47 protein-coding genes and 1 riboswitch (2 of these 48 running past the window's edge) are annotated in these 56,796 nt (G+C 69.5%); of the genes, 15 read left to right on the top strand and 32 right to left on the bottom strand.

Translation table 11 applies throughout. From position 1 onward, the window contains the following. The 10 genes from ACZ5KV_RS01995 to ACZ5KV_RS01950 all read right to left on the bottom strand — a co-directional run. Positions 1-575: the 5' portion of an IclR family transcriptional regulator gene (locus ACZ5KV_RS01995; RefSeq protein WP_464240673.1), read on the bottom strand. Its footprint begins 211 nt before the window's first position; 575 of the gene's 786 nt are visible here — the first part of the coding sequence; its start codon is at positions 573-575; the stop codon falls past the left edge of the window. A 208-nt stretch (positions 576-783) separates the two neighbouring features. Beyond that, a complete protein-coding gene (locus ACZ5KV_RS01990) occupies positions 784-2,184 on the bottom strand; it encodes a DASS family sodium-coupled anion symporter (RefSeq protein ID WP_464240672.1) in 1,401 nt (466 codons plus the stop codon). Positions 2,185-2,195: 11 nt separating this feature from the next. Then, on the bottom strand, positions 2,196-3,080 hold the full coding sequence (gene sucD, locus ACZ5KV_RS01985) for a succinate--CoA ligase subunit alpha (protein ID WP_464240671.1): 885 nt from the start codon (positions 3,078-3,080) through the stop codon (positions 2,196-2,198). A gap of 3 nt (positions 3,081-3,083) precedes the next feature. Next, on the bottom strand, positions 3,084-4,223 hold the full coding sequence (gene sucC / locus ACZ5KV_RS01980; RefSeq protein ID WP_464240670.1) for an ADP-forming succinate--CoA ligase subunit beta: 1,140 nt from the start codon (positions 4,221-4,223) through the stop codon (positions 3,084-3,086). Continuing rightward, positions 4,220-4,771 (bottom strand): 2-oxoacid:acceptor oxidoreductase family protein, encoded by a 552-nt coding sequence (locus tag ACZ5KV_RS01975; RefSeq protein WP_464240669.1) that lies wholly within the window; start codon positions 4,769-4,771, stop codon positions 4,220-4,222. Before ACZ5KV_RS01975 ends, sucC begins: the two co-directional genes overlap by 4 nt. 1 nt (position 4,772) lies before the next feature. After that, on the bottom strand, positions 4,773-4,973 hold the full coding sequence (locus ACZ5KV_RS01970) for a 4Fe-4S dicluster domain-containing protein (protein ID WP_464240668.1): 201 nt from the start codon (positions 4,971-4,973) through the stop codon (positions 4,773-4,775). 36 nt (positions 4,974-5,009) lie between these two features. Further along, the gene (locus ACZ5KV_RS01965) at positions 5,010-5,795 is read right to left on the bottom strand and encodes a thiamine pyrophosphate-dependent enzyme (protein ID WP_464240667.1); all 786 of its coding nucleotides are present in this window, start codon (positions 5,793-5,795) and stop codon (positions 5,010-5,012) included. Between the two features lie 2 nt (positions 5,796-5,797). Then, on the bottom strand, positions 5,798-6,934 hold the full coding sequence (locus tag ACZ5KV_RS01960; RefSeq protein ID WP_464240666.1) for a 2-oxoacid:acceptor oxidoreductase subunit alpha: 1,137 nt from the start codon (positions 6,932-6,934) through the stop codon (positions 5,798-5,800). A gap of 680 nt (positions 6,935-7,614) precedes the next feature. Continuing rightward, positions 7,615-8,151 (bottom strand): HPP family protein, encoded by a 537-nt coding sequence (locus ACZ5KV_RS01955; protein WP_464240665.1) that lies wholly within the window; start codon positions 8,149-8,151, stop codon positions 7,615-7,617. Positions 8,152-8,260: 109 nt separating this feature from the next. Continuing rightward, positions 8,261-10,699, bottom strand: a complete 2,439-nt coding sequence (locus ACZ5KV_RS01950; RefSeq protein WP_464240664.1) for a methyl-accepting chemotaxis protein — start codon at positions 10,697-10,699, stop codon at positions 8,261-8,263. Between the two features lie 576 nt (positions 10,700-11,275). Then, a riboswitch (FMN riboswitch) is annotated at positions 11,276-11,426 on the top strand. Between the two features lie 116 nt (positions 11,427-11,542). On the opposite strand from ACZ5KV_RS01950, the gene ribB reads away from it, so the two are divergent. The 3 genes from ribB to ACZ5KV_RS01935 all read left to right on the top strand — a co-directional run bounded on the left by ribB (position 11,543) and on the right by ACZ5KV_RS01935 (position 15,960). Beyond that, the gene (ribB, locus tag ACZ5KV_RS01945; protein WP_464240663.1) at positions 11,543-12,235 is read left to right on the top strand and encodes a 3,4-dihydroxy-2-butanone-4-phosphate synthase; all 693 of its coding nucleotides are present in this window, start codon (positions 11,543-11,545) and stop codon (positions 12,233-12,235) included. Between the two features lie 402 nt (positions 12,236-12,637). After that, positions 12,638-13,984 carry an HD domain-containing phosphohydrolase gene (locus ACZ5KV_RS01940; protein WP_464240662.1) on the top strand — a complete coding sequence of 449 codons (1,347 nt, stop codon included), beginning with the start codon at positions 12,638-12,640 and terminating at the stop codon, positions 13,982-13,984. Further along, a complete protein-coding gene (locus ACZ5KV_RS01935; RefSeq protein WP_464240661.1) occupies positions 13,975-15,960 on the top strand; it encodes a methyl-accepting chemotaxis protein in 1,986 nt (661 codons plus the stop codon). The genes ACZ5KV_RS01940 and ACZ5KV_RS01935 overlap by 10 nt, the downstream gene beginning before the upstream one ends. Before the next feature lie 99 nt (positions 15,961-16,059). On the opposite strand, the gene ACZ5KV_RS01930 is transcribed toward ACZ5KV_RS01935, so the two are convergent. From ACZ5KV_RS01930 to ACZ5KV_RS01920, 3 genes are all read right to left on the bottom strand, one after another. Further along, positions 16,060-16,467 (bottom strand): hypothetical protein, encoded by a 408-nt coding sequence (locus ACZ5KV_RS01930; protein ID WP_464240660.1) that lies wholly within the window; start codon positions 16,465-16,467, stop codon positions 16,060-16,062. Beyond that, positions 16,464-18,662, bottom strand: coding sequence for a TRAP transporter permease (locus tag ACZ5KV_RS01925; protein WP_464240659.1), 2,199 nt, complete (start codon positions 18,660-18,662; stop codon positions 16,464-16,466). The genes ACZ5KV_RS01930 and ACZ5KV_RS01925 overlap by 4 nt, the downstream gene beginning before the upstream one ends. Before the next feature lie 138 nt (positions 18,663-18,800). After that, the gene (locus tag ACZ5KV_RS01920) at positions 18,801-19,784 is read right to left on the bottom strand and encodes a TAXI family TRAP transporter solute-binding subunit (RefSeq protein WP_464240658.1); all 984 of its coding nucleotides are present in this window, start codon (positions 19,782-19,784) and stop codon (positions 18,801-18,803) included. A gap of 322 nt (positions 19,785-20,106) precedes the next feature. On the opposite strand from ACZ5KV_RS01920, the gene ACZ5KV_RS01915 reads away from it, so the two are divergent. The 8 genes from ACZ5KV_RS01915 to ACZ5KV_RS01880 all read left to right on the top strand — a co-directional run bounded on the left by ACZ5KV_RS01915 (position 20,107) and on the right by ACZ5KV_RS01880 (position 29,716). Continuing rightward, complete coding sequence (locus ACZ5KV_RS01915; protein ID WP_464240657.1) at positions 20,107-21,483, top strand: ATP-grasp domain-containing protein; 1,377 nt, start codon at positions 20,107-20,109, stop codon at positions 21,481-21,483. A 20-nt stretch (positions 21,484-21,503) separates the two neighbouring features. Next, positions 21,504-23,072 carry a KamA family radical SAM protein gene (locus ACZ5KV_RS01910; protein WP_464240656.1) on the top strand — a complete coding sequence of 523 codons (1,569 nt, stop codon included), beginning with the start codon at positions 21,504-21,506 and terminating at the stop codon, positions 23,070-23,072. Between the two features lie 2 nt (positions 23,073-23,074). Continuing rightward, positions 23,075-24,307, top strand: a complete 1,233-nt coding sequence (locus tag ACZ5KV_RS01905; protein ID WP_464240655.1) for a M20 family metallopeptidase — start codon at positions 23,075-23,077, stop codon at positions 24,305-24,307. 97 nt (positions 24,308-24,404) lie between these two features. Then, positions 24,405-25,544 (top strand): GNAT family N-acetyltransferase, encoded by a 1,140-nt coding sequence (locus tag ACZ5KV_RS01900; RefSeq protein WP_464240654.1) that lies wholly within the window; start codon positions 24,405-24,407, stop codon positions 25,542-25,544. Between the two features lie 149 nt (positions 25,545-25,693). Then, positions 25,694-28,099 carry a PAS domain S-box protein gene (locus tag ACZ5KV_RS01895; RefSeq protein WP_464240653.1) on the top strand — a complete coding sequence of 802 codons (2,406 nt, stop codon included), beginning with the start codon at positions 25,694-25,696 and terminating at the stop codon, positions 28,097-28,099. Then, positions 28,089-28,784 (top strand): response regulator, encoded by a 696-nt coding sequence (locus tag ACZ5KV_RS01890; RefSeq protein ID WP_464240652.1) that lies wholly within the window; start codon positions 28,089-28,091, stop codon positions 28,782-28,784. The genes ACZ5KV_RS01895 and ACZ5KV_RS01890 overlap by 11 nt, the downstream gene beginning before the upstream one ends. A 284-nt stretch (positions 28,785-29,068) precedes the next feature. Next, complete coding sequence (locus tag ACZ5KV_RS01885; RefSeq protein ID WP_464240651.1) at positions 29,069-29,344, top strand: HU family DNA-binding protein; 276 nt, start codon at positions 29,069-29,071, stop codon at positions 29,342-29,344. A gap of 15 nt (positions 29,345-29,359) precedes the next feature. Next, entirely contained in the window at positions 29,360-29,716 is a 357-nt protein-coding gene (locus ACZ5KV_RS01880; RefSeq protein WP_464240650.1) for a PilZ domain-containing protein, read from the top strand. Positions 29,717-29,805: 89 nt separating this feature from the next. On the opposite strand, the gene ACZ5KV_RS01875 is transcribed toward ACZ5KV_RS01880, so the two are convergent. After that, positions 29,806-32,199, bottom strand: a complete 2,394-nt coding sequence (locus ACZ5KV_RS01875) for a PAS domain-containing hybrid sensor histidine kinase/response regulator (protein WP_464240649.1) — start codon at positions 32,197-32,199, stop codon at positions 29,806-29,808. 102 nt (positions 32,200-32,301) lie between these two features. Here ACZ5KV_RS01875 and ACZ5KV_RS01870 point away from each other — a divergent pair, with 102 nt between their 5' ends. Continuing rightward, positions 32,302-32,820, top strand: a complete 519-nt coding sequence (locus ACZ5KV_RS01870; protein WP_464240648.1) for a hypothetical protein — start codon at positions 32,302-32,304, stop codon at positions 32,818-32,820. Positions 32,821-32,839: 19 nt separating this feature from the next. Here ACZ5KV_RS01870 and ACZ5KV_RS01865 read toward each other — a convergent pair whose 3' ends face one another. The 14 genes from ACZ5KV_RS01865 to ACZ5KV_RS01800 form a co-directional block, all read right to left on the bottom strand. Further along, complete coding sequence (locus ACZ5KV_RS01865) at positions 32,840-33,319, bottom strand: TadE/TadG family type IV pilus assembly protein (RefSeq protein ID WP_464240647.1); 480 nt, start codon at positions 33,317-33,319, stop codon at positions 32,840-32,842. A 9-nt stretch (positions 33,320-33,328) separates the two neighbouring features. Further along, the gene (locus ACZ5KV_RS01860; protein WP_464240646.1) at positions 33,329-34,546 is read right to left on the bottom strand and encodes a pilus assembly protein TadG-related protein; all 1,218 of its coding nucleotides are present in this window, start codon (positions 34,544-34,546) and stop codon (positions 33,329-33,331) included. 28 nt (positions 34,547-34,574) lie between these two features. Next, complete coding sequence (locus ACZ5KV_RS01855; RefSeq protein ID WP_464240645.1) at positions 34,575-35,009, bottom strand: TadE/TadG family type IV pilus assembly protein; 435 nt, start codon at positions 35,007-35,009, stop codon at positions 34,575-34,577. A 22-nt stretch (positions 35,010-35,031) separates the two neighbouring features. Then, positions 35,032-36,594, bottom strand: a complete 1,563-nt coding sequence (locus ACZ5KV_RS01850; RefSeq protein ID WP_464240644.1) for a tetratricopeptide repeat protein — start codon at positions 36,592-36,594, stop codon at positions 35,032-35,034. Between the two features lie 14 nt (positions 36,595-36,608). Further along, a complete protein-coding gene (locus tag ACZ5KV_RS01845; protein WP_464240643.1) occupies positions 36,609-37,559 on the bottom strand; it encodes a type II secretion system F family protein in 951 nt (316 codons plus the stop codon). A 19-nt stretch (positions 37,560-37,578) separates the two neighbouring features. Continuing rightward, positions 37,579-38,556 (bottom strand): type II secretion system F family protein, encoded by a 978-nt coding sequence (locus ACZ5KV_RS01840; protein ID WP_464240642.1) that lies wholly within the window; start codon positions 38,554-38,556, stop codon positions 37,579-37,581. Further along, on the bottom strand, positions 38,553-40,028 hold the full coding sequence (locus tag ACZ5KV_RS01835) for a CpaF family protein (protein WP_464240641.1): 1,476 nt from the start codon (positions 40,026-40,028) through the stop codon (positions 38,553-38,555). The genes ACZ5KV_RS01840 and ACZ5KV_RS01835 overlap by 4 nt, the downstream gene beginning before the upstream one ends. Position 40,029: 1 nt before the next feature. Further along, positions 40,030-41,256, bottom strand: a complete 1,227-nt coding sequence (locus tag ACZ5KV_RS01830) for an AAA family ATPase (RefSeq protein ID WP_464240640.1) — start codon at positions 41,254-41,256, stop codon at positions 40,030-40,032. Positions 41,257-41,270: 14 nt separating this feature from the next. After that, complete coding sequence (locus tag ACZ5KV_RS01825) at positions 41,271-41,558, bottom strand: hypothetical protein (protein ID WP_464240639.1); 288 nt, start codon at positions 41,556-41,558, stop codon at positions 41,271-41,273. A gap of 23 nt (positions 41,559-41,581) precedes the next feature. Next, positions 41,582-43,084 carry a type II and III secretion system protein family protein gene (locus tag ACZ5KV_RS01820; RefSeq protein ID WP_464240638.1) on the bottom strand — a complete coding sequence of 501 codons (1,503 nt, stop codon included), beginning with the start codon at positions 43,082-43,084 and terminating at the stop codon, positions 41,582-41,584. Beyond that, a complete protein-coding gene (gene cpaB / locus ACZ5KV_RS01815) occupies positions 43,068-43,904 on the bottom strand; it encodes a Flp pilus assembly protein CpaB (protein ID WP_464240637.1) in 837 nt (278 codons plus the stop codon). The genes ACZ5KV_RS01820 and cpaB overlap by 17 nt, the downstream gene beginning before the upstream one ends. A gap of 3 nt (positions 43,905-43,907) precedes the next feature. Further along, positions 43,908-44,456 (bottom strand): A24 family peptidase, encoded by a 549-nt coding sequence (locus ACZ5KV_RS01810; RefSeq protein WP_464240636.1) that lies wholly within the window; start codon positions 44,454-44,456, stop codon positions 43,908-43,910. 142 nt (positions 44,457-44,598) lie between these two features. Beyond that, positions 44,599-44,766, bottom strand: a complete 168-nt coding sequence (locus tag ACZ5KV_RS01805) for a Flp family type IVb pilin (RefSeq protein ID WP_464240635.1) — start codon at positions 44,764-44,766, stop codon at positions 44,599-44,601. Positions 44,767-45,578: 812 nt separating this feature from the next. Then, complete coding sequence (locus tag ACZ5KV_RS01800; protein WP_464240634.1) at positions 45,579-46,973, bottom strand: sigma-54-dependent transcriptional regulator; 1,395 nt, start codon at positions 46,971-46,973, stop codon at positions 45,579-45,581. A 257-nt stretch (positions 46,974-47,230) separates the two neighbouring features. Between ACZ5KV_RS01800 and ACZ5KV_RS01795 the strand changes: the two genes are divergently transcribed. Continuing rightward, the gene (locus ACZ5KV_RS01795) at positions 47,231-48,100 is read left to right on the top strand and encodes a hypothetical protein (protein ID WP_464240633.1); all 870 of its coding nucleotides are present in this window, start codon (positions 47,231-47,233) and stop codon (positions 48,098-48,100) included. Between the two features lie 86 nt (positions 48,101-48,186). Here the strand turns inward: ACZ5KV_RS01795 and ACZ5KV_RS01790 are convergent, their stop codons facing one another. After that, the gene (locus ACZ5KV_RS01790) at positions 48,187-48,576 is read right to left on the bottom strand and encodes a response regulator (RefSeq protein WP_464240632.1); all 390 of its coding nucleotides are present in this window, start codon (positions 48,574-48,576) and stop codon (positions 48,187-48,189) included. Positions 48,577-48,750: 174 nt separating this feature from the next. Continuing rightward, a complete protein-coding gene (gene recQ, locus ACZ5KV_RS01785) occupies positions 48,751-50,970 on the bottom strand; it encodes a DNA helicase RecQ (protein WP_464240631.1) in 2,220 nt (739 codons plus the stop codon). A gap of 304 nt (positions 50,971-51,274) precedes the next feature. Between recQ and ACZ5KV_RS01780 the strand changes: the two genes are divergently transcribed. Together ACZ5KV_RS01780 and icd are read left to right on the top strand one after the other, a co-directional pair. After that, complete coding sequence (locus ACZ5KV_RS01780; protein WP_464240630.1) at positions 51,275-53,686, top strand: EAL domain-containing protein; 2,412 nt, start codon at positions 51,275-51,277, stop codon at positions 53,684-53,686. Positions 53,687-53,915: 229 nt separating this feature from the next. Beyond that, complete coding sequence (icd, locus tag ACZ5KV_RS01775) at positions 53,916-55,067, top strand: NADP-dependent isocitrate dehydrogenase (RefSeq protein WP_464240629.1); 1,152 nt, start codon at positions 53,916-53,918, stop codon at positions 55,065-55,067. A 113-nt stretch (positions 55,068-55,180) separates the two neighbouring features. Here the strand turns inward: icd and ACZ5KV_RS01770 are convergent, their stop codons facing one another. Continuing rightward, on the bottom strand, positions 55,181-56,524 hold the full coding sequence (locus ACZ5KV_RS01770; RefSeq protein ID WP_464240628.1) for a S1C family serine protease: 1,344 nt from the start codon (positions 56,522-56,524) through the stop codon (positions 55,181-55,183). Between the two features lie 136 nt (positions 56,525-56,660). Then, positions 56,661-56,796: the end of a DUF554 domain-containing protein gene (locus ACZ5KV_RS01765; RefSeq protein ID WP_464240627.1), read on the bottom strand. It continues 545 nt past the right edge of the window; 136 of the gene's 681 nt are visible here — the last part of the coding sequence; its start codon lies off the right edge, out of view; it ends in the stop codon at positions 56,661-56,663.

The raw sequence follows: 56,796 nt of genomic DNA, 5'->3' as shown, positions 1-56,796 counted from the left end.
ATTTCCTCCAGGGTCTTGCGCAGCAGGACCTGGTCCGTGATGGTCATGGCCGTGTGCGGTTCCAGGGGCGTTCGGGCCAGAAAGTCCTCCAGCTCGTTCATGGGCATGTTGGCCAGGAAGACCTTGCCCGTGCCCGTGGAGTGGAGGTCGCTGCGTCGTCCGATGTGGAAGGAAATCTTGTTGCTGGTGTGGGCTTCCATCTTGTCGATGATGACGGCCTGGGCGTGGTCGTTGATGGACAGGTGCACCGATTCGCCGGAGGCCTCGCACAGTTCCTTGATGATGTCGGCGGCGACCTTGCGGATTTCCATCTTGTTCAGAACGTGGTTGCCCAGGGCCATGATCTTCATGGTCGGCCTGTAGCGGTCGGTGTCGGCGTCCTGCTCCATGTAGCCGGTGTCCACGAAGGTTCGCAGCAGGCGGAAGACCGTGGCCTTGTTGATGCCCAGATGCTTGGCGATGTCCACCACGCGCACGTCTTTTTCCGCGCGGCAGACGTATTCGAAGACGCGCAGGGCCTTGGTGACGGACTGGACCGAGGAGGAGGACGTTTCTTTTTCCGGTGTGGTGTTCATGGCTCTCGGGTCGGGGGGATGAAACGGTCCGGATGCGGCCCCCATGGCCCTCCGGAAACTCATTCAGTTAATGCATTTTTGAGTGTTTCGTCAAGTGAAACGGATTTTTACGCCTTGTCGCCAAAAAAGAACCGGGAGCGGGCCCGAAGGCCGCGCTCCCGGGAGGCAGGGGGGAGGGGGATGGCAATTCCTGCCGTTTACTGGGGCGTTACACGATGCCGACCAGAGGCCACCAGAGCTTCAGGGCGGCGATGAGCACCAGGCAGGCCATGATGGCCAGCGGAATGGCGCCCTTGAGTTGCTGTTGGACCGTATAGCGCCCGGTACCGTAGAAGATCAGGTTGGGGGCGCTGTTGAAGGGCATGAAGAAGGCGCCCACGGACAGGGCCATGGACGAGATCAGGCCCACGACGTAGGGGTCGAAACCGAACTGCTTGGCCAGGGCGATGGTGATGGGCAGCACGATCAGCATCATGGCGTTCATGCCCGCGAACATGAAGTGGATGAAGACGATGATCGGGATGAGGATCAGCAGGAAGCTGGTCAGGCCCATGCCTTCGAAGATCGGGTTGCCGGCCAGGGTGACTTCCACAAGCCACTTGAAGCCGCCGAACTTGTTGATCAGGTTGGCCATGCCCATGGCGAAGCCGAGCCAGATCAGCGCGGGCCAGGACACGCGGTTGTTGATGTCCTTCCAGGTCACGGCGCCGATGCCGGGGAAGAGCAGGGCCACCAGCAGGAAGGAGGACTTGGTGGCGTTGATGCCGTGCAGGAACTCCGTGGCCCACATGAGCAGGGTCAGGCCCATGATGATGGCGGTGCTTTTTTCCTGACGCGTCATGGGGCCCATGGCCTTCAACTGGTCGCGGGCGAAGGTCGAGCAGCTCACGCCGAGGTCGCTGGTCATGGGGAACATCTTGTAGACGACCCAGGGCAGCAGCAGAATGAGCGGGAGGCCCGGGAAGAAACCGGCGACAAACCAGTCCGTCCAGGTCACGGTGCGTCCGGTCATCTCGCTGATGATCTTGACGCACAGCATGTTGCCGCCCATGGCGGTCATGAACATGAACGTGTTGGTCGTGTTGATGAACATGTTGGCCAGCATGATGGTGTGGTCGCCCTTGTGCTCGCCGGGCTTGTAGCCCAGGCTGTCGCACAGGCTGTCCGTCACGCCGCACATGATGGCGCCGCGCGCGGTGTTGGACGGCGTGAAGGGCGCCAGGATGTTGTTGGCCATGGTGGTGACGTAAAGCAGCTTCAGGTTGCCGTCGCCGCATTTGGTCAGCATCAGGTAGGCCAGGCGCTTGCCCAGGCCGGTGTGCCCGATGGTCGCGCCGAGGATCATGGCGAAGAGCACCATCCACCACACCGGGCTGTTGAACCCGCTAAGCACCAGGTCGGCCGGGGCTTTGCCCACGATGATGAGCGCCGCCGCCGCCACGATGGCCGAGAGGTATTCCGGGATGGGCCGGACGATCCAGAAGACAATGGCTGCCAGGAAGATGATCAGTGCATGCTTGGACATGGGGTCCAGGCCCTCGAAGGGCAAGGTCATGTCCAAGATCAAGAGCAGGATCGTCGCTCCCAGGCTAATGCCCCATTTCAGCATAACACGCCTCCTCACTTCGCTTCTTTTGCAACCGAGCAGACCAGTGCGAGCAGCTGCTCCAGCGTTTTGGCGGTCTTCACGCCCGCAGCTTCAAGCGCCGCATACTTGGACTCGGCCGTTCCCGAGTTTCCGGCGACGATGGCCCCGGCGTGGCCCATTTTCTTCTGGGCCGGGGCGGTGCTGCCCGCAATGAACGCGAAAACCGGTTTGGGGTATTTTTCAGAGGACAGGTAGGCGGCGGCGGTTTCCTCCCCGGCTCCGCCGATTTCGCCGATGAGCACCACGCAGGTGGTCTGCGGGTCATCGCGCAGCAGCTTGAGCACGTCGGTGAACGAGCTGCCCGGCACGGGGTCGCCGCCGATGCCCACGCAGGTGGACTGGCCGATACCCTGGATGCTCAGGCAGGAGGCCACCTCGTGGGTCAGGGTGCCACTGCGCGAAACGATGCCTACGTTGCCCTCCTTGTAGAGGAAGCCGGGCATGATGCCGATCTTGCTCCGCCCGGGGCTGATGACGCCGATGGTGTTGGGCCCCACGATGACGGCGCCCAACTCGGCGGCGCGCTCACGCATGGCCAGCGTGTCGCGCACGGGAACGTACTCTGTGACGGGAACAATGGTTTTCACGCCGTTTTCCATGGCCTCGATGGCGCAGTCCTTCACGCCGAAGGGCGGCACCAGAACCATGGATGCGTCGATGGGCCCGCAGGCGAGGATGGCTTCGGCCACCGTGTCGAACACGGGCAGGCCTTCGACGGTCTGTCCTCCCTTGCCGGGGGTGACGCCGCCCACGAGCTTGCAGCCGTATTCCAGGCTGTGTTTGGCGTGAATCCGGCCCTGTTTGCCGGTGATGCCCTGGATGATGAACCGGGTTTCCTTATCGACAATGATGGCCATGGCTTACTTCTCCCCGTCCATGATGGACACGAGCAGGCGCACGGCCTCCTCGGTCGTGCCGAACCTGATGTGCGGGACGTTGTGTTGTTCCAGCAGCGCCCAGCCCTCGTCCTGGGAGTGCCCGCGCATCTTGACCACCACAGGCAGGCCGGGCTTGTCGGCCTCCAGATAGGCCACCACGCCCCTGGCGATGGTCTCGCAGTTGTTGATGCCGCCGAAGATGTTGATCAGCGCGCCCTTGATGCCCGGGGTGGTCATGGAGATGCGCAGGGCCTCGGCGGTGTGCTCGGCCGAGATGCCCCCGCCGGTGTCCAGGAAGCTGCCCGTGGTGTGGGTGGTGTAGTTGACCATGTCCATGGTGGCCATGGCCAGGCCAGCTCCGCCCGCCAGCACGGCAACGTCGCCCTCCAGGGGCACGTAGTTCACGCCGATTTCCCGGGCGCGCTTTTCCAGCTCTGTGGCCGGGGCCTCGGCCTCGCAGCGGTAGGGCTGGCGGCGCAGGGCGTTGTCGTCGATGACGGCCTTGGCGTCCAGGGCCATCACTTCGCCCTGCCCGGTGACGACCAGGGGGTTGATCTCCAGGGTGGTGCAGTCGCCGTCCAGGAAAGCCCTGGACAGCGCCACGATGACCTGGGCGATCTTCAGCTTGAGGGTCGCGTCGAGTTCCAGGCCCGCGAGCAGGTCCAGAACCTTGTACTGCGGCAGCGGGCTGCGCACGGAGAAGTGCATGCGCAGCACGTCCTGAGGGGCGCTGGCCGCCACCTCCTCGATGTCCATGCCGCCGCGAAGGGAGAACATGAGCAGCGGGGCCCCGGCGATGGAGTCCAGGGTGACGCCCGCGTACAGCTCGGTCTTGATGTCGGTCATCGGGTCGATGAGCAACTCGCGGCAGACCTCGCCCTTGATGGTCATGCCCAGGATGTCGGTGGCGTAACGCAGCACCTCGTCGCTGGTTTTGGCGATCCTGACGCCGCCCGCCTTGCCGCGCCCACCGGCCAGCACCTGAGCCTTGACCACCACGGGCAGGCCGATTTCCCCGGCGGCGGCCACGGCGTCCTGGGCCGTGGTCACAACCTTGCCCGAGGCCACGGGGATGCCTGCCTTTTTGAGGATTTCCTTGCCTTGGTATTCAAAGAGCCTCATTTCGCAGCCCCGCGCGACGCGAAGTCGAAGTTGTAGCCCAGGTCGAAGGCGGCGTAGTTTTTCTTGATGACCTTGGCGGGGAAGGAATCCTCCAGGGCCTGCTTGCACTGCTCGGGGGTCGCCAGGCCGGTGACCTTGGCGATGGCGCCGAACATGACGACGTTGGCGACCACGCGCAGGCCGATTTCGCTCTCGGCCAGCCCGGTGGCCGGGATGCGGTAGACGCTGGCATAGCCTTCGGGCACAGTCTCGACCAGGGTGTCGTCCACCAGCAGCACGCCTTCGGCGGGCAGGTCCTTGACGTAGGTGTCCAGGGCGGGCTGGGACATGGCCACCAGCATGTCCAGGTTCAGCACCTTGATGTAGTCGATGGTGGTGTCGGAGATGACGATTTCGGTCTTGCAGGCGCCTCCGCGGGCTTCGGGCCCGTAGCTCTGGGTCTGCACCACGTCGCTGTCGCCATACTGGCCCACGGCCTTGGCCAGCAGCAGGCCGATGGTGATGACACCCTGGCCGCCGAAGCCCGCGATTCTCAGTTCCTTTCTCATTCTAGCGCTCCTTCACGACCGTGATTGCCAGATCGGGGCAGATGAGTTCGCACATCATGCAGCCCGTACATTTCTCCGCGTCGTGCGCGGGGACGATGTAGCCCTTGGCGTTGCGTTCGGTGCCGCTGGTAAGCGCCTCGAACTTGCAGGAGGCGACGCAGAGTTCGCAGCCTTTGCATTGCTTTCTATCTATTTCGACCATCTCGGTTCCCTTTTGTGCTTTGGTTGTGCCTTGGGGCTAGACTGCGGCCGGAGCCGCCACCGGGGCATAGACGGGGCTGTCCTCGTCGAGGTGAATGATGCCCGTGCGGAACTGCCCGGGCTGCAACTCGGCGTCGGCCTTGGACACGGCGCTTTCCTTGAGGATGTTCATGATGGCGCCGGGCGCGGCCTTGCCATAGATGTTGCGCCCGGCCTGGGTGGGACACTGGCTCATGATTTCCACGAAGGAGAATCCCTTGTGGTTCACGGCCTTTTCCAGGGTCCTGGCGATGCGCACCGGGGCGGCGGTGGTTTCGCGGGCCACGAAGGTGGCTCCGGCGCCGATGGCCAGCTTCACGGCGTCGAAAGGCGCCTCGTTGCTGCCGTAGGGCGAGGTTTTGGTCTTGCTCTTGAGGGGCGTGCCCGGGGAGACCTGGCCGCCGGTCATGCCGTAGATGTAGTTGTTCAGGGTGACCACGGTCAGGTCGATGTTGCGGCGGGCGGCGTGGATCAGGTGGTTGCCGCCGATGGCCAGACAGTCGCCGTCGCCGTTGAAGACCATGACCTTCTTATCCGGCTGGGCGAGCTTGAGGCCCGTGGCCACGGCCACGGCCCGGCCGTGCAGGGTGTGCAGCACGTCGGCCTTGATGAACACGGGCAGCCACGAGGAGCAGCCGATGCCGGAAACGAAGAGGAAGTTCTCCAGGCCGACCTTCTCCAGCATCCGCAGGGTCGCGTTCAGGACGGTGCCGTGGCCGCAACCGGGGCAGAAGATGGTGGGCAGGGCCTCTTTGCGCAGATACTTTTCGCCGAGCGGATTCATGGTCAGCTCCTTTTGATGGCGTCGAGGATTTCGGAGGGAATGTGCATGGCGCCACCAAGCTTGGGCATGGACTCTACATCCTGGCGCACGACACGTTGCACCTCGTTGCAGATCTTGCCCGCGTTGCACTCGGGAACGATGATCCGCGAAGCCTTGGAGGCCACCGCGCGGATCATGGCGTCGGGGAAGGGGAATAGGGTCTTGAGCTTGATGAGCCCGGCCTTGATGCCCGCCTTGCGGGCGTCGAGCACCGAGCGCAGGGCCACGCGCGAGGTGCTGCCGTAGGCGCAGACGATGATTTCGGCGTCGTCGGTGTGGTACAGTTCGTAGTCGGCGATGTCGTCGGCGTTGTCGGTGATCTTGGCCATGACGCGGCGGACCAGGGCGGCGCTGGGCTCGATCAGGTGGCCCACGCGCATGCCGCGCTCGTCGTGGAGTTGGCCGTCGACGCAGATGTTGTAGCCCTGGCCGAAGTCGGCGCGGTAGGGCACGCCGCCCAGGGCCTCGATGCCCTTGAAGGGCAGGTAGGGCTCGCCCGCAGGCGGGGCCACGCGGTTGTAGACCTCCGGAGCGTCGGGGATGACCACGCGCTCGCGGGTGTGGCCGACGACCTCGTCGGTGAGCACGGACACGGGCACCAGGTATTTTTCGGAAAGATTGAAGGCCCGGATGGTCATGTCCAGCGCTTCCTGGGCCGAGGAGGGCACGAGCACGATGGGCTCGTAGTCGCCGTGGCTGCCGTACTTGGCCTGATAGACATCCTGTTGCGAGGTCATGGTCGGCTGACCGGTGGACGGGCCGCCGCGCATGACATCAATGATGACGCAGGGGGTTTCGGTGATGGCGGCGTAGCCGATGCCTTCCTGCATCAGGCTGTAGCCGGGGCCGGAGGTGGCCGTCATGGCCTTGTTGCCGCCCCAGGCCGCGCCGACGACGGCGTTGATGGACGCCAGTTCGTCTTCCATCTGCACGAAGACGCCGCCGACCTTGGGCATCCGTTCGGCCATGACCTCGGCGACCTCGGTGGCCGGGGTGATGGGGTAGCCCGCGAAGAAGGAGCAGCCCGCCAGCAACGCGCCCTCGACACAGGCCTGGTTGCCTTGGATGACCACCGCTTTGGATCCAGTTTTCGCACTCACATCAAACTCCTTGGAAACAGGCAAAGGGGGATGGATACAGCGTTCGTTTCGTTCTTTAAAACGCTATTTCTTATCTGTCAACATGAGTTCTCAAAAATTATGCCGTCCTTCGGCATTCCATTTTTAATGGTCCTGAATCCATGGTGATTGCTGGGGATTTCCGTGTGGGGAGTCGCTGTGGGCCACGTGCCGCAGGCATGGGAGCCGGGCTTGCGGGCGGAGTTCTGGAGGGGCACGGTGGCTTTAGGGTGGTGTTTTTGGGAGAGTGGAGCGCCTATTTTAGAAAGACTGTTTTGATGTATGAAACGACGTTGTTCATAAAAGAAGGACAATGGGCTGGATGGATGCGGCGCGGTGGCTCAGGCTGCGGAGCAGACGGCAGGAGAGAACCGGAGTCGGAGCCGGAGGCGGGCGAGCGCTGGAGAAGGAACCCGGCCGGGCACGGGAGCGGGAAAGTGCGGGCGGCCCAGAAGCAGGCCCGACCCGGGAGAGGGCACGGAGATGGGCCCGGGGGGAGATGCGAAGTAGCCGGAAACAGAGCGAGGCCGAAGCCGGGGGCGGGAAAAAGGTGACGGAACGAACCGGACGGACAGAGCGGGATTTGGGCCGTTGTCCGGAGCGGAAGCCCGGCGCGGCCTGCGGGGGCACTTCCTCGTGGGTCGTGCCTCCGGCGGGTGGCGCTAGAACCAGTATTCCGGATACTGGCGGGTGTGGGGGATGTTGTTCACCAGCAGGGCCACGACCAGGAGCACCAGCGCTCCTGCCAGGGCGGGTACCAGGGCGTAGAGATAGCCGAGGGCATGGATGGAGTCGCCACCGATGACGGCGATGAGGGCCGTGGCTCCCCCGGGCGGGTGCAGGGTGCCGGTGAGATGCATGAGGGCGATGGAGGCGGACACGGCCAGCCCGGCTGCGAGCCAGGGCACCGGCGCCAGATGGGTTGCGCAGGCCACGCCCACCAGGGCGGAAAGCACATGGCCGCCCAGCAGGTTGCGCGGCTGGGACAAGGGAGCGCTGGGCGCGCCGTAGAGCAGCACCGCCGAGGCGCCGAAGGAGCCGATGAGCAGCATGGTGCCGGTCCGGTCCAGCAGCAGGGCGCTCAGGGCGCTGACGGCGGAGATGCCGGCCAAGGACCCCAGGAAGGACCAGAACGTTTCGCGGAAGTTGACGCAGAAGCCGTTGGTGCCGCAGCCGCGCATCTTGTGGAAATAGTGCAAGGGCGCTTCTCCTGTTGGATTTGCGCCACCCTAGGCCTCTCCGGCGCCCCGGGCTTTGACCGGGGTCAAGGACAGATCGTCGGAGCCCTGGCGGGATCCGACGGGGAGGCTAATCTCGCATGCGCGCAATGAGTTTCTGAAGCTCGCGGGCCTGGGTGGAGAGGCGGTCCAGGGCCTGCCGCGACTGGGCCATGCCCTGGGCGATGCGCGCGGAGACGGTGCTGATTTCGTCCACGCTCCTGCCGATCTGTTCGCTGGCTGCGGACTGTTCCTCGCTGGCCGCGGCGATGCCGCGCACCATGTCCGAGCTGGAGTCGGCCAGGGAGAGGATCTCGCCCAGGGCCGCGCCGGAGTCTTCGGCCAGGGTGGTGACGCGGGCCACGGCGTCCACGGCGCTGTCCATGCCCTGCATGTTGCGCTGGGTGCTGGCCTGGATTCCGGCAATGGCGTTGCCGACTTCGCGGGTGGCGGTCATGGTCTTTTCGGCCAGCTTGCGCACCTCGTCGGCGACCACGGCGAAGCCCCGGCCCGCGTCGCCCGCCCGGGCGGCCTCGATGGCGGCATTGAGCGCCAGCAGGTTGGTCTGGTCGGCAATGTCGCTGATGACGGTCATGATGGCGCCGATGGACTCGGCCTGCTGGCCGAGGTCGCCCATATCCTGCTTGAGGCTGCGGGCCAGCGTGGCGACCTCGGCGATGGCGGCGGCGGCCTGGGCCACGATTTCGGCGCCCCGGCCGGCCTTGTCGCGGGATTCCTCCGCGCGGCTGGCGGCCTGTTGGGCGTTGCGCGCCACGTCGAGGATGCTGGCGTTGACCTGGTCCATGGCCGCGGCGGCCTGGCTCGTACGCGAACGTTGCAGCTCGGAGCCATGGTCGGCCTCGCGAACGTGCCCGGAGAGGTCGTCCAGTGAATCCAGGACGTTGCCGGCAATGACCTCGGCCTGGGTCGCGGTGTCCAGCAGGGTCTTGTGGCTTGCGGCCACGGCCTGCTCCTGGGCCTTGAGGCGCGAAACGTCCTGCATGAGGGTGAAGGCGCCCAGGAGGTTGCCGTCGAGGTCGTACAGCGGGGCGACGCTGGACAGTACATGGGCCTGCGTGCCGTCGCGCAAGGCGATTTCGCCTTCCTCGCTGCTGAACTTACGCCGGGCGTTCACGACTTGGCGGATCATGTCGCGGTGGCGCTGGTCGCGGGGGAAGAGAGCGTCCACGGTACTGCCCTGGCCGCCGTCGGGTAGGGCGGAGCAGCCCAGCAACCCGGTCATCCGGGTATTGATGAAGGTGGCCCGGCCGTCCGTATCGCTGACCAGACAGGGAGAATCCAGTGCGCCGAGGATGCCCTGGGCAAAGCCCAGACGCGCCTTGAGCTGGGCGACCATGGCCTGGACATGGGCCGCCAGGGCGCCGAGTTCGCCGCCGAAGCGGCCTTGCACGCGCACGTTCAGGTCGCCGTCGGCCACGGCCTGGGCATAGGCCTGGACCTGGCCCAGAGGCCGGGTGACGCTGCGGCCGATGAGCAGCACCAGCAGCCCGGCCGCGAGCAGGGCCGCGCCGGTGCAGACCAGGGAGACGAGGCGGGTGGTCTTGTAGTCGTCGATACGCACCTGGAGCAGGGTGTCCAGTTCGTCCACCGCGGTGGACCACAGGGCGAAGCTGGCGGCCAGGGCGGCCTCACCCTTGGCGAGAAACGCCGCCGGGGCAAAGCCGGGCGCGTCCTGGTCGGCCAGGGCATCGAGCAGGGCCAGGAAGTCGGAGGTGGCCTGTTCGTAAGCCGCCAGGCGCGGCGGCAGCGCGGCCTGGAGCGAGGGGCTCACGCCGTAGAAGTTCTGGTCCTCGCTCAGCGAAACCTTGGCGCTGGCCAGGACGCGCTGCATGTCCGCCTCGCGCAGCATGGCGGCCATGACCATGAACTGGCGGCGCTGGGCTTCGTTCAGGGGCTCCCCGCGCAGGGTGCCCAGGCCGAAATCGAGGATGCCCGCCAGCCGGGCCTGGGTCTGGGGCAGGGCCAGGAGGGTCATATCCATAATATAATAGCTGTCCAGATCGGGATCGAGGATCAGGTTGGAGGTGTCGCCCACGTGGGCGATGAGGTCGCGCACGTCCTGAAGCAGGGCGGCGTGGGCCTGGGGATCGGGCCGGGACAGGCCGCGCAGGGCGCCCCACTGCGCCTTGAGCCGCGAGACCTTGAGGTGGCTGCGCTGGCGCAGGGCCAGGCCTTCGTCGGTGACCTGGAGGTCGCCGCCGTGGGCCTTGTCCACGGCTTCGAGGTCCTTGAAGGCCTGGTCGGTCCGGCGGATGGCGGCGGACAGTTCGCCGCCCAGCCCGGGTTGTCCGGCGGCCTGGAGCGCCAGCAGCCGCCCGTGGGCGGGCACGGCCTCCAGCAGGTTGGCCAGGGGCCGCTGGTATGCGTCGCCGTAGTGTTCCATGGCCGAGAAACGGATGCTCGCGTTGACTCCGGCAATCATGAAATACAAGAGAACTGCTATAGGTAAAGTAAACGCAAGGCTGCTGATGGTGAGCTTGGTCGTGATGCGCATTTTCGAGATGGACATACCTTCCAGCCTCCTGTTGGCGGCTTCGTTCCCGATTATTTCCACAGTCGCTGTCTGAAAGAACAGGCTGTCATGTTGCGCGCGGCATCGCATCCGACCTCATGTTCATTTTCCATTGGAGTGGACAATATTGTTCTGTCGCCACCTACAATATTGTAGCTTTTTGTCGGCTTTGATTCAATGTAACGCAACAGACAATGAAACGCCATATGTACGCCACTGTCTGGAATTCAACGCAGCACCGAAGCCTTTTTCTGTTGCTGTGACTGAAAAATGTTGTGCCACAGCATATTGTGAACAAGGGCGACGGGGGCGGCGCTGGCAACCCTCCCGGGAATCCTGGCACGTCGGTGTGAAATATTCTTCTTTTGCAGCCTCTTTGCCGTGTGCCGGTCTGAAACTGTTCGCCTTTTGCGCCTGACGGGGCGGCTTGGGGAAAGTGACCTCCGGCAGGCACCCGGGGCTGTCGCTTCCGCGCGGCAGGATGGCCCGTGAAATCGCCGCGCGGCGCGCAGGCTTGTCCCGGCCGCCGGACAGGCGGTTGACCCCTGATCCGGACGGGCGTAGCGTGCGGCCATCAATCCTCAGGGCGGGGTGGAAGTCCCCACCGGCGGTATCCCGGCCATGGCCGGGGAGCCCGCGAGCGCCCGCCCCCTGCGGGGCGGGGTCAGCAGATCCGGTGAAAAGCCGGAGCCGACGGTTACAGTCCGGATGGAAGAGGAGAGGACCTGCCGTCCCGCCACGGGCCTTGCCCCGTGCGCGCCGTGCCGTGCCCGGCCTGCCGGGGCGGCGGCGTCTCTCCTGTGTGGCCCTGGTTTCGCCAACCCCATAAGGAGCGACGCCATGCATCAATCCCTTCTCACCCCCTTCGGCTCCCCCCGGCAACGGGTGGAGAGCGCCCTGGCCGCCCTGCGCGCAGGCCGGGGCGTGCTGGCTGTGGACGACGAGGACCGCGAGAACGAGGGCGACCTGTTCTTCGCGGCCCAAAGCGTCACCCCCGCGCAAATGGCCCTGCTGATCCGCGAGTGCAGCGGCATCGTCTGCCTGTGCCTGACCCCGGAGAAGGTCCGCGCGCTGGACCTGCCGATGATGGTTGCCGAGAACACCAGCGCCTACGGCACGGGGTTCACGGTGTCCATCGAGGCCGCCCGGGGCGTGAGCACGGGGGTTTCCGCCGCGGACCGCGTGGCCACCGTGCGCGCCGCCGTCGCCGAGGACGCCCGCCCGGCGGACCTGCGTCGCCCGGGTCACGTCTTCCCCCTGTGCGCGCGGCCCGGCGGCGTGCTGGAACGGCGCGGGCACACCGAGGCCAACGTGGACCTCATGCGTCTGGCGGGGCTGGCGCCCTGCGGCGTGCTTTGCGAACTGACCAATGCCGACGGCACCATGACCCGCCTGCCGGGTATCGTGGACTTCGCCTTGCGCCATGCCCTGCCCGTGGTCACGGTGCAGGACGTGGTGGACTACCGCCTCGGGCCCGGAGCTCCGGCCTTCGCGCCACCCCGAACGGTCGCCTGCGCCGCCTCCCGGGCCTGATCCGGGAGAGAATGGCGGCCCGGCCTTGCGCCGGGCCGCTTTTTTTCTTCGTTTCCTTCTCCGTGCGCGCCGCAAATTGCGCCACGCCCTCGCTTGGCCCGGCAACGCCCTTTGCGCAACGAACCCGCGCGGCCGCCTTTTTTCGCCAAAGCGCGCAACGAATCGCGCGGAGGCGTTCCGGGACGACCGGGGCGGGGTTTGCCTGTTGCGCGACATGCGGAGAGGCGTTCGTTTTTGGCGACGGCCCCGAGGCGAAGGGGAGGGCGACGGGTCGTTTCCACCCCTGCGGGCGGGCTTGCCCGACGCGCTGTCGCGCAACGGCCCGCTGGCACATCCCTTGCGTTGGTTTTGTCACAAGCCGCGCGCCGCGCCGGGAGCGGCACCGCGGGAGAGGGGGGCATCGTGATTCCGTATCGCAGGGTTTTTCGCCATTTACCGCAACCGGCCCTGGTGCTTGCCCCGGGCGAAAAGCTGGCCGACGCCAACGAGGCCGCCCTGGGCCTGTTCGGCGGGTGCGCAGCAAACCGGCGCGAGCGGCTGGACCGCGTGTCCGCCGCCCTGGGGCCCTGGCTGCACGCCGACGTGGAAGGCTTCTGCCTCTCCAATGAGGAAACCCGGACCTACGAAAAGGAACACCAGGGGTTCAACCAGAGCCCACGCTACTATCGCGTGCGCCTGGCCCGTCTGGAGAGCGATTGCGCCGGGCGGGGCGTCATCGTCATCCTCACGGACATCACCGAGCGCCGCCGCGCCCTGGAGGAGATCGCCCGCCTCGCGGTCATCGTGGATTCGTCCGACGACGCGATCATCAGCATCGGCCTGGACGGGCGCATCCTGTCGGCCAATCGTTCCGCCGGGCGCAACTACGGCTACGAGCCCGACGCCCTGCGCGGCATGTCCGTCTTCGCCCTGGTGCCCGAGGGGCTGGACGGCGAGATGCGCTACATCATCGAGGAAATCGGCGCCGGACGTTCGGTGGCGCGTTATGAAACCCTGCGCCGCCACAGCTCCGGGGCGGTGTTTCCCGTTTCGGTGACCTACTCGCCCATCCTGCGCGACGAACGGGTCTGGGCCATATCGGCCATCTCGCGCGACATCTCCGCGCGCAAGCGTGTGGAAAGCAAGCTGCAACGCACCAACGAGACCCTGAATCATCTGCTGGACGAGACGGTCAAGGCCCTGTCGGCGACCCTGGAAAAACGCGATCTGTACACCTCCGGCCACCAGCAGATGGTGTCGCGGCTGTCCTGCCTGCTGGCCGGGCGCCTGGGCATGGACGGCGCCCAGGTCGAAACGGTGCGCATCGCCGGGTTGTTGCACGACATGGGCAAGGTCTGCGTGCCCATGGCCATCCTGTCCAAGCCCGCCCGCCTGTCGCCCGGCGAGCTGGCCCTCATGCGCCAGCACCCGGAAACGGGGTTCGAGATTTTGCGCAACATCCCCTTTCCCTGGCCCGTGGGCCTGGCCGTGCTGCAACACCATGAGCGCATGGACGGCAGCGGCTATCCCCGCGGGCTGGTCGGGGATGCCATCCTGCCCGAGGCCCGGGTGCTGGCCGTGGCCGACGTGCTGGAGGCCATGTCGTCGCACCGGCCCTACAGGCCCGCCCTGGGGTTGGCCTGCGCCATGGAGGAGATAGGGCACCAGGCGGGCGCCTGTCTGGACGGCGAGGTCTGCCGCGCGGCCCGGGCCCTTGTCGAGGAACGTGTTGTCTCGGAAGTCCGAGGGGAGTTGACGTTATGTCAGTGAAGGGACGGCTTATCCTGGTTCTCATCGTGTCGCTGGTGGGCTTCGGCGTGGTCTTCGCGGTGAACAAGATCGGCGAGGACATGGTTTCCGGAAGCGCGGCCCTGCGCACCCTGGCGGAGGGCGCTTTCGTGGACCTGCTCCAGGCCCGGCGGCACGAGAAGAACTTCCTGATCCGCAGCGACGAGACCTACGCGGCCCGGGTGGGCGAGCACGCGGCCAGTATCCACAAGGCCCTGGAGCGCATCGGCGAACTGGACGCGGACAAGGCCCGGGACTGCGCCACGGCCCGCCGTCTGGCGGACGCCTTCGACGCGACCTTCGCCCGCGCGGCGGACACGGCCCGGGCCATCGGCCTGGACGAGGAGCACGGCGTGCGCCGCGAGTTCATCGCCGCCGGGCGCGCCCTGGAGGCCGAGATCGACACCCTGGGCGACCGCGAGGCCCTGGTGGCCCTGCTGCAACTGCGCCGCCAGGAGAAGAATTTCCAGTTGCGCGGCACGGACAAGTACCTGGAGCGCGCGGCCAAGGCCCGCAAGCAACTGGAAGAACGCCTGAACGCCCTGGGCCTGGAGTCCTCCGCCCTGGCGCGGATCATGGGCGTGCTGCACGGCTACGACGCGGCCTTCGGCGACTACGTGCGCCTGTACAAGGAGGTGCGCGCCATGGATCAGGCCCTGGCCACGGACGGCCGGGCCCTGGAACCCGCCATCACGGCCCTGCGCGATCACTACACCGTCGAGATGGAGCGCGTGGCCAGCATGGCCAACCACGCCATCCTGGCCGCCGAGGGGCTGACCGTGCTCGTGCTCGGGGCGTTCATCCTGCTGACCGCCCGGGGCATCACCCGGCCCCTGGCGGGGTTGACGACCTATTCCCGCGCCGTGGCCTCGGGCGATCTGGACGCCCATCCCGACGGCAACATGCCTCCCGAGTTCGCGGCCCTGTCGGCGGACATCACCACCATGGTCGCCGAACTGCGCACGCGCCTGGACGAGGTCCGCCGCCAGCAGGACGAGACCGCGGCCCAGGCCGAGGCCGCCCACACGGCCATGCGCGAGGCCCAGCGCCAGGAGGAGCGGGTCAAGGCCCTGTGCGGGCGCATGCACGAGTCGGCCCTGCGGGTGGACGCCTTTTCCGGGCGCGTGGGCGACGCCGTGGCCGAATTGTCGGCCATGATCGCCCAGGTGCGCCAGGGGGCCGAGGTCCAGAGCACGCGCATGGCCGAAACGGCCACGGCCATGGAGCAGATGAACGCCGCCGTCGTCGAGGTGGCGCGCAACGCGGGCGACGCCTCGCAGAACGCCCGCGACGCCAAGGACAAGGCCGTGGCCGGGGCGGCCATGGTCGAGCGCGCCGTGGCGGCCATCACCGAGGTGGACGGCCACGCCACGGGCCTGAGCCGGGGCATGGAGAACCTGGGCCGCCAGGTGGAGGAGATCGGCCGGGTCATGGACGTGATCAGCGAGATCGCCGACCAGACGAACCTGCTTGCGCTGAACGCCGCCATCGAGGCCGCCCGGGCGGGCGACGCGGGCCGGGGCTTCGCCGTTGTCGCCGACGAGGTGCGCAAGCTGGCCGAGAAGACCATGAGCGCCACCAAGGAGGTGGACAGCAGCATCCTGGCCATCCGCGAGGCCACGGGGCGCAATATCGAAACCATGCGCGCGGCCCTGGGCGCCGTGGAGCAGAGCGCGCGCCTGGCCACCGAATCCGGCCGCGCTCAGGAGGAGATCGTGCGCCTGGTGGAACTGAACACCCTGCAGGCCGAGGGCATCGCCTCGGCCAGCGAGGAGCAGTCCGCCTCGTCGGAGCAGATCAACCGCGCCGTGGACGAGGTCAACCGCATCGCCGGGGAGTCCATGGCCGGGATGCAGCGCTCCTACGACGCCGTGGCCGCCCTGCACGAGCTGGCCGGGGACCTGAAGCGCATGGTCGGGGCCATGCTGGAGAGCGGCGGCGGGCCCGAGGCCGGATAAATCCACTTCGACCGCGGGAGTCCGCAGGCTCCGGGCCCGCGCAAAGGCGCCGCCGCCCCTTCCGGGGCGGCGGCGCCGTCGCGTTGTTTCCGGGCCGGGCTACTTGCCCTGGTTCTGCTGCTCTTCCACGAACGCCCGCAGGCGGAGCTGGATGCGCACGATGCGGTACATCATCTCGCTCATGCCGAACAGGGCCACGGAGACGACCACGCTGACGGCCAGGGCGCCGAAGGCCGCCGCCAGCAGCAGCAGGTTGCGGTCCACGTCGGGCGAATCGGTCTGCCAGAGCAGGATCAGGCAGGCCGCCGTGCCGAACATCCACATCAGGTGGGCCATGGCCCGCAGGATGGATTCGATGGGCAGCCGGGCGATGGGGTTGACCACCGTGTAGCCCGAGAAACGGGTGCTCTTGCACTTGGGGCAGCGGTTGAAGTCCTTGGGGAAGATTTCCCCGCACTTTTCGCACTGCAACATGTGCCGGATGATCACGTTGCCTTGCACTTTCATGGCTTGCCCTCCCCGGCCAGGGGATTGATGGTCACCTGCCTGGTGCCGATGCGGGCCTCGTCCGCCGCGCGCCTGGGCTTTTGCAGCAGCCACACGCCCGCCAGCAACCCCGTGCCCAGCAGGTAGAACCAGTAGGGGTGGAAGGGCGTCGCCCAGTGGTAGCGCACCGGCGCGTCGCTGAACAGGCTTACCAGGTGGCCGGTGAGGTTGCCCAGGGCGGGCAGCACGTTCATGGGCTGCATGAGGATGAAGGTCACCGCCAGGAGCAGGGGAATCTCCCAGGCCTTGTTGCGGGCGACGAACCAGCCCTGGGTGGCCGAGGCGAAGGCGAAGTTGCCCAGGCAGGCCATGGCGAAGATGAGCAGCCCCTGCGGCCAGCTATGGATTTCGTGCAGGATCAGCTCGGTGTTGAATATGAACATGAACGGCAGGATGGCCGTGCGGATGTCGTACATGAAGGCCTGGAGCCCCGTGGGGATGGGCGGGCCTTCGGCGATGGCCGCCGCCGCGTAGGCCGCCAGGCCCACGGGCGGGGTGTCGTCGGCCAGGATGCCGAAGTAGAAGCAGAACAGGTGCGCGGCCATGATCGGCACGAAGAATTCCTGGAGGCTGGCCACGGCCACGATGGCCGGGGCCGTCAGCGAGGCCATGACGATGTAGGTCGCCGTGGTGGGCAGGCCCATGCCGATGAGCAGGCTGGCCATGGCCGTGATGGCCAGCAGCAGGAAGACGCTGTCTCCGGCGAGCACGGCGATGACCTCGGTGATCAGTCCGCCCAGGCCCATGGCCACGATGCCCACGATGATGCCCGCCGCGGCGGTGGCCATGGCCACGCCGGCCATGTTGCGCGCGCCGTCGGCCAGGCCCCGGAAGACCTCGCGCATGCCCAGCAGGAAGGCCGGGCGCAGGGGCTCGCCCGCGCGCCATGCGCGAATGGGGTGCTGGGCGAGCATGATGACCACCAGCACGCAGATGGCGCGGAAGGCCGCCAGCTCCGGGCTGTGGCGGACCACGATCAGCTCGAAGAGCAGCATGCCCAGGGGCAGCATGTAGTGCAACCCGGAGAGCAGGGTGGCCACGAAGGGCGGCAGCTCGCGCCGGGGGATGCCCTGGAGCCCGAGCTTGCAGGCCTCGACGTGGGAGATCCACAGCAGCGCCGCGTAGGACGCGAAGGCCGGGATGGCGGCGGCCTTGCAGACCTCGATGTAGGGCACGCTGACGTACTCGGCGATGATGAACGCCGCGGCGCCCATGATCGGCGGGGCGATCTGGCCGTCGGTGGAGGCGGCGACCTCGATGGCGGCGGCCTTGGTCGGCGGGTAGCCGACCTTTTTCATCAGCGGGATGGTGAAGGTGCCGGTGGTGACCACGTTGGCGATGGACGAGCCGGAGACCATGCCCGTCAGGCCCGAGCCGAGGATGGCCGCCTTGGCCGGGCCGCCCTTGAAGCTGCCCAGAAGGCACAGGGCCACGCGGATGAAGAACTGCCCGGCGCCCGCTTTTTCAAGCATGGTGCCGAACAGCACGAAAAGGAAGACGATGGTCGCCGACACGTCCAGGGGGATGCCGTAGATGCCCTCGGTGTCCATGGTGATCTGGCCGATGAAGCGGTTCACGGACACGGCTTTCTGCAACAGCACGTCGGGGATGAACGCCATTTCGGAGCAGAAGGAATAGGCCATGAAGACCATGGCGATGACCGGCAGGGCCGGGCCGATGACCCGCCGCGTGGCTTCGAGCAAGAGGACCACGAGCATGACGCCGAAGATGAGGTCGCGCGTGGTGGGGTTGCCGATGCGCGTGGCGATGCCCTCGTAGTCGAGGATGATGTACAGCGAGGCGACCACGGCCAGCACGCCCAGGATGTAGTCCAGGATGGTCACCCGGTGCATGGCCAGGAAGAACCGCAGGTCCGGCCGCCAGTTGTGCGAGAATTTGAAGGTCGGGATGTTGGTGTAGATGAGGAAAATGGCGAAGGCCAGGTGCGCGGCGCGGATGAAGACCGTATCCACGATGAGCCAACTGGCAACCGAAAGCTGGAACAGCGACCAGGTGATGGCCACGATCAGGGTCAGGTTCCTGGTCACACCCGCGAGGTCGCCCTGCAGGCCGTGTTCGGCCTCGGCGAGCTTTTGCGCGTACTCGACGCCCTTGACGTTGTTCTCTTCTTCTTCCCAGGTTTTGTCGGATGCCATGTGTGCAGTCCCGGATAAGCTTGAGATTCGCGGTCCACAGGGGAGCCGCCGGAAACGCCGGCCGCTGCGGGGGAGGCGGACGGCTGGAGGGCCGGAATGGAACATGGCCGGGCGCCGGGGCGCCCGGCCATGCGGGGGCTACTTCAGCAGCCCGGCTTCCTTGAAGTACTTCACGGCGCCGGGGTGCAGGGGCGCGGAGAGGCCCTCAAGCATGTTTTCCTTGGTCAGCACGGCGAAGGCGGGGTGCAGGGCCTTGAACTCTTCGAGGTTGTCGAAGACTTCCTTGGTCACGGCGTAGACGACCTCGTCGGGCACGTCGGCGCTGGTCACGAAGGTGGCCTTCACGCCGAAGACGGGCACGTCCTCGGTGTTCACGGCGGACTCGTAGTTGCTCATGGGCACAAAGGCCTTGGCGTAGTAAGGCTTTTCCTTGACGAGCTTGTCCACGCCGGGGCCGGTGATGGAGGCGAAGCGGACCTTGCGGGCGCCGGCGGTGGCTTCCTTCATGGCGCCGTTGGGGTGGCCGACGGTGTAGAAGAAGGCGTCGATGCGGCCGTCCTGGAGCAGGCCGGGAGCCTCGGCGGCCTTGACCTGCTCGGCCTTGATGTCGGTCTCGTAGTTGAGGCCGGCGGCGGTCAGGGCGTCGATGGAGTTCTGAAGCTGGCCGGAGCCGGGGTTGCCGATGTTGACGGTCTTGCCCTTGAGGTCGGCGATGTCCTTGACGCCGGAATCCTCGGCGGCGACCAGGGTCACGGTCTCGGGGTGCAGGGAGAACACGGCGCGCAGCTTCTCCTGGGGCTTGCCCTCCCACTCGGCCAGGCCGTTCACGGCCTGGTACTGGCGGTCGGACTGGACCACGCCGAATTCCAGGTCGCCGGACATGACGGCGTTGACGTTGAACACGGAGCCGCCCGTGGCTTCGACGGTGGCGCGGATGCCGTAGGTGTCGCGCTTTTCGTTGACCATGCGGGCGATGGCGCCGCCGGTGGGGTAGTAGACGCCGGTGATGCCGCCGGTGCCGATGGTGGCGAAGACGGTTTTGGCCTGGGCCGGGGTGCTGGCGACGGCGCCCAGCAGCAGTCCGAGACACAGGGCCGCGATGAGGGACGTGACTTTCCGCATTCTTGCCTCCTGTCCTGAGTTTTGGAAATGACGATCACTTGGCCCGGGCCTTGGGGCCTGGGCCGCGCCTCTCCTCCTCCGCCCGGCGGGGACGGGCGGTGTCCGCCCAAGGTGGGGCCGGTCTGTCCGGCGCAACCAGAGGAAAACGAACCGATTTGAAGTGAAAGAGGTAGCAAAATCGAAAATAAATTGCAATCCTTCCGGCACGCGGACGCGGCTCCGGCCCCGCTGTGCAGGCCGGGGCTCAGCCTGCGAGGGTGGGCTTGCGGCCCCGGCGTCCGGGGCATATACAGGACCGCACACCACGCGCAAAGGGAAGGCCATGGACGACGTTGTCTTTGAAAACGTCCGGCTGGAGCCGGGTTTCGAGTATTTCCTCTACGTGGGCGAGATCAAGGCCCACGGCCTGAACGATTTCGTGCGCCGGGGCCTGGAGCGTCGCTTCCAGCGCCCCTTCCGGGCCATCACCGTCTGTCCCGACGTGCTGGAAACCTATCCGGCCGGCAACATCCTGGCCGTGAACCCCTGGCTGGCCGGCGACCGGGGCCGTACCGCCGGGCGCAGGCCCATGGGCGCCTTCGCCCATTACCTCTCGTGCGACCGCTACTTCCGCTCGCTGGTGGAGCGCCTGCTCGCGGCCCAGGGGCGGCTGTTCGTCTGGATGTTCGAGACGCGCCTGGAATTCCTGCTGCGCGACATGCGCGGGGTGACGCTGCTGGGGCCGGACCCGGCGGTGGTCCACGCCGTGAACGACAAGACCTGGCAGTACCGCAACCTGTCGGCCGTCGTGCCCATGGTGGACTTCGAGGTCTGCGACGGACGCGCGGCCATGCTGGAGGCCTGCGGCCGCCTGGGTTGCGCGTGCGGGCGGCGGGTTTTCGTCTCCTGCCCGTACAGCGCGGCGGGCGCGTCGAGCATGGTCGTGGCCGACGCGGCCCAGGCCGGGGCGCGCTTCGACCAGGACGGCTGTTTCCTGGTCAGCCGCTACGTGCCCCACCAGTGGGACCCCACGGTGCTCGGCGTGGTCGGCAACGAGCGCGAGGTCTTCGTGGCCGGTGTGGCGGACATGACCATCGAGGACGGCAACAAGTTCCGCGGGTCGACCTTCCCCTCGCAACTGCCCGAGGCCGTGCAGGCCGCCCTGCGCGGGCACACCGCCGCCGTGGGCCGGGCCCTGGGGCGCATGGGCTTCCGGGGCATCTTCGGCTGCGACTACATCGTCGCTCCCGACGGGGCGGTCTATTTCATCGAGGTCAACCCGCGCAAGCAGGGCACGACCATGGAATTCTGCTGCACCCTGGAGCACCTGCTGCCCGACGGCGCGCCGAACCTGCCGGAGCTGGAGATCGCCGCCGTGCTGGACGGGCATTTCCCCGCGGGCACGCCCGAGGGGCCCGAGTTCGGCCGGACGGCAGGGCTGGGGCTGCACTGGGGCACCTACAACCACAAGATCGAGACTTCCGGCGTGCGCACCACGCGCGCCGTCATGCAGGACATGCCCGAGCGCGACCTGTTCCGCCGCGTTGCGGCGGACGGGCCGGGCGGGGCCGTGGTGCTGGAGCATGTGGGCGGCCGGGTGGCCGTCCTGCCCGGCACGTTCCTGGGCCGGGTGGCCGCCGTGGCCCCCACCCGGGAGCAGATGCTCGCCGCCCTGGCCGGGGGGCGCAACCAGCTTGCGGCGTCCATTACGGGCGCCTGAACACGAGGAGGCAGTACATCGTGTCGCAGAGCAGCGAGGCCGCACTGGACAAATTCACCACCGATCTTCTGGAGCAACTGGCCGGAGGCGGCGACGCCCCGGCGGAGCTGCGGGCGCGTGTGGACGCCCTGGCCGCCGCCGCGCGCGACGCCCAGGCCACGGCGCCCATCGTGGCCCTGTTCCGCGCCCTGCGCGAGGCCAAGGCCGCGTCCGGCCTGGGCCACGAGGCCTTCGGCCTGTCGCGGGCGGACCTGGAGGCCCTGGCCCGGCGCCATGCGGTCATCGACGAGCACGGCGTGACCGTGGGCGGCCGCGCGGGCCGCGCCCTGGACATCATCGCCCAGGCCAACCCGCGCGTGGCCGACTATCTGGCCCACAAGGCCGAAGAGGCCCCCAGCGGTATCGAACTGTGGGACGTGATTCAGGAAAATCAGGCGCGCATCAAAAAGGCCCTGCGCCTGGACGAGGCCACGTGGAATTCCTTCGGCGGCCAGCTTGCCAACGCCATCAACGACGTGGAGACCCTGGCCCGCTGCATCGACCTGCCCGCCGACACCATCCGCGACGTGACCCGCGTGACGCGCCGGTACCGCATGCGCCTGACGCCGTACTACGCGAGCCTGATCCGCCCCGGGGTGGTCAACGACCCGGTGCTGCTGCAAAGCGTGCCCACCGGCGAGATGGTCGACACCATGGGCGAGGAACTGCCGCCCGTGGCCAGCGACCATTCCCCGGCCCGGCTCATCGACCAGTTCTATCCCCGCGTGGTGGCCGTGAAGGTGACCAACATCTGCGCCATGTACTGCACGCACTGCCTGCGCATCGCGCATATCGGCTCCGCCGACCGCACCTTCTCCAAGGCCGCCTACCAGGAGGCCATCGACTATATCGCGGCCAACCCGGCCATCCGCGACGTGCTCATTACCGGCGGCGACGCCTTCATGCTGCCCAACGCGACCCTCAAATGGCTGCTGGACAAGCTCGACGCCATCGACCACGTGCGCATGAAGCGCCTGGGCACCCGCGTTCCCGTGACCACGCCCCAGCGCGTGGACGACGAGCTGCTGGACATCTTGGAGGCATCCAACGAGCGCGGGCCCGTGCGCGTGGTGACGCAGATCAACACCGCCCAGGAGATCACCCCCGTGTCCAAGGACGCCTTCCGGCGCATCTCGCGGCGGGTCATGGCCGTGCTGAACCAGGCCGTGCTCATGCGCGGAATCAACGATTCCAGAATCAAGATGTGGAAGCTGTGCGAGACGATTCAGGAGGCCTATGTGCGGCCGTACTACGTCTTCAACTGCTCGTACCGCAACCCGCAGTACACGCACATGCGTGTGCCCATCGAGAAGGGCCGCGACATCGTGGAGAGCATGTACGGCAACATCTCCGGCGACGCCGTGCCGCGCTACATCGCCGCAGCCGGGGGCAAGGTGCCCCTGCACCGCGACAACGTGGTGCGCCGCGAGGGCGGAGCCGTGGTGCTGCGCAAGCCCTGGAGCGGGGAGGAGACGGCCTACCCCGACGCCCTGCCCGAGCTGTACGGCGACGACACGGACTTCGCTTTCAACAAGTACGGCAAGGAGTAGATATGGGTGCCAGGCCCTACGGCCTCACGTCCCGAACCGCGCAATCCATCCTGCGCTGGGCCCGCGAGCGCGAGCCCGAGATGCTCGCCCTGCTCGAGCGGCTGGTGCGCATCAACTCGTACACCGCCAACAAGGCCGGAACCGACGCCGTGGGCGCCGTGCTGCGCGAGGTCATGACCGGCCTGGGCTTCGCGGTGCAGACCATGCCCCAGGCCGAGGTGGGCGACCACCTGGTGGCCCGCTGCCCCACGGCGCGCAAGCTGGCCCCCGGGCAGCGTCAGGTGCTCTTCTGCGGGCACATGGACACCGTGTTTCCGCCCGACGGCGGCTTCGACGCCTTCGTCAACCAGGGCGACCGCGTGACCGGGCCGGGGGTCATCGACATGAAGGGCGGGCTGGTGGCGGGCATCTACGCCCTGGCGGCCCTGGACGCCCACGGCCTGCTCGACGGCATGCCCGTGGCCTTCGTCTTCAACTCCGACGAGGAGACCGGCTCCTACCACTCGCGCGAGCTGATCATGGCCGAGGCCGCGCGCAGCGCCTTCGCCTTCGTTTTCGAGTGCTCCGGCCCGGGCGGGGAGACGACCACCGGGCGCAAGGGCAAGACCACCCTGCGCGTGCGCGCCACGGGCCGCGCCGGGCATGCGGGCAACCTGGGCCACGCCAAGCCCAGCGCCGTGCTGGAGCTGGCCCACAAGACCATCGCCCTGGAGGCCCTGAACGACGCGGCCCGGGGCGTGTCGGTCAACGTGGGCCTCGTGTCGGGCGGGGTGGGCCCCAATACGGTGGCCCCGCGCGCCGAGGCCACGGTGGAGTGCCGCTACCGCACCGAGGCCGACGGACAGGCTCTGGTGGCGGCGGCCCTGAAGCTGGCCGGAATCCCGGCCATCCCCGGCACGGGGGTGGAGGTCGAGGTGCTGCCCGGGCGCCCGCCCATGGAGCCCGGCCCGGCCAACCGCAAGCTGCTGGAGCACGTCGTGGCCGCCGGGCGCGAGCTGGACGTGCCCGTGGCCGAGGACTACCGGGGCGGCGTGTCCGACGCCAACTACATCGCCCACATGGGTACCCCGGTGCTCGACGGCCTGGGCCCGGGCGGCGAACGCGACCACTCGCCCGAGGAATACATGATTACCGGTACACTGGCCGGGCGGGCGGCCCTGGCCGCCGTCTCCGCCCGGCGCATATGGGACGCCATGGCCCGCGAGGGCCGTATTCCCGGGGCGAAACCCTCTTGACGGCGCATAGGGAAGCGGATACGCAAAGAGCACAATTTACTCCCCGTCGGATCAGCCGCGAGGCCTCCGGCGGGGTTTTGTCTCCCGTGAGGACATCATGCCCATAGAACCGGCCCTGAAGCGGGCCCACGTCTTCGTGGACGGCCAGAATCTCTTCCACGCCGTGAAGAGCGCCTTCGGCTACACCTACCCCAACTACGACATCCCCCGGCTGGCCGAGGCCGTGTGCCGCCGCATGGGCTGGCACCTGGACGGCATCTCCTTCTACACCGGGGTGCCCTCCGAGGCGGACAACGCCTTCTGGCACGCCTTCTGGAGCGCCAAGCTGGCCGCCCTGGGCACGCGCGGCGTGCGCACCGAAAGCCGCGAACTGCGCTACCAGAACCGCGTGGTGCGCATGGCCGACGGCGGCGAAGTGAGCCTGCAGACGGGCCTGGAAAAGGGCATTGACGTGAAAATGGCCCTGGACGTGGTGCGCATGGCCCGCGAGGGCGCCTGCGACGTGCTGCTGCTCTTTTCGCAGGACCAGGACCTGGCCGAGGCCGCCGCCGAGGTGCGGCGCATCTCCGTGGAGCGCGACCGCTGGCTGAAGGTCGCCTCGGCCTATCCCGCGGGCCCGGACTACTTCAACCGCCGGGGCGTCAACGGCACGGACTGGATCAGGATCGACCGCGAACTGTACGACACCTGCATCGACCCGGCCAACTACAGCCCGCCCCCGACCCGGGCCGTCCAGCCCCCGGAGCAGCCCGGAGACTACACCGTGCGCCGCGTGGCACCCCAGGGCCCGGGCCAGGACGTGGCCGCGCTGGTCCGCCTGCGCCGGGCCATGTTCACCGAGATGTGGAGCGGCAGCTTCGACCCCGAGGCCCTGGCGGCCCACGACGGGGCGTTCTTCCTGCCGCGCCTGGAGCGCGGCGGGGCGGCGGCCTGGCTGGCCCTGGACGCGGGCGGCGAGGCCGTGGCCTGCGCGGCGGTGAGCATCGCGTCCGGGCCGCCCAAGCCCTGGGCCCTGGACGGCCGCGCGGCCTATGTCAGCAGCATGTTCACCGCCCCGGCCCATCGGCGCCGGGGGCTGGCCCGGAAGCTGTTCGCCGAGTGCCTGGCCTTCGCCCGGGCCCAGGGGCTGTCCGGGGTCAGCCTGCATGCCGCGCCCGTCGGGCGCCCGCTCTACGAGTCCTTCGGCTTCGCCGCGACCAACGAAATGCGCCTGCCCCTGACCCGCGAGGAGGGCTGACCCCGGACGGCGGCTCCGCGCCCTCCCCGCGAGCGGTGCGGACCGAGGGGGAATGAGGCCCCTCGGGCGGCCGGGGCCCCGGGGTTTCCCGGGCTTGCTTCCGGCTTGCCATGCGGTATAGGCTCCGGAAAACTCTCCTTCGGGGACCCATGAACGAGCCGCTGCAAATCCTGCTCGCCTTCTCTCATCCTGGCTGGGCCGAGACCGTCGGGCCCGTGCTGCGCGAGGCCGGAATCCATTTCCGGTTCGCGGCCACGGGCGCGGGCGGGGATGTGGACTCCCTGCTGGGCTGGCCGTGGGACGCGGTGCTGACCGACCCGGACGCCCCACCCTTGGGGCTGGACGGCCTGCTGGCCCGCATGGCCCTGCACAGCGCCGCGCCTCCGGTGCTCGTCCTGATGGCGGATGCCGGGCTGGACGCCGCCGTGCGCGCCATGCGCCGCGGCGCGGCGGACGTGGTCCGCCTGGACGACCTGGCCCGGCTGCCCCGGGCGCTGTCCTCGGCTTTGGCCCGGGCCCGGAGCGCGCGCCTGGGGCGCGACGAGGAGCGCCTGCGTCAGTTCTCGCGTTTTTCCATCGAAAAGGCCGTGGAGGCCGTGTTCTGGCTCGACTCCCTGGGCCGCTTCTTCTACGCCAACGAGGCCGCCGGGGCCCTGCTGGGCTACGCCCGCCGCGACCTGGGCGCCATGAACATCTTCGACGTGTGCCCGGCCATGGCCCGCACCCGCTGGCCCGGGCTGTGGGCCGAGCTGTGCGCCACGGGCAGCGCCGTGCTCGAAACCCCGATTCTGGCGCGCGACGGCAGGCTCATTCCCGTGGAGATGACCCTGAACCATCTGGAGCTGGAGGGCCGGGAGTACGTTTCGGTCTTCGCCCGGGACATGACCGAACGCGAACGGGCCAAGGCCGCCCTGGCGGCCCAGGAAAGCCGTTATCGCTCGCTGTTCGAGGACAGTCCCCTGTCGTTGTGGGAGGAGGACCTCTCGGAGGTCAAGGCCTTCTTCGACGAATTGCGCGCCCGGGGCGTGCGCGATTTCGGCGCCCATTTCCGCGCCCATCCCGAAGACGTGCTGCATTGCGTGCGGCTGGTACGCATCATCGACGTGAACAAGGCCACGGTGGACCTGCTCGAAGCGGGCAGCAAACAGGAGTTGCTCGCCGGGCTGGACCGCGTGTTCACCGAGGACTCCCTGCGCGTGGCGCATCAGGAGTTCACGGCCCTGGCCCAGGGCGAGCATTGCTACCGCGGCGAACTGGACCACCGGACCATGACCGGCCGGATCATCCGCGTGGCCGTGCATTTCAACGTCGCCCCGGAGTACCGTCAGACGCTCGGCCGGGTGCTGGTGTCCCTGCTGGACATCACCGCCATCCGGCGCATCGCCGCCGAACTGGAGGAAACCCGCGACGCCCTGGAGCGCCGCGTGCTGGAGCGCACCACGGCCCTGGCCGAGGTCAACGCCCACCTGCGCCGTGAGATCGCCGAGCGCCAGGCCGTGGAAAGCCGCCTGCGGACCAACGAAAGCCGCCTGCGCCTGCTGGTGGACAGCCTGCCCGTGCTGGTGCACGCCCACGACGAGCAGGGCCGTTACGTGTTCTGGAACCACGAGAGCGAGCGCGTGCTGGGCTACGGCCTGCGCGAGGTCATGGCCGACCCGGCCTTCCGCTCGCGGATGTACCCCGACCAGGAGCAGATCGCGCGCGTGGAGCGCGCCCGGCGCGAGGGCGACATGCGCGACCAGGAACTGGACGTTCTGGCCAGCTCCGGGGAACCGCGCACCATCCGCTGGACGGTCATGTCCGACCGCAGCCCCATCCCGGGCTGGGCGGTGTGGGAGGCGGGCATCGACATCACCGACGTGCGCAAGGCCGAGCGCCGCGTCCACGCCCTGACCCACGAACTGCTGCGCGCCCAGGAAAACGAACGCCGCCGCATCGCTCTGGAATTGCACGACAACGTGGCCCAGAATCTGTCCTCCCTCAAGATCTGCTGCGAGACGCTTTTCGACGACGAGGCCGGGGTGTCGGCGCGCCTGCGCGAGCGCGCGGCGGCCTTGGCGGAAATGCTCCAGCAATGCATCGGCTCGGTGCGCGACATGTCCTACGCCCTGTGTCCGCCGGGGCTGGAGCAGCTCGGGCTGGTGCAGGCCCTGGAGCAGTTCTGCCGCGAGATCGAGCACGACGCGGGCGTGCCCGTGGAGCTGACCGTGGCGGGCATGGAGGGCGTGCGCCTGGGCCGCGACGCCGAGATCAACCTCTACCGCCTGGTGCAGGAGGCTCTGCGCAACGCCGTGCGCCACGCGCGGGCCGACCGGGTGACCGTGAAGCTCGTGGCCTCCTCGCCGAACCTCATCCTGCGCGTGGAGGACGACGGCCGGGGCTTCGACGTGGACGCCCGGCGGGCCGAGCTGCACGAGAACCGGCGCATGGGCCTGCAAAGCATGGAGGAGCGCGCCCGGCTGCTGGGCGGGCTGTTCAGCATCGCCAGCAAGGTGGACAAGGGGACGAGGATTTTCGTACAAATCCCCATGGGAGAGCACGACCATGCACGATGAGACCATCCGCGTCCTGATCATCGACGACCATCCCATGTTCCGCGAGGGCCTGAAGGCCATCCTCAAGCGCGACGCGCGCTACGAGGTCGTGGCCGAGGCGGGCAACGGGCGCGAAGGCCTGGAGGCCGCCGCCCGCCGCAGGCCGGACATGGCCCTGGTGGACATCTCCCTGCCCGACATCAACGGCATCCGCCTGACGCGCGAGCTCAAGCAACTCGTGGCCGGGGTGCGCGTGGTCATCGTCAGCATGCACTCTAAAATCGAACACATCGCCGAGGCCTTCAAGGCCGGGGCCTCGGGCTACCTGGTCAAGGAGTCGGCCTCCGACGGCCTGCTCAAGGGCCTGGACACCGTGGCCCGGGGCGAATACTTCCTGGACAGCTCGGTGTCGCCCACGGTGGTGGAGAGCCTGATGACCTCGCCGCTGCAAAAGAGCGTTTCGCGCGATGCCGACTACGGCACACTGACCCCCCGCGAGCAGGAGATCATGCGCTACCTCGCCGAGGGGCTTTCGTCCAAGGAGATCGCCGAGAAGCTGTTCATCAGCCCCAAGACCGCCGAGAACCACCGCGCGAACCTGATGAAAAAGCTCAACCTGCACAGCAACGTGGAGCTGATCCGCTACGCCGCCCGCCTGGGGCTCATCGATCTGGACCTGTGGATCGACCCCGGGGAGCCCGTCTAGCTTCGCGCGGATACCACTCTCTTCAAGCCGGTTTCCTGTTTTGGCCTTGCGGCCTGGGATTTTTTCCCGAATGCTGCCGCGTGGGGCCTGTCCTTGGTTTCTTCCCCGTCCTTTTATTTCAACTGGTTGTCGCCGTATCCTCTTCCGGCGTGGGGGAAACTCCCGGGTCTGCCCAGGATTTCCCCCCACGCATTTGGTTTTTCCCCCTATGTACAGGAATCCCCGAAAATCCTTACACCACGGTGGAAAATTGATTTTCAACCGTACAGCAAGGAGTTTGGGATATGACCAAGGCGGCGATGGTGGAAAGAATCAAGGAAAAGGCCAACTTGACCACGAAGGTTCAGGCCGAGAAGGTCTTCGATTGCATCATGGACTGTGCCCGTGAGGCGCTGCTGGGCGGAAACTCGGCTATCCTGACGGGCCTCGGGTCCTTCAAGGTCGTCAACCGCGCCGCGCGCACCGGGCGCAACCCCGGCACCGGCCAAGCCATCCGCATCCCGGCCTGCAAGGTGGTCAAGTACACCATGGGCAAGCGCATCAAGAAGGCCATCGGCTAACCGGGGACGGGGTTCATGCACGAGGATCGCAGGCGCCAGCCCAGGATGATGGTCTGCTTGCCGACGGTGGTGTTCGACAGGCCGGGAGGCCAGGTTTCGGCGACGGTGACGGACCTGTCCGTCCTGGGCTGCCGGGTTTGCGCGCCCTGGAGCGGCGGTTTGCCGCCCGGAGGATTTGCGGGTTTCGAGGCTGTCTTCTACACTCCCGGCGTCCCCTGGCCCATCGTGCTGCCGTGCAGCACCATCTGGACCCAGGAGTCGGCCCGGGCCCTGGACATCGGCGCCGCCTTCGACGGCGGCGACCAGGAAAGCCTGCTCGCGTTGCAACGGTATCTGGCCTCGCGGGCCGTGGCCGAGCGGGCCGTCTTGTAGCGCCCCCCATGCGGGGCGGGGCACGCAGAAGGGCCGCGCATGCGTCAGCATGCGCGGCCTTTGTCTTGTCTGGGTCGGCCCGGGTTGGCTCAGGCCCGGCGGCCGGGGCGCCGGGGGCGGCCCAGGGCCGTGCGTACGGCCCGGGCCAGGTCCTTTTTCTGTACGGGTTTGTGCAGGGTCACGGCGATGCCCATTTCGCGGGCCTGCCCGGCGGTGGGTTCGCGGCAAAAGCCCGTGCACAGGACCACCGGCAGCTCCGGGCGCAGGGCGCGGACCTCGCGCACCAGCCCGGTGCCCGTCAGCCCGGGCATGGTCTGGTCCGTCACCAGCAGGTCGAAGGCGCCGGGGTCGGCGCGCAGGAGTTCCAGGGCCCGCAGGCTGTCGGTCTCGATGTGCGCGGCCAGGCCCAGGCTCCGGAGCATCTCGCCCAGCACCGCCGCCAGGGGCGCCTCGTCGTCCACCAGCAGCACGCGCCCGCCCGGGGCCGCCGCGCCCCGGGCCCGGGGCGCGGCCTCGGGGCCGGGAGCGCCCGGGGCCGCGGGCAGCAGGATCTCGAAGACCGTGCCCCGCTCCGGGCCCGGGCGCACGGACACGGCCCCGCCGTGACCGGTGACGATGCCGTGGACCATGGCCAGCCCCATGCCGGTGCCCTCGTCGGGGCCCTTGGTGGTGAAGAAGGGGTCGAAGACCTTGTCGCGGATGGCCTCGGGGATGCCGTGGCCCGTGTCGGCCACGGTCAGGCGCACGTGGGGCCCCGGGGTCAGCCTGGGGTGCAGGGCCGCGCCCGGCGCGTCCAGCTCCACGCGTTCCAGGGCGATGGACAGCCTGCCCCCGCCGTCGCGCATGGCGTGGGCCGCGTTGGTGCACAGGTTCATGAGCACCTGATGGACCTGGGACAGGTTGGCGCGCACGGTGCCCGGCCCGGTCAGGTCCAGGGCGATGTCCACATTGGCCGGAATGGAGGCGCGCAGCAGCTTCACGGCCTCCTTGACCACGCTGTCCAGGGCCAGGGGCCGCAGGTCGGGCTCCTCCTGGCGGCTGAAGGTCAGAATCTGGTGGATGAGGTCGCGCGCGCGGCGCCCGGCGGTAAGCACCTCGGCCAGTCTGCGCCGGGCCGGGGCGGGCAGGTCGGGCTCCTCCAGGCTCATTTCGGTGTAGCCCATGATGACGCCCAGGATATTGTTGAAATCGTGGGCGATGCCTCCGGCCAGGGTGCCGATGGCCTCCAGCTTTTGCGACTGGCGCAGCCGGGCTTCCAGCTCCTTGCGCCGCGACACGTCGTGGGCCGTGAGCACGAAGCCGCCGCGCGCGTCCTCGCCCAGGTCGAAGGGCGACACGGTGACCAGGAACCAGCCGCCCAGGGCGGGGATGTGCATTTCCTCGGCCTGCCCGCCCTCGCGGACCATGCGCCGGATGCGCGGCCCGGCCAGGGGCGGGCCGTCGCCGGGGTCGAATACCGCCTCGCACGGCTTGGCGACCACGTCCTTGGGGTGCGCGCGCAGGCGCTCGGCCAGGGCCATGTTCACCCGGCGCACGGTCAGATCCTCGTCGAGGATGACGATGATGTCGGGCACGCTGTCGAAGGTCTTTTCCCACTCCTGCTTGGCGCGGACGATCATGCCCTCCACGGCCTTGCGTTTGCCGATGTCCTCGATGGTGCCCTCGATGCCCGCGACCTCGCCCGCCTCGCCGCGCATGGCCCGCGCGGCGATGGATACCCAGGCCAGGGAGCCGTCGCGGCGCAGCACGCGGGTTTCGAAGTCGGACACGGCCTCGCGCTCGCGCACGAGGTAGAGCAGGGCGTCCATGGCGCGCTCGTCGGCCAGGGGCAGCTTGCGGTCGTTTCCGGCCAGGTGGCGGCCCAGGGCCTCGGGCCCGTCGTGGCCCAGGATGCGCGCGAAGGAGGGGTTGAAGGTCACCAGCGCGCCCCACGGCGTGCACTGGAAGATGCCCAGCACCGAATTTTCGATCATGCCGCGGTAGGTGCTTTCGTCGGCGTGCAGGCGCTCCCACTGGCGGGCCAGCCTGCGGCGGCGCGAGGCGTCGCGCAGCAGCCGGGCGAACACGGCGGGGGCGCGCCAGTCGGCGTGGGCCAGCACGTCGTCGGCGCCCTCGCGCACGGCGGCCTGGGCGTCGGCGGGGTCCTGCCAGGAGCCCAGCAGCACGAAGGGTACGTCCTCGCGCACGGCGCGGGCCAGGGCCATGGTCTCGCGCCAGGGCAGGCCGGGCACGTCGCGGTCCGAGGCCACGGCGTCCCAGGGCTCTTCGGCCAGGGCCATGGACAGGTCGTGGATGTTGTCGACCACGGTGTAGGCGGGCTCCAGCCCCGCGCGGGCCAGGGTCCGGGCCAGTGTGGCGGCGCGGTCCTCGGAGGCGGTGGCGAAAAGCAGGCTGAAGCGGGTTCCCATGGCGCGGTCCTCGGGCTGCGGGGGCGTGGCGGGGTCGATGCTAGCAGAAGGCAGGGCGGAGGTAAAACGGGACATGGCGCACCGGGGGTTTCCTTTTGGCGCAAAGGGGGATAGGGCTGGGCCCTGGGCCGGTCGGCCCGTCAGTCCGTGCAACCGCACACAAGGAGCGCCATAGCCATGCAGGCCCCCGAGATCGAACCGCGCGTCGCGGCCCTGGTCATCGACTCCCTGGCGGCGGATCTGTTCCGCTTCGCCAAGGGCTTCCAGCGCCAGGGCCGGCGCAGCGAATTCACGGTCAAGGTCGCCGACGACGAAGCCCTGACCGCCGCATATCTGTTCCGCCCGCGTTCCCAGGTGCTGGAACTGGGCGGGCTGCCCGAGTCCTTCCGCAGTCAGGTCAGGCCCTTCAACATCCTGGGCATGATCCGCGACAAGGGGCCCGAGGGCTCGGCCACGGGGCGCGTGGTCCTGGATCTGCTGGCCGGGCAGGCCCGGCCCTTCGCCACCCTGCGCAGCCCCGTGGAACTGCGCGCCGCGCTGTACCCCGGCTCGGTGCTGACCTTCGTGAATCATCTTCTGCGCTGCCGGGGCCTGGAAAAGGACATTGCCGATTTCGAGTACGAGGAGTTCCGCGCCGAGCTGCGCCGCCGCGAAACCCTGAACCAGGCCGTGCGCGGCGTTCCCGGAATGCCGTAGCCGGGGGGATGCCCGGCGCCTAGCCGCAGGGCGTCCAGGGTTCGTTGATCATCCGGCCCTGCCCGCGCAGGGGGATGTTTTCGGGCAGCATGTCGCCCACGATGGGCGTTACGGGCTGGTAGTCGCAGCGTACCTCGACCTCGACCATGGCGCAGGGGCGCCCGGCGTCGCCGGTCGTGGCGGTGGCCGAGGGGTCCGTGCCCGGCCAGGAGCGGACCAGCACGCTCACGGGCCGCCCGCCCGCCGCCGGTTCGGCCACGTCCAGGGCCGCCTGCACGATGCGGTTCAGGCGGGTGCCGTCGTCCTCGCCGCGGCCGGTGACGGCGGCGCGCGCGCCCATCTGGGCGGCCTTGTCCATGGCCGACGAGAGAAAGAGCACGTTGCCGAACTCCACCAGCCCCATGACGATGGTCAGCAATACGGGCAGCACCAGGGCGAATTCCAGGGCGCTTACGCCGCTTTCCCCGCCCGCCCGCCGCCGCGTCCGCGCGCCGTTCATGGGAGCCTCCTAGTCCAGCAGCCGCCAGCCGAGCTGGCGGCCGATGAGCTTGAACATGTCGCCGATGTCGTAGGACGAGGGCGCGTCGAAGTAGTGGTCGTCCGTGCCCGCCTTGCTGGAGGCCACGGCCTTCATGAGCGCCACGTCGGCGGAGTCCGACGAGCCGAAGCGGATGCTGAAGATTTCGATGCCCGCGTCCTTGGCCTTTTGGGCCTCCTCCAGCATGGCGTTGTTCAGCGCGCCGCCGTTCTCGCAGTGCGAGTCCATGTCGAGCATGCCGTAGTAGGCGTTGGTCCAGTATTCGTTGGGCGTGTAGGTCACGGCGTAGCCGCCGCCGCACTTGCCGTCCTCGGTGTCGCCGTCGGTGAGCAGGATCATGATCTTGCGCATGTCGTCGCGGTTCGAGGCCTGGGTGAAGGGCGGCTCGGGGGTCAGCACGTGGCGGGCCCATTTGATGCCCTCGGAGATGACCGTGCCCGAGGCCGTGCCCAGGGCGTCCTGGGCGTTGATGGCCGCGATGATCGTGTCGCGGTCGTCGGTCAGGGGCTGGGTTTCGGGAATGGACGAACAGGTGCCCGAGCCCACGCGCAGGGAACTGCCCTTGGGGTAGCGGTACTGCGATTTGTAGTATTCCTCGTGCAGGTCCCAGTTCCAGGATCCGTCGGCATTGCGGCAGCCCGCGGGCAGGTCGTCCACGCCGTCCGCGAGGCGCACCTTGCCCCGGAAGGGGACCACGGCGGCCTTGACCGTGGCCCGGGCGCCCACGGGCATCATCAGCTCCACCAGATCGATGGCCGCCTGGTTGGTCTCGTTGATGGGCGAGCCCTTCATGCTCCCGGAGTTGTCGATGACGAAGACCACCTCCAGGTTGTTGAAGCCCGCCGCAGCCGAGGCGGTAAGGACCTTGTCCGAGGCGCCGACCACGCCGAGCAGCAGCACCTTCACGCGCACCCGGGCCGACACGCGCACGCTGCGGACCTCGGTTCCGGATGTCACGCCGGTCACCTCGGCCTCGGGCATGTTGCGGGTCAGGTAGTCCTCCACGGCGGCGCGCACCAGGCCCTTGGTCAGGTCCGGGTCGTAGGGCAGTTGCAGGCTTCCGGCCAGGGCCGCCGCGTCGGTGGCGGACTGAAGGCGCGAGTGGGCCTGGTAGAGCCGGGCCGAGTCGATGCCCAGGCCCACCAGCCCGATGATGACGGGGATGGCCACGGCGGCGAAGACGGCCACCGAGCCGCGCGCGCCGCGCCACAGCGCCCTAGGGCACCGGCATGCTCGTATACGCGGCCAGCGTGAGCAGCGGCTGGTGGCCTGTGCCGAAGGGGTTGGCGCGGAAGAACGACGGGTAGGCATAGCTCACCTCGACGGTTACGGTGGAACCGGTGGGGTCGGTGGTCACGGTGGTGGACAGGGCGCCGGGGTCCAGGTCGGGCGTCAGGGCGCGGACCAGGGCCGAGGCCGCATCGGCGCTGGCGTCGCCGGAAACGATGGCCTGGCGCGCGGCGGTGCGGCTGGCCTCGGCGATGGTCGCATAGGCCTGGAGCACGGCCCCGCCTTCCACCAGCAGGTACAGCAGCCCGGCCAGCACGGGCAGCAGCAGGGCCACCTCCAGGGCGGCCACGCCGGGGCGGCGCGGCGCGCGCCGGGATGCGGCGGCCCGGGTCCGGGCGGAGGGTGTCGTCGATGCGCTCATGGCTGCCTCCCGCACGGCGGGGCTAGAGGTTCTCGAAGGCCACGGGGGCCACGGGCGCCGGGGCGACCGGCGCATCGGGCGCGTCCGCCTCGGGGGGCGCGCCGGGCCCGGCCAGGCGCACCACGCGGGCGTCGGCGGCGGTCCGCCCGGCGCGCAGGGCGTCCCGGGCGGCGCGGGCCTCGCCCAGGTCGGCGAAGGCGCCCACGGTCACCCGCCACCAGCGGCCCGAGTCCGCAAGGTCCACGGGCACCACGGCGCTGTCGTGCCCGGCCTGGCGCAGGCGTTCGGCCTCGCGCCGGGCGTTTTCCTGTTTGCGCCATGAGCTGCAATGCACGGTGTACGCGCCCGCGTCCGGGGCCTGGGCCTTGGCGGCCCGGGGTTCCGGCGCGGCCAGGGCCGCCGGTGCGGCCGCCCTTCCGGTCGTGCTTCCCGTTGCGTTCAGGAAGGCCGGGGCCGGAAGGACGGCCTGGGTGGAGGCCAGGGCCACGGGCAGGGGCCGCGGCGCAAGGGCCTGTGCGGGCGCGGGTTGCGCGGGCTCGCCCCCGGCAACCGTCAGCGGCCCGTCGGGGATGGCGGCCAGGCCCTGGCCGTCCAGGGCGGGGATACCCTGGCGCAGGGCGGCCGGGCTCGGGCCGCCGGGCGCGCCTTCCTCGAAGCGCAGGGCGAGGCGGGCGCGCTTGAGATTCTCGTGGGCCCGGGCGTAGTAGGACGGCTCCAGGGCGATGGCCCGCTGGAAGCTGTCCACGGCCTGGGCGTAGCGGCCTTCCATGAAATAGAAGTAGCCCAGGTTGTTGTAGGCTCCGGCCTCGCCCTCGGCGCAGCGGAAGGCCTCCAGGGCTTCGGCCTCGCGGCCCAGGCGGGCCAGGGCCAGGCCCATGTTGTTGTAGGCCTTGGCCGAGGGCGCCCCCAGGCGCAGGGCCATGCGGAAGGCGGCCACGGCGGCCTCGTGGTCCCCGGCCATGGAGTGGGTCAGGCCCAGGTTGTTGAAGATGGCGCCGTCGCGCGGGGCGGAGAGCAGCGCGGCCTGGAAGGCGGCCACGGCCTTGTCGTGCTCGCCGCGCAGGTTGTGGATGGCCCCCAGGTGCGTCAGGGCGCGCACGCGGGTGGCGTCCAGGGCCACGGCGCGGCCCAGGTGCTCCTCGGCCTCGGCGTAGAGCCCGGCGCGGAAATAGACCAGCCCGGCGGCTTCGTGGGCCGGGGCGTAGTCGGGCAGGGCGGTCATGACGTGCTGGAACTCGGCCAGGGCCTCGTCCAGCAGGCCCTTGTCGAGCAGGATGGTGCCGCGCGCCTCGCGGGCCAGGGCCAGCTCTGGGTCCAGCCGTGCGGCGCGGGAGAACTGCTCGAAGGCCAGCTCCTGGCGGCCCTGGGCCAGGTGGGCCTGGCCGCGCGCGTAGTGCTGGCGGGCCTGGTCGGCGGGGCTGCCGGGGGCCGGGGCCTCGGCCATGAGGTCCTCGCCGCTGTGGTAGCGCTCCATGAGCGAGGGGCCGGCGGCGGCGGGGCCGCCCTTGGAAACGGCGCAGCCCGCCAGGGCCGGAGCCAGGAGCAGGGCCGTCAGGGCCAGGATGTGCAGCGGTCGGGTGGGCATGGTGTCCTCCGTGGTCATTCCATGCTGGCGAAGGTCTGCATCAGGCGGATGCCCGCCGGGCCGAGGATGGCCACCAGCAGGGCGGGCAGGATGCAGAAAACCAGGGGGAAAAGCAGTTTTACCGGCATCTTGGCGGCGATTTCCTCGGCGCGCTGATAGCGCGTGGTGCGCAGGGCGTCGGAGTAGACGCGCAGGGTCCGCGCGATGCTCGTGCCGAAGGCGTCGGCCTGGACGATGAGCGTCACCAGGCTGGTCACGTCTTCCAGGTCGGCCCGGCGGGCCAGGTTGCGCAGGGCGTCGGCCCGGGGCTTGCCCGCGCGCAGTTCCAGGATCACGGTGTGCAGCTCCTGGCCGAGCACCGGGCTGGTCAGGGCGATCTCGCGCGCGACGCGCGCCAGGGCCTGATCCAGGCCCATGCCCGCCTCGACGCAGACCACCAGCAGGTCCAGGGCGTCGGGCATGGCGTTCAGCAGTTCGCGCCTGCGGTTGTTGATGCGCGCACGCAGCCAGACGTTGGGCAGGTACATGCCCACGGCGGCGGGCGCCAGCAGAGCCAGGGCCAGCAGCCCCGGGGGCACCTGCACCCCGGTCAGGGCCTTCACCGCGCCGACGACGAGCATGCCGCCCACGGCCAGGGCCGCCTTGGCGCCGAAGAAGGCCAGGGGCGCGCGGGGGCTGCGCAGCCCGGCGCGCACAAGGTCCAGGGCCGTGTCCTTGATTTCCTCTTCGTTTTTGGGGCCCAGGGTGCGGCCCAGGCGGGCGGCTCCGGCGGCCAGGGCCTCGGGCAGGCCGCGCCCGGCGCGCGGGCCGTCGCCCAGCAGGCGGCTGCGCACGCGCTCGCTACGCCGCCTGGCCGCCAGGAACCCCCCGGCGGCCAGGGTCAGCAGCAGCACGGCCACGGCGCCGAGGGCGGCGGCGGCCAGGGGGGCGAGCAGCGGGCTGTGCGGCAGGGTCGTCATGTCCATACGTCGGCTCCCGGAGGTCCTAGACGGTGATGCGCGTCAGGCGTTTGAGGGCCAGGGCGCCCACGGCCATCCAGACCATGGCCAGGGTCGAGAGCACGCGGCCTTCGCGGGTTTCGCGCAAAACGGCCATGTACTCGGGGTTGATGATCGAAATGACCAGGGCCACGGCGAAGGGCAGGGCCAGCAGAATCCAGGCCGTGAGCCGCCCCTCGGCGGAGAGCACGCGGACCTTGCCTTCGAGCTTGAAGCGCTCGCGGACCAGGGTGGCGATGTTGCCCACGATTTCGGCCAGGTTGCCGCCGGTCTCGCGCTGGATGTTCACCGAGACGACGAAGAAGCGCAGGTCCGGGCAGTCCACGCGCCGGACCAGATGCAACAGGGCCAGGTCGGCGGACACGCCGAAATTGATTTCGTCCAAGGTCTTGGCGAATTCGGGGCCGATGGGGTCCTCGAATTCGTCGGCGACCATGCGCATGCCCTGGGGGAAGGCGTGGCCCGCGCGCAGGGCCCGGGCGATGAGGTCCAGGGCGTCGGGCAACTGGCGCTGGAGGCGGCCCATGCGCGCCGCACGCCGCCGCTCGACCCACAACAGCGGCAGCCCGCCCAGGACCGGGGGCAGCGCCGCCAGGACCAGGGGGCTGTCCGTCGCAAGGCGCGCGGCGTAAAGGCCGGCCGCCGCCAGCACCAGGCACAGCAGCACCAGGGTGCCCACGTTGAGGCTCAGCCCGGCCTGGGCCAGGGAGCGTTCCAGACGCGAGGTCCAGGCCTGGGCGGACAGGGCCCGGTGCAGCCAGGGCACCTCGGAGAGGATGCGCCGCCGCTCGATGTCCACGCCGCCCATGCCGGAGCCGTCGCCCGCTCCGGGACCGCGCAGGGCCTCCAGGCGGCGGCCGACCTGGGCCCGCCCGGCGGCGCGCGCGGCGCCCAGGGCGTTCAGCACGCCAAGGATCAGGCTGAAGAGCGCCAGGGCGCCCAGGGCGGCGGCGAGCGCGGTCATGGCCTGCCCTCCGCGCCCAGGGCGGGGTCGAAGAGCCCGGCGCCGAGGGTGATGCCCTGGGCCTCCAGGCGCGTGGAGAAGCGCGGGCGGATGCCCCCGGCCTCGAACTGCCCCTGGACCTTGCCGCCCTCGTCCACGCCCGTCTGGCGGAAGCGGAACAGCTCCTGCATGGTGATGGCGTCGCCCTCCATGCCCGTGATTTCCTGGATGCTGGTCATCTTGCGCGAGCCGTCGGCCAGCCGTGAGATTTGCAGGATCACGTCCACCGCCGAGGCGATGTAGCGCTTGAGGGACTCGGGGCCGATGGCCAGCCCGGCCATGGCGACCATGGTTTCCAGGCGCATGAGGGCGTCGCGCGGGGAGTTGGCGTGGATGGTGGTCAGCGAGCCGTCGTGGCCGGTGTTCATGGCCTGGAGCATGTCCAGCACCTCGGCCCCGCGCACCTCGCCGACGATGATCCGGTCGGGGCGCATGCGCAGGCAGTTGCGCACCAGATCGCGGGCGGTGATCTCGCCCAGGCCCTCGATGTTCGGCGGACGGGTTTCCAGGCGCACCACGTGCTCCTGCTTGAGTTGCAGCTCGGCGGCGTCCTCGATGGTTACCACGCGCTCGTCGTGGGGCACGAAACGCGACAGGCAGTTGAGCATGGTCGTCTTGCCCGAGCCTGTGCCGCCGGAGACGATGATGTTCAGCCGGGCGCGCACGATGCCGCGCAGCACCTCGCCCATGCCCGGGGTCAGGGCGCCGAAGCCGATGAGGTCGTCCAGCTCCAGCGGGTCGCGCGAGAAGCGGCGGATGGACAGGCTCGGCCCGTCCAGGGCCAGGGGCGGAATGATGGCGTTGACGCGGCTGCCGTCCTCCAGGCGGGCGTCGACCATGGGCGAGGCCTCGTCCACCCGGCGGCCCACGCGGGTCACGATGCGGTCGATGATCTTGCGCAGGTGGGCGTCGTCCTTGAAGCGGGTCTGCACGCGCTGGAGCTTGCCCCGGCGCTCCACGAAGACCATGCGGTAGTTGTTGACCAGGATGTCGTTGACCGTGGGGTCCTGAAGCAGCGGCTCCAGCGGCCCCAGGCCGAGCACCTCGTCCTGCACCTCGCGCACCATCTGGGCCCGTTCGGCGGCGTTGAGCTGCGCGGCGCGGTATTCCTCGGCCATGATGCGCTCCACCAGCCGGGCGATCTCCGCGCCGAGCAGGTCGGCGGGCAGGGTCTCCACGGCGCCGAGGTCCAGGCGCTCCACCAGCCGTTCGTGAACCTGGGCCTTGATGGCGTAGTAGCTTTCGTCGCGGGCCAGTTCGGACTGGGGCACGGGCACGGCGACGGGAGCGGCAACGGGCGTGGCCTGCCGCGCGGAATGCGGAGCCGGACCCGCCGGGGCCGCCGCCGGACGCGGCAGGGCGCAGACCGGGGCCGGGCCCGGCCCGGGGGCGGTGCGCGATACCTCGCGGTGCAGGCGGTCGGCCAGGGGCATGTCAGCTCCCCGCCCCGTTCAGGGCCGCAGCGGCCATGCGGGCGCGGCCCGGGCGGCCCAGCAGCCGCCCCAGCAGCCCGGCGGGCGCCGGGCACCGGGCCGGGGCCGCCGGGGCCAGATCGGCGGCCAGGGCAGCCAGGGCCCGGGCGGCCTGGGAGCGCGGCGCGGCCTCGGCCAGGGGGCGGCCCTGGTTCACGGCGGCCATGGCCGCCTCGTAGTCGTTGGGAATCTTCCAGGCCACGGGGCGCCCGAGCAGTTCCTCGGCCTCGGCCACGCCGATCTCGGCCCGCGACAGGTGGCGGTTGACCACCAGACGCACCCGGCCTTCCAGGGCCGGGTCCAGCCCCCGGAAGGCGTCGAGCATCCGGCGCACCCCGGCCAGACAGGGCAGGCTGAGCACCAGGACCATGACGATCTCGTCGGCCTCGGCCAGCAGCGCCAGGGCCACCTCGTCCAGGAACGGCCCGCCGTCCACCACCACCGTGGGGTACATGCGCCGCAGCAGCCCGGCCACGGCGCGGGCGGCCTCGGGCCCGGCGGCTCCGGCGTCCTCCAGGCTCAGGGGCGCGGCCAGCACGTCCAGCCCGCTGGCGTGGCGGACCATCAGGCTTTCCATGAAAGTGGCGTCCAGCCGGGCCAGGTTGCGTCCGGCCTCGGCCCAGGTCGTGGGGCAGTCCAGGTCCAGGAACAGGGGCGCCTCGCCCATGGTCGGCCGGGCGTCCAGCAGGGCCGTGGACCCCGGGCCGCCCAGGCGCGCGGCCTCCACGGCGGTGTTGACGGCCACGGTGGTCGCACCGGTGCCGCCCTTGGGCCCGAGCACGTGGATGATCCGCCCCCGGGGCGCCTGGGGCCGGGGGTTCTGCCCGGCGCCGCGCCGGGCGAGGTAGCGGTCCAGGGCGGCGCGCAGGTCCTGAGGCTGCACGGGCCAGGGCAGGAATTCGTCCACCCCGGCGCGCATGGCGCGCAGGATGCATTCCGGATCGCGCGCCGGGGCGGCCAGGAAAACCTCGGTCACTCCCGGGGCGTCCTGAAGCCGGGCCATGCGGGCGAAGCCGCCGTCGGCATCGGGGCCCAGCTCCAGCAGCACCAGCCCGGCGGGCGCGCCGCCCTGCGGGGCCAGGGTGAAGGCCCCGTGGGCCTCCACCAGGGCGCCCACGGCGGCCCGGGCGTCGGGGTTGTGCAGGAGCAGGGTCACGGTGTGCATGGCGGCGGTCTGGTCGGTGTTCATGGCGGCTCCTTGGATCACTTGTCGTCCACCAGGCTGTTCAGGACATCGGCGAAGCTCGGGCCCTCGTCGACCGGGGCGCGCAGGTCGTCCATGCCGCGCCGGGCCAGGTGGCCGTCCAGGCCTTCGACGGGCGTCGGCGCCGTGTAGGCCTCGCCCACGAGCTGCTGGTGGAACTGCTCGGTGTAGGCCTGCCCGAAGGGCCGGGCCGTCTCGGACTGCACGCAGCCCGCCAGGGGCAGGACGGCCAGGGCGGCCCAGAGAAGGGGCGCGGGCAGGGAAGCAAGGGCGGGGCGTGGGGGCATGCCGGTCTCCATTGGTTGCGCGGTTACTGGCCGAGGATGTGCCCGAACTCGCCTTCCAGGCCCGCGGCCGGAGCCTGGGCGCCCGGCAGGGCCGGGGCCGCGGCGCGCGCGGCGGTGGGGCGGATGGCGGGCGGGGTGCCCGGCGTTTGGCCTTCCATCTTCCCCAGGACGAAGAATTCGAACTCCGAGGGCTCGGTGTAGTGGTCCGTCGGCAGGCTCTGGGCGGCCCTGTCCAGCGGCTTGGCCAGGTGCGGGGTCACGATGATGACCAGTTCGGTTTCGGCCTTCTGGAACTCGTTGGAGCGAAAGAGCATGCCCAGCACGGGCACGTCGCCCAGCACGGGATACTTCTTGGCCGTCTCGCGCACGTGGTCCTGAAGCAGCCCGGCGATGGCGAAGCTCTGGCCGTCGCCCAGCTCCACGGTGGTGGAGGTGCGCCTGCTGGTGATGGCCGGGATGGTGATGCTGGAAACCTGGATGGCGTTGGCGTAGTCCAGCTCGGAAACCTCGGGGAAGACCTTCAGGCTGATGCGGCCCTCGGAGAGCACCGTGGGCGTGAAGGCCAGGGCCACGCCGTAGGCCTTGAATTCGATGGCCACGGTGCCCAGGCCCTGGGGCACGGGCACGGGAATTTCACCGCCCGCCAGGAAGCGCGCCTCCTCGCCGCTGCGGCAGATGAGCGTGGGTTCGGCCAGGACCTTGATCAGCCCGTTTTCCTTGAGCACGTCCAGGAAGCCGGTCAGGGTCTGCTGGCCCATGTGCAGGCGGAACATGCCGTTGCGCGCGGAGTTGGGCTGCATGTTGCCCGCCGCGAGCGCCCCGTTGTTCGTGGCGGCCTGGGAGTTCAGCGGCAGGGGGCCGTCGTCGTCCAGGGTGAAGAGGTCGTTCAACAGGGTGAAGGCGAAATCGCCGTTGGCGTAGTAGGCCAGATCGATGCCGACCCGCTCCATGACCGAGCGGTGCATCTCGGCGATTTTGACTTCGAGCATGACCTGATGGACCCCGCCCACGGAGAGCATGTTGGCCACCTGCTCGGGGGCGTAGAGCTCGGCGGTGTCCAGGGCCGTGGCCAGGGCGGCGCTGCTGGACACCGTGCCCGCCAGGGCCACGGATTCGCCCGCGGGCAGCACGCGGATGTCCTGCTCGGCGGGCAGCAGCTTGTGCAGCATTTCCTTGAGCGCGGCCACGTCGGGGCCCACGGTCACGTCGTACACGCGCACCACGCGGCCCGTGGCGTCCCACAGGGTCAGGTTGGTGGCCCCGGGCTTCTTGCCCGTGAGGTAGATCTGGTGCGGCGAGAGCAGCAGGATGTCGGCCACCTCGGGGTCGGCCAGGGACAGGCGGCGGATGGCCTGGGCGCTGTCGAGCACCAGGGACTTGCCGCGCGTGAGCGCCACGGACCCGGGGGCCAGGGCCTCGGCGCAGCGGGCGGGCGCGGCGGCGGCCAGGGCCAGCAGCAGCGCCAGGGCGCACAGGGCGGCGCCCAGGGCCGCGCGCCGGGCGCGGGGGTCAGTTTGTCCGGGCATGGGCGAACCTCACGGTCTGGCGGCTGGTGCCGGTGATGAGTTCCACCTCGGTCACGGGCCGGGCCGGCCCGGCGCCGCCGCCGGATCGCGCGGCGCGCAGGGAGCCGAAAATGTCCTCGGCGCGCACGCCGGGGGTCGTCAGGCCCGTGCCCTCGTCGGGGTTGCGCAGGGCGAAGTTGAGCACGCCCTTGGTGGAGGCGAAGGCCAGCTTTTCGCTTTCGCCGGGGGTCAGTTCCAGGGTGTAGAGGTCCACCGGGGCCAGTTCGCCGTCGTCGCCGGAGACTTCCAACTCCGAGCCCGTGGCCAGGACCTTGATGTTCTCCAGCACGGTCTTGGTGAAGGGGATTTCCCGGCCGTCGCGCAGGATGTCCACGGTGACGAGCACGTCCACGCGGTTGCCGGGGCGCACGAAGCCGGACAGGCCCATGACCATATTGCCCTTCACGGCCACGGCGCGCATGCCCGGGGCGATGAGCGTGCTGACTCCGGCGGCGGAGGCCGTCTCGCCCAGCAGGCGCGCCTCGGTGACGGGCTCGCCGGGGGCGAGGTCCGTGGCGGCCATGCGCCCGGTGAGCGCGGCCGTGTCGTGGAAGGCGCCCTGGGGCACGCTCTGGGCCAGGAAGGGCGCCAGGCGCAGGTGCTCGGGGGTCAGGCGCTCGCCGCGCGCCAGGGCCTTGGCCGCGACGGCGACCTGCACCTGGGCTTCCTGCGGGGCCGGGGCTTGAGCCGTGCGGGCTTCCATCCAGCGGAAAATGAGCGCCCCGGCCGCCAGAGACAGCAGCAGGGCCACGAGGATTTGGGCAAGAGCGGTCCGGCGCATGGCCTAGGCCCACCAGTGGGGGATGAAGGCCGCCACGCCGCCGCTGTGCAGCACGGAAGCCACGGTTCCGGCGGCGATGGCCGCGCCGTAGGCCAGCTTGGGCAGGCGGCCCGTGGCCACCGGGGCGTAGGCGAATTGGCGTGTGGCCAGGAAAAGGCGCAGGCTGTCGCGCAGGGCGCCCAGGGCCCGGGCCAGCAGGGCGGGCCGCAGGGCCAGCACGGCCAGGGCGTAGACGCCGCCCGCCAGGGAGGTGAACACGAAGGCCTTGAGCACGGCCCCGGCGCCCAGGAAGGCTCCGGCGGCGGCCATGAGCTTCACGTCGCCCGCGCCCATGACCCCGAACAGGAAGGGCACGAGCATGAGCCCCAGGCCGAGTCCCAGGCCGCCCAGAGCCAGCAGCAGCCCGTCCCACCCGCCGTTTGCGGCGTGCAGGGCCAGGCCGAGGACCATGGCCGGAACGGTCAGCAGGTTGGGAATCCTGCGCGTGCGCAGGTCGGTGACGGTGGCGGCCAGAAGCAGGGCCAGCAGGGTCAGGTGGATGAGGGCGTCCATGGCGGTCTCCTGGGTGCTGCATGGGACGCCGGGGCGGGGTTGCCCGGGAAGGCGGGCGGAGGCGCGGGGGTGAGGGGGATGGGCGCCTCCGCCCACTTTGCGCACGCGGTGCGCAAATTCGTCCCGTGCGGGGGTGCTGCGATCAGCCCGTGGGCATGCTGCCCGCGATGGTGTTGAAGGTGTTCTGCACGTTCTGGCCGAGCAGGGTCACGGCGCCGACGATGACGGCGGCGATGAGGGCCGCGATGAGGCCGTACTCCAGAGCGGTGACGCCTTCTTCGCCGTGGATCAGGGTTCTCAGCTTGGTCATGGCTTGTCTCCTTTCGTGCGGTGTTGTGGCCGGGGGGGCCGTTGGTTTCGCCTGAAGAAAGGCAAGCCGCGTGCCACGGGCCAGGCGGGAAGCGGACGGCGTCAGGTTGTTTGTTTGTTTTTCGGCGTAATGATTGGATATTATTTTTCGTCGAGCGGAGGTCCGGGGCCAAAGCTGACATGGTGTTTCCCCGGGGGGCCGGGATGGATCGTGGAAAAATCTATGAAAATTCGATTCCGTGTGTGGGCCGGACGGGTGGGAGGGTGTTCAATTTTCCCTTTTTGTGGAGCATGTTACCTCTCTATCTGCGGCAATCTATGATTAATAGATAACGTGAGGGAGCGGGAGGGGGATGTGGGAGCGGTGAGGGGTGAGAACGGCGGCCATAGTTGAGCCCCGGATGATTCGTCTGTGGGAACGATGAAGCTGGGAATCTATAAAAATGAGATTTTCAGCGGGCCAGACAGGTGTCCGCACGGGACCGGAAACACTCCGGAGCTTGCGGCGGCGGTGCCGGTTGCGAACCCTCCGGGCGGTAATCCCCCGGAATTGCTGGAAGGCGGCCTTCGGGGACGCCTTGGGTCCGGCTGGCACGGAACCTGCTGACGGGAATGGAGAATCGAATCCTTTCGTTCCTGCGTTTGGAAGCCGGTGTGCGGGTGTGGTGGCCCGGGCGCCGGTTTCCGCATTTTTGTGGTCGCGGGCAGGGAATATTGAGGCACGGGCGCGGCGAGTGGCGTCTTCGAGGGGCTGCCCCAGGCTGTGCGAGCGCGAATGCGGCGCGGCCTGGGCCTCGGGGGCGGGGCCCGGGGTCAGGGCAGGGTTTTGGGGTCGATGCCGTGCTTGCGCAGCTTGGCCCAGAGGTTTTTGGGCGTCAGGCCCAGCAGGCGCGCGGCCTCGGTCTGGCGGCCCCGGGCGGCGCGCAGGGCGTCTTCCAGAAAGCCGCGTTCGGCGTCGCGCATGGCTTGGCGCAGGTCGATGCCTTCGCCGTCGGCAGGGGCCGGGCCGCACAGGGCCGCGCGCGGCGAGGGCCCGCCCCGGCCCAGGGCGGCGGCCACGTCGGCCTCGGCCAGCTCCGGGCCCGTGGCGCGGATGGCCGCGCCCTCCAGCACGTTGGCCAGTTGGCGCACGTTGCCCGGCCAGTCGTGGCCCGCGAGCAGGGCCAGGGCGCCGGGGCTCAGGCGCTCCACGCCCAGGCCCAGGGTGGCGGCGATGCGCCGCAGGAAGTGCCCGGCCAGCAGGGGCACGTCCTCCTTGCGGCGGCGCAGGGGCGGCAGATGCACGGCGGCCACGTTCAGCCGGTAGTAGAGGTCCTCGCGGAAGCGCTTGTCGGCCATGCGCTCGGTCAGGTCCTGGTTGGTCGCGGCCACGATGCGCACGTCCACGTCCACCGGGCGGCGGGCGCCCAGGCGCTCGACCTGCTTCTGCTCCACGGCGCGCAGCAGCTTGGGCTGGATGGCCAGGGGCATGTCGCCGATTTCGTCGAGCAGGATGGTGCCGCCGTGGGCCAGCTCGAACTTGCCGGGCTGGGCCGTGCCCGCGCCGGTGAAGGCGCCGCGCTCGTGGCCGAACAGTTCGTTCTCGAAAAGGTGCTCGGGGATGGCCGCGCAGTTGATCTTGATGAACGGGCCCGAAGCGCGCGACGACAGGGCGCGGATGGTGTCCGACACCAGCTCCTTGCCCGTGCCGGATTCACCGGTGATCAGCACGGTGGTGTCCAGCGGGGCGATGCGCTCCACCAGGGCCTTGAGTTCGAGCATGGGCGGGCTTTCGCCGATGATGCGCCGGGCCGGGCCCTCGCGGCGCAGGGCCTCGCGCAGGCGGTGGACCTCGCCGCGCAGGCTGCGGCGCTCCAGGGCCCGGCGGATGACGATTTCCAGCTCGCCCAGGGAGAAGGGCTTGGCGAAGAAATCCGACGCGCCCAGGCGCACGGCCTCCACCGCCGTCTCGCGCGAGGAGAAGGCGGTCATGACGATCACGTCGGCCTCGGGGGCGGCGGCCTTGATGCGCGGCACGGCCTCCAGGCCGGACATGCCCGGCAGGCGCACGTCGGTCAGCACGATCTCGAAGGCTCCGCCCGCGAGCAGGGCCAGGCCCTCCTCGGCGCGCGAGGCGCAGGCCACGCCGTGGCCCCGGCCTTCCAGGGCCTCGCGGATCATGGCCTGAAAGGCCGCGTCGTCCTCGATGAGCAGGATGCGGGCGTGCATGAGGCGCGATGCTATCCGCTTTCCCGGGAAAACTCAAAGGTTCGTGCCGCCGCCCGGGCCGGAGCCGGTGGCCCCCCACGCCGCCGGGCGCTCCGGCCCGGCGGTTGCGGCCCGGGGTCGGCCGTTTTCGCCCTGCTCCCGGCGGTTTCCGGCCGGCGGCGTTGACAGCGGCCCCGGGGCCGGGGTATGCCTCTTGCGGCTGTAACAGGCTGGAATAGAGTTCATTTTTGTTTAAAACACAACGAGGCGGAGAACAGATGCATAAAGCGATATATGCCGCGCTTATGGCGTGGGTTTTGATCCTGGCCCCGGGCGCGGGCCGGGCCCTGGCCGGGGAGCTCGGGCTGACCGCCGGAGTGCGGGCCGAAGCCGTGGCCGGGGCCGACGTGGACGACGGCGAAGGCTCGATGGCCGTGACCGGAACCCGGGCCTCCCTCGGCACCTCCTGGGGCGGCCTGGACTACGCCGTGGCCCGCTACCACTGGGACGACGCCTCGCGCCTGCCCCTGGGCAACGGCAACGACGACCCCTGGGACACCCTGCATTCCCTGCGCCTGGACCTGCGCCACCGGGCCATGGTGAACGACGACTGGGGCTACTTCGTGGGCGGCGGGGTTTCCGCCGGGTGGGAGGAGGAAATGGACGACGCCGGCGCGCTGCATCTGCGCGCGGGGCTGCTGCGCGTCCTGCGGCCGGGGTTGACCCTGAGCCTGGGCCTGGGCGGCGCGGTGCACAAGACGGGCCTGCGGGCCATGCCGCTGGCGGCCCTGGCCTGGGGCGCCGAGGAGGAGCCGGGGTTCTCCGCCGTGGTCGGCCTGCCGGAAACTTGGCTGCGCTACCGTTTCGACGACGCCTGGCTCGTGCGCCTGGGCGCGCGCATGGAGGGCGGCCTCTACCGCCTGGCCGACGACAGCCCCGTGGTTTCCTCGGGCTATGTGCGCCAAAGCGGCGTGGCGGCCGCGTTCGTGGCCGACTGGTCCCCCCTGGAGAATCTGACCCTGAGCTTCGGCCCCGAGTGGCATTTCGCGCGGGAGCTGACCCTGTACAACGAGGACGGCGACGAGCAGGATTCCTACGACGTGGATGCGGCGCCGGGCTTCGGCCTGGGCCTGCGCTACGCCTTCTAGCCGGGCCGGGGGGCCGCAATGCGAAACGGGAGCCGGGCCGTTGGGCCTGCTCCCGTTTCGCGTGGTGTCGCCCTTGCGTGGGGCGGTCAGCTCCCGCGGCCCAGCAACCGGGCCGCGGCGTCGAGGATGACGTGCATGTCGGCCAGGGGCTTGATGAACACCTCGTCGTGGGTGATGCCGATGTCGCGCAGTTCGCGGGGCAGCTTGTAATTGGTCGAGCCGGTGTGGACGATGAAGCGGGTTTCGGGGCTGAGGGCATGGGCCTTGACGATGAATTCGCTGCCCGCCATGCCCGGCAGGCGCATGTCGATCACGCCGATCATGACCTTGTTGGCGGCCAGGACGTTCAGAGCCTCCTCGCCGTTGCTGGCGGTGAGCACCCGCATCCCTTCGTCCTCAAGGAAGGCCTCAAGGTTCTCGCGCACCATCTGCTCGTCGTCGAGGATGAGCATGGTCACGTCGGAAAGGTCGCTCATGGCTGCTCCCGGATGCCTTTACTCACGAAATCGAGGCGTTCCACAGGGTTATCCCCTGTCCGGTCCTGGTGGATGGCGCATGTCCGGCACCACTTCGTTTTTTATAGCACACGGCGGGCGGTCCACGGAAGGAAAAAGAGCACGGCGGCGTCCCTGGCGCTCCGGCGGCGCGTTTCAGCCCGTGCCCGGCCCGGGGCTTCCGGTTTCACGCTCCATGGCCGTGCGGATCATGCGCAGGCGGTCGAAGCCGTAGCGCCCGCCCAGGGCTTCGTGCACCGGGGTCAGGGCCACGGAGCGCCCGGCGCCCAGGGCCGCGCGGACCTCGTTTTCCTGCTCGGGCGTGAGCCCGGAGGCCGCCACGGGATCCACCAGCCCGGCGGCGACCAGGGCGTGCAGGTGGTTCCAGACCGTGGTTTCGGTCAGCCCGCGCTCGCGGGCCACGGCCCCGGCGTCGCCCAGCTCGTGCCACAGGCGCAGGGTTTCGGCCTGGGTGGGGCTGGGCTCGGCCGGGCCTGAGGCTTCGGGCGGGGCCGGGGGCGGGGTGGTTCGGTCCACGGCCCGGGGCCGTCCCCGGGCGGCCTCGTGGGCGTCCAGCGCGTCCAGAAACGCCGCGCCGTAGGCCGCCAGCTTGCGCTGGCCCACGCCGTGCAGCGCGGCCATTTCCCCGGCGTCGGCCGGGCGCGCGGCGACCATCTCCAGCAGGGTGCGGTCCTGAAACACGGCATAGGGCGGCACGTCCTGGTCGCGGGCCAGGTCCAGACGCAGGGCGCGCAGGGTCTCGAAAAGCTCGCGGGCCTCGGCATCGAGCCCGGCCAGGGTCGCGGGGGTGCCCGCGCGCCCGGCGCGGCCTTTCCGCTCGCGCAGGGGCACCGGGTCCCTGCGCAGGGTCACCTCGCGTTCGCCGCGCAGCACCTCCCAGCTCGCCGGAGTCAGGCGCAGGCCGCCGTGGCCCTCCACGTCCACCTCCAGCCAGCCCCCGGCGGCCAACTGGCGGAACACGGACATCCAGCCCCGGCGGTCCAGCTCCGGGCCGCAGCCGAAGGTTTTGAGCCGGTCGTGGCCGAAGCGGGTCATGCGTTCGGTGGCCGTGCCCAGGAGCAGGTCGGTCAGGTACCCGGCGCCGAAGCACTGGTCCGTGCGGTAGACGGCGGACAGGGCCTTCTGGGCGGCCACGGTGCCGTTCCAGGTGTCCACCGGGGTCAGGCAGTTGTCGCAGTTGGCACAGCCGCCGGGGTGGGGCTGGCCGAAGTGCCCGAGCAGCGCCGTGCGGCGGCAGCCCGCCGTTTCGCAGTAGCCGAGCATGGCCGTGAGCTTCATGGCCTCCACGCGTTTGCGCTCGGGCGGGGCGTCTCCGGCGTCGAGCATGGCGCGCATGGCGCCCACGTCGGCCAGGCCGTAGGTCATCCAGGCGTCGGCGGGCAGGCCGTCGCGCCCGGCGCGGCCGGTTTCCTGGTGGTAGGCCTCCAGGCTGCGCGGCGGGTCCAGGTGGGCCACGAAGCGCACGTTGGGCTTGTCGATGCCCATGCCGAAGGCCACGGTGGCGACCATGACCAGCCCTTCCTCGCGCATGAAGCGGTCCTGGTGCTCCTGGCGCACGGCGGGGGGCAGCCCGGCGTGGTAGGGCAGGGCGGGCACGCCGTGCTGCGCCAGCCACTGGGCGCAGGCCTCGACCTTCTTGCGCGACAGGCGGTAGACGATGCCCGCCTCGCCCTGGTGGCGCCCGGTGATGAAGGCCAGGAGCTGCCTGCGCGGGTGGTCCTTGGGCAGCACGGTGTAGCGCAGGTTGGGCCGGTCGAACCCGGCGGAGAAGACCTGGGCGCCCTCGAAGCGCAGGCGTTTGACGATGTCGGCGCGGGTCGGGCCGTCGGCGGTGGCCGTCAGCGCCACACGGGGCACCTTGGGCCAGCGCTCGGCCAGCACGTCCAGTTGCAGGTATTCGGGGCGGAAGTCGTGGCCCCATTGCGAGGCGCAGTGGGCCTCGTCGATGGCGAACAGGGCCAGGGGCGTGCGGCCCAGAAGCTCCAGAAAGCGCGGGGTCAGCAGCCGCTCGGGAGCCACGTAGACCAGATCCAGCGCGCCTTCGGTCATGGCGCGCTCGACCTGGGCGGCCTCGCCGGGGGCCAGGGCGGAGTTGACGGCGGCCGCGCGCACGCCCATCTGGCGCAGGGCCTGGACCTGGTCGCGCATCAGCGCGATGAGCGGCGAGACCACCACGCAGACCCCCGGCAGCAGCAGCGCCGGAAGCTGGTAGCACAGCGACTTTCCCCCGCCCGTGGGCATGAGCACCACCGCGTCGCCGCCGCCGAGCACGTGTTCGATGACCGGCCATTGCAGGCCCCGGAAGTCGGGGAAGCCGAAGGTGGAGCGCAGGATGGTCCGGGCGCGGGAGAGCATGGTCGTCCTTGGGCTGGGGTGGTCGGGGCGGGGTTTGGCCGAGGGCTTCGGTGTACCTCATCGCGGCCCGGGTGACAAACGGGCGCCGGGGCCGCTTTCGCCCCGGTACGCCCGGCTCCGCGGGAATTTTGGGCCCGGGCCTCCGGTGACGCTTGCGCGTCGTCGCGCAAACGTCACCCAATGTCCATGGCTCCGTCACCCCGGTGGATACAATTGGGATACACCCAACTGGCCTTGATGACGGGAGGTTCCGGTCGTGAAAAGGCGCAAGGACTCCATCTCCGCATCCTTTCAAGGAGTGCATATGCTCGAAACCCTGCGCGGCTTTGGCTCCGGCCTTTTCGTGCGCGAGCAGGCGGCCCAGCCCGCCGTCGGCCGGGGGGCGCGTACCCTGCGTTTCCTTCAGCCCGGGGAGCGCCGCAGCCTGGAAGGCTATCTGGCCGCAGGCAACATGCTGGCGCTCATCTATTTGGAAATCGAGAACTTCCAGGTTTTTGCCGATGTGTACGGCGGGCTGGTGGCCGGGCGCATCCAGGACATCGTGCAGCAGGAGCTGGAAGCCCTGCGCGACGAGCAACTCGTCAACTGCCGCGTGAGCTATGTGGAAACCCTGGAGCCCGGGCGGCACCTGCTGCTGTGCGGCGACGCCCACTGGGACGAGGGCTACCTGGGCGAACTGGTGCTGGCCATTCGCCTGCGCGTCAAGAGCCGGGTCAAGCAGGAGTCCCTGAACCTCACGGGCCAGAGCCTGAACGTGCTGGCGGGCTACGGCCTGTTCGACAGGACCGCCGGGAGCCTGGGCGACGCGGTGTTCGCCGCCCTGTCCGACGCCCGGCGCGTGGCCGCCGGGGCCCTCGACGTGACCAAGCTCTCCCTGCTCAAGGAGTTCCGCGAAATCGTCAGCGACCGGCTGATCCGCAGCGCCTACCAGCCCATCGTGGACCTGGATTCGGGGTCCATTCTGGCCTGGGAGGCCCTGGCCCGCGGGCCGGAGGCCTCGCACTTCCAGTCCCCGGCGGTGCTCTTCGACTTCGCCGAGGAGGTGGATCAGGTCTTCGCCCTGGAACAGTCCTGCCGCGAGAGCGCCATCCACCGCCTGGGCACCATCGGCCAGGAGCAGAAGCTCTTCCTGAACATTCACCCCAGGACCATGGTCGATCCCGCCTTTTCCCCGGGCGAAACCGTCCGGCTGCTGGGGAAAAGCGGGCTGACCCCGGCGGATGTGGTGCTGGAAATCACCGAGCGCCACAGCGTGCGCGATTTCGCGCTGTTCCACCGCACCCTGGACCACTACCGCAGCCAGGGCTTCCAGGTCGCCGTGGACGACGTGGGCACCGGGTATTCCGGGCTGTGGTCCATCGCCGAAATTCGCCCCGAATACCTCAAGGTGGACATGTCCCTGGTGCGCGAGATCGACCACAACCCGGTCAAGCGCGCGCTCATGGAGACCCTGGTCACCTTTTCGGACAACATCGGCTGCCAGCTCATCGCCGAGGGCATCGAGAACGAGGGCGAGCTGGCCACGCTCATGCGCATGGGCGTGCACTACGGGCAGGGCTTTTTCCTGGCCCGCCCGGGCTACCCCAAGCCCGGCCTGCCGCCCGAGGTGCAGCGCCATTTCTCGCGCGGCGGGCGCGGCATGGTCGCCGACCGCAAGCTCTCGGCCGTGATGCGCGACCTGGTGGAGACCGCGCCCACCGTGACCCAGGAGACCAGCGTCAGCGAGGTCAAGGAACTGCTGCGCGGCGCCGGGCCCATGGGCTGCGTGGTGGTCGTGCGCGCCGAGCGGCCCGTGGGGCTGGTCATGAACCACCACCTGGACCAGGCCCTGTCGTCGCAATACGGCCTGGCGCTGTATTACAACCGGCCCGTGAGTCTGATCATGGACCCCTCGCCGCTGTACGCCGAGGGCACCACCGCCGTGGAGAACGTGGCCCGCGAGGCCATGAAGCGCAAGAAGGCCAAGGTTTTCGACCATATCGTGGTCACCGAGCGCGGGCACCTGGCCGGGGTGGTTTCCGTGCAGCACATGATGGATGTGATCGCCACGGCCCAGGTGGAGATGGCCAAGGGCATGAATCCGCTCTCGGGCCTGCCGGGCAACGTGGCCATCGAGCTGGAACTGGAACGGCGCTGCAACACGGGGGCGCCGTTTGCCGTCATCTACGCCGACCTGGACAACTTCAAGGTCTACAACGACACCTACGGCTTCAAGAACGGCGATCAGGTCATCCTGCTCCTGTCGCGGGTCATGGACTGGGCCGCGCGGCGCCACGGCGGGATGCAGCGCGACTTCGTGGGCCACATCGGCGGCGACGACATGGTCATCATGTGCGAGCAGGACCGCGCCGAACGGATCTGCAAGGCCATCGTGCGCTGCTTCGGGCGGCTGGTGCGCCGCTGCTACATGCCCAGCGACCGCCAGCGCGGCTGGATCGAATGCAAAAGCCGCGAAGGCGAGATGCGCCGCTTCCCGCTGGTGTCCGTGTCCCTGGCCATTGTGGACTGCATGGGCGTCTGCGACCTTTCGGCCCTGGGCCACCGCGCCGCCGAGGTCAAGAAATACGCCAAGAGCATCGACGGCAACTCCTTCGTGCGCGACCGGCGCGGCGGAGTCGGCGGGGGCGATGGCAAGGCCGCCTGCGCCGGAGCCGCCCTCGTGGCCGAGGACACCGCCCCGCGCCCCGCGCCCCTGGCCGTCGCCGCCGGGCACTAGTCTTCCGGTTTTCCTCCCCGGTTCCGGGGCGCCGCGCGGCGCCCGCCGTCTCCGGCCCGGGTCGCGCGCCCCTGCGACCCGGGCCCATTTCCCGTTCCCTCCGCTCTTCGCAGGCTCCGCTCCGTCGCGCCCCTCCCCGGTTCCGGCCTTGTGCGCCAATGGACAAAGCGGGGTCTTTCCGGTATGCCACTCGCCACCCCATTACCGGAATCGATTTCCTGGAGGAGCCATGAGCACCAAGGTCTATTATATTGAGGGAGACGGCATCGGCCCCGAGGTCTGGGCCGCCGGGCGGCCCGTGCTGGACGCCGCGGTGGAGAAGGCCTACGGCGGCGCGCGCGCCTTGCAGTGGGTCGAGCTGCTGGCGGGCGAAAAGGCCTACCGCGAGACGGGCAGCCACCTGCCCGAGGAAACCATGGACGCCCTGCGCGGCGCGTCCCTGGCCATGAAGGGCCCGCTGACCACCCCGGTGGGCAAGGGCTTCCGCAGCCTGAACGTGACCCTGCGCCAGGTGCTCGACCTCTACGCCTGCATCCGGCCCATCCGCTATTTCGAGGGCGTGCAGTCGCCCGTCAAGCGCCCGCAGGACGTGGACATGGTCGTCTTCCGCGAGAACACCGAGGACGTGTACGCGGGCATCGAATACGCCGCGGGCACCCCCGAGGCCCGGAAGCTCATCGCCTTTTTGCGCGACGAGCTGGGCGCCCAGGTCGACGAATTGGCGGGCGTCGGCGTGAAGCCCATGACGGCCAAGGGCTCCAAGCGCCTGGTGCGCAAGGCCCTGCGCTTCGCCCTGGACCACGGCAAGCCCAGCGTGACCCTCTCGCACAAGGGCAACATCATGAAGCACACCGAAGGCGCCTTCCGCGCCTGGGGCTACGAGGTGGCCGCCGAGGAGTTCGCCGCCAGCGTCATGACCGAGGACGAAGCCAAGGCCGGGGGCGCCAAGCCCGTGGTCATCAAGGACCGCATCGCCGACGCCATGTTCCAGAACGTGCTCATGTATCCGCGCGACTACAGCGTCATCGCCACCACCAACCTGAACGGCGACTACATCTCCGACGCCCTGGCGGCCCAGGTCGGCGGGCTGGGGCTGGCCCCGGGCGTGAACATGTCCGACGATCTGGCCTTTTTCGAGCCGACCCACGGCACGGCGCCGACCATCGCCGGGCAGGACAAGGCCAACCCCGGCAGCCTGATCCTCTCCGGGGCCATGCTCCTGGAGCACGCGGGCATGCCCGAGGCCGCCGCGCTGATCCACGCCGCCGTGAACGCGGTCATCTCCCGCCGCCGCGTCACCGTGGACCTTGCCGGGCAGATCGAGGGCGCCACGGTGGTCGGCTGTCGCGAGTTCGGCGAGTTGCTGGGCCAGGCTCTGTAAGGGCCCGGCGGCTTGCCGCGACGGCCCCGCCCCGGGTTTCGCGGGCCGTGACGAAGACCCCCCGCCTTGCTGCCGCAAGGCGGGGGGTCTTTCGCGTGGCTTGTTGTCCGGGCCTAGTCGGCCAGGGTGATGTTCAGCTTGGCCAGGGCGTCGGCGATGGGGATGAAGAAGTTCAGCCCCGAGCCCAGGTTGGAGCCGCCCTCCGAGATGCCGGAGACGGAGATGCCGACCACGTTGCCGTTGGCGTCCACCAACGGGCCGCCGCTGTTGCCGCCGTGGATGTCCGCGTCGGCCTGGATGATGGGCTGGTTCTCCGGGGCCTGGGTGCGCAGGGCGCTGACCACGCCCTTGCTGAGGGTGGAGGCCAGCTCCAGGGACAGGGGCGCGCCGATGGCGTACACCGGCTCGGCCACCGCCAGGGGCGCCGTGCGGATGGGCAGGCACGCGGCGTGGCTCATCTCGACCTTGACCAGGGCGACATCGCGCGCGGCGTGGACCTTGAGCACCTTGCCCGGCAGCTCGAACCCGCCGGGGAAGCGCACGTTGACGCTGTCCGCGTTGCCCACCACGTGGGCGTTGGTCAGGATCAGCCCGTCCTCGGACACGAGGAAGCCCGAACCGTGGCTCTGGGCCAGCCGCAGGGAGACCACGGCGTTCAGCACCTGCCCGGAATGGTTGGCCAGGGGCTCGGCGAATGCTCCCTTGCGGGAGAGGGCCAGCATCTCGCCCACGGGCCCCATGGGCGCGGCGGCAGCGGACCCGCCCTGTCCGGACAGCAGGTCGTGGAACTCCCGGATGGCGGCCAACTGCTCCGTGGCGCCGCTGAAGGCTTCCATGAACAGATACTCGAAGCCGTCGGGCTGGGGCGTGCCGAAGGTGAAGTAGCCGGTGGTCGTATACTCGGCCACGATTTTTTCCTGGCGGGAGGAGTAGACCATCCACTTCACCTCCAGCCACATCTCGCCGATGTCGGTGCCCTGGGGGATGCCGTGCCAGAAGTCGTGGACGCGGCAGATGTTGGCCTTGATGTCCGTGACGACGGCGGCGACCTTGAACCTGGCCCGCGAGATGTCCTTGTCCGAACCGAAGACCATGTCCGGATTGCCGACAACGTCGTAGCCGAAGCTGGTCATCGTCCTGTGGAACGTGTTCCCGGCTTCGTTGTGAACGCCGCCGACGTTGAAACGGTCGCCCGTCCAGGTGATGGGTCCGCCGCGCTGGTGGTTGCACAGTGCGGTGATCTCGTCGGGCACGCCGGTGTAGTACACGCCGATGTTCGTGCCGCGCTTGATGGCGACCATGAGTTGCTCGAAGAGGATGGGGGCGGTTTTTTCTCCGGTCCGGACGAGGATGGGGGTTGCGGTGCCGTGCTCCGGAAGGGGAATCTTCTTGTGCATCGCGCATCCGCAAAGCAGAGTCAGGCTCAGGAGCAGGACGGACAGTCTCATTGCGCGCATGATGTTCCTCTTGAGGGATAAGCGGTTCAGGACGGCGGGGCAATGTGTCGGTTCGGGCGTACCGAATACCCTACATCCCCCGCACTTTCAAGAGGTTATGCGTTCATTTCCGGCCTCTGGCCGGGCGGTGTGCGGGCTAGACGAACAGCGAGATCAGCACGCAGATGGGCAGGGCGGGCAGGAAGTTGGTCAGCGCGATGCGCTTGATGTCGAGCAGGGTCAGGCCGATGCCCAGGATGAGCACCCCGCCCGTGGCCGTGAGCTGGGCGACC

Source organism: Desulfocurvus thunnarius, from assembly GCF_055390965.1.
The sequence above is the reverse complement of the archived record's forward strand: the minus strand, read 5'-3'. Positions and strand labels throughout refer to the sequence as shown.

Excerpts from the sequence above, each read along its gene's own strand:
- ACZ5KV_RS01905 (WP_464240655.1), top strand. The coding sequence starts at position 23,075 with ATGGGTGCCAGGCCCTACGGCCTCACGTCCCGAACCGCGCAATCCATC.
- sucD (WP_464240671.1), bottom strand. The coding sequence starts at position 3,080 with ATGGCCATCATTGTCGATAAGGAAACCCGGTTCATCATCCAGGGCATC.
- ACZ5KV_RS01835 (WP_464240641.1), bottom strand. The coding sequence starts at position 40,028 with ATGCCCCTGGCCGACCGCCTGCACCGCGAGGTATCGCGCACCGCCCCC.
- ACZ5KV_RS01820 (WP_464240638.1), bottom strand. The coding sequence starts at position 43,084 with ATGCCCGGACAAACTGACCCCCGCGCCCGGCGCGCGGCCCTGGGCGCC.
- ACZ5KV_RS01790 (WP_464240632.1), bottom strand. The coding sequence starts at position 48,576 with ATGAGCGACCTTTCCGACGTGACCATGCTCATCCTCGACGACGAGCAG.
- ACZ5KV_RS01805 (WP_464240635.1), bottom strand. The coding sequence starts at position 44,766 with ATGACCAAGCTGAGAACCCTGATCCACGGCGAAGAAGGCGTCACCGCT.
- ACZ5KV_RS01925 (WP_464240659.1), bottom strand. The coding sequence starts at position 18,662 with ATGGCATCCGACAAAACCTGGGAAGAAGAAGAGAACAACGTCAAGGGC.
- ACZ5KV_RS01850 (WP_464240644.1), bottom strand. The coding sequence starts at position 36,594 with ATGCCCACCCGACCGCTGCACATCCTGGCCCTGACGGCCCTGCTCCTG.
- ACZ5KV_RS01930 (WP_464240660.1), bottom strand. The coding sequence starts at position 16,467 with ATGAAAGTGCAAGGCAACGTGATCATCCGGCACATGTTGCAGTGCGAA.
- ACZ5KV_RS01900 (WP_464240654.1), top strand. The coding sequence starts at position 24,405 with ATGCCCATAGAACCGGCCCTGAAGCGGGCCCACGTCTTCGTGGACGGC.
- ACZ5KV_RS01810 (WP_464240636.1), bottom strand. The coding sequence starts at position 44,456 with ATGGACGCCCTCATCCACCTGACCCTGCTGGCCCTGCTTCTGGCCGCC.
- ACZ5KV_RS01770 (WP_464240628.1), bottom strand. The coding sequence starts at position 56,524 with ATGCGCGCAATGAGACTGTCCGTCCTGCTCCTGAGCCTGACTCTGCTT.
- ACZ5KV_RS01915 (WP_464240657.1), top strand. The coding sequence starts at position 20,107 with ATGGACGACGTTGTCTTTGAAAACGTCCGGCTGGAGCCGGGTTTCGAG.
- ACZ5KV_RS01865 (WP_464240647.1), bottom strand. The coding sequence starts at position 33,319 with ATGAACGGCGCGCGGACGCGGCGGCGGGCGGGCGGGGAAAGCGGCGTA.
- ACZ5KV_RS01845 (WP_464240643.1), bottom strand. The coding sequence starts at position 37,559 with ATGGACATGACGACCCTGCCGCACAGCCCGCTGCTCGCCCCCCTGGCC.
- ACZ5KV_RS01875 (WP_464240649.1), bottom strand. The coding sequence starts at position 32,199 with ATGTCCCGTTTTACCTCCGCCCTGCCTTCTGCTAGCATCGACCCCGCC.
- cpaB (WP_464240637.1), bottom strand. The coding sequence starts at position 43,904 with ATGCGCCGGACCGCTCTTGCCCAAATCCTCGTGGCCCTGCTGCTGTCT.
- ACZ5KV_RS01855 (WP_464240645.1), bottom strand. The coding sequence starts at position 35,009 with ATGAGCGCATCGACGACACCCTCCGCCCGGACCCGGGCCGCCGCATCC.
- ribB (WP_464240663.1), top strand. The coding sequence starts at position 11,543 with ATGCATCAATCCCTTCTCACCCCCTTCGGCTCCCCCCGGCAACGGGTG.
- ACZ5KV_RS01920 (WP_464240658.1), bottom strand. The coding sequence starts at position 19,784 with ATGCGGAAAGTCACGTCCCTCATCGCGGCCCTGTGTCTCGGACTGCTG.
- ACZ5KV_RS01990 (WP_464240672.1), bottom strand. The coding sequence starts at position 2,184 with ATGCTGAAATGGGGCATTAGCCTGGGAGCGACGATCCTGCTCTTGATC.
- ACZ5KV_RS01950 (WP_464240664.1), bottom strand. The coding sequence starts at position 10,699 with ATGTCCATCTCGAAAATGCGCATCACGACCAAGCTCACCATCAGCAGC.
- ACZ5KV_RS01885 (WP_464240651.1), top strand. The coding sequence starts at position 29,069 with ATGACCAAGGCGGCGATGGTGGAAAGAATCAAGGAAAAGGCCAACTTG.
- ACZ5KV_RS01840 (WP_464240642.1), bottom strand. The coding sequence starts at position 38,556 with ATGACCGCGCTCGCCGCCGCCCTGGGCGCCCTGGCGCTCTTCAGCCTG.
- ACZ5KV_RS01800 (WP_464240634.1), bottom strand. The coding sequence starts at position 46,973 with ATGCACGCCCGCATCCTGCTCATCGAGGACGACGCGGCCTTTCAGGCC.
- ACZ5KV_RS01795 (WP_464240633.1), top strand. The coding sequence starts at position 47,231 with ATGCATAAAGCGATATATGCCGCGCTTATGGCGTGGGTTTTGATCCTG.
- ACZ5KV_RS01870 (WP_464240648.1), top strand. The coding sequence starts at position 32,302 with ATGCAGGCCCCCGAGATCGAACCGCGCGTCGCGGCCCTGGTCATCGAC.
- ACZ5KV_RS01830 (WP_464240640.1), bottom strand. The coding sequence starts at position 41,256 with ATGAACACCGACCAGACCGCCGCCATGCACACCGTGACCCTGCTCCTG.
- ACZ5KV_RS01780 (WP_464240630.1), top strand. The coding sequence starts at position 51,275 with ATGCTCGAAACCCTGCGCGGCTTTGGCTCCGGCCTTTTCGTGCGCGAG.
- ACZ5KV_RS01890 (WP_464240652.1), top strand. The coding sequence starts at position 28,089 with ATGCACGATGAGACCATCCGCGTCCTGATCATCGACGACCATCCCATG.
- ACZ5KV_RS01825 (WP_464240639.1), bottom strand. The coding sequence starts at position 41,558 with ATGCCCCCACGCCCCGCCCTTGCTTCCCTGCCCGCGCCCCTTCTCTGG.
- icd (WP_464240629.1), top strand. The coding sequence starts at position 53,916 with ATGAGCACCAAGGTCTATTATATTGAGGGAGACGGCATCGGCCCCGAG.
- recQ (WP_464240631.1), bottom strand. The coding sequence starts at position 50,970 with ATGCTCTCCCGCGCCCGGACCATCCTGCGCTCCACCTTCGGCTTCCCC.
- ACZ5KV_RS01970 (WP_464240668.1), bottom strand. The coding sequence starts at position 4,973 with ATGGTCGAAATAGATAGAAAGCAATGCAAAGGCTGCGAACTCTGCGTC.
- ACZ5KV_RS01880 (WP_464240650.1), top strand. The coding sequence starts at position 29,360 with ATGCACGAGGATCGCAGGCGCCAGCCCAGGATGATGGTCTGCTTGCCG.
- ACZ5KV_RS01975 (WP_464240669.1), bottom strand. The coding sequence starts at position 4,771 with ATGAGAAAGGAACTGAGAATCGCGGGCTTCGGCGGCCAGGGTGTCATC.
- ACZ5KV_RS01935 (WP_464240661.1), top strand. The coding sequence starts at position 13,975 with ATGTCAGTGAAGGGACGGCTTATCCTGGTTCTCATCGTGTCGCTGGTG.
- ACZ5KV_RS01965 (WP_464240667.1), bottom strand. The coding sequence starts at position 5,795 with ATGAATCCGCTCGGCGAAAAGTATCTGCGCAAAGAGGCCCTGCCCACC.
- ACZ5KV_RS01895 (WP_464240653.1), top strand. The coding sequence starts at position 25,694 with ATGAACGAGCCGCTGCAAATCCTGCTCGCCTTCTCTCATCCTGGCTGG.
- sucC (WP_464240670.1), bottom strand. The coding sequence starts at position 4,223 with ATGAGGCTCTTTGAATACCAAGGCAAGGAAATCCTCAAAAAGGCAGGC.